This window comes from Carboxylicivirga linearis (assembly GCF_018271995.1).
Classification (GTDB): domain Bacteria; phylum Bacteroidota; class Bacteroidia; order Bacteroidales; family Marinilabiliaceae; genus Carboxylicivirga; species Carboxylicivirga linearis.
On the sequence record NZ_JAGUCO010000024.1, the window covers coordinates 1 to 57,671 of the forward strand.

Consider the following 57,671-nt stretch of genomic DNA (forward strand, 5'->3'; position numbering starts at 1 on the left):
AAGTGTATATTGACGAAAGAATAGCGGGCTATTTTGAGTCGATTGCACGAAGAAAATTGCTGTTTGTAAGTGGAAATTAGCAAGCTTTGAATAAAGAACTGATTAACTGCTTCAAATTTTATCGCAATAGTTCACTATTACTCTAAAATTATTCATTGTAAATCAGTTTTTTATTTCAATCTGAGTTTTAAAATTTAAATCGAACTCAGGTTATTAGCTTCTAATGTTGTAATTCAAAAAAATAAAAAGGAGTGCTTCCTGGAAACACTCCTCTTTCATTAAAACTAAGAAACCAATTATTCTTGAACAATAAGCAGTATCTGCTTGCTGTAATATCTTTTTTTACAAAAAACCGGAAATGTATACCTACTAGCTAAAAGTATACATTCCCGGTTTTATATTTTCAGTTCCTAAACTAAAATTAGTTTTGTGGCACTTTGTCAAAATCTGGAGCAATTGGCAAATCCACCTCAGGTGCCATTGGAAGTTGTACATCTGCATCATCAGATGGAGTGTAGTTATCGCTGTCGCTTGAACAAGAAGCGAATCCTAATCCGGCTACAAAAGCCATTGCTACGAAAATGTTTTTAAAATTTACTTTCATGATTACTTGTTTTAATTGTTATAAAATTGCTTTGTTTTAATTTCATTACAAAGATGAGGCTCTGAGCCCGTTATTTCTTACCCAAAATGGTCAAGCGTTTATCCAAAACAGTCAAGATGATTACATTGAATTAAAAGCAATTACACTTTAATTTCGGTCTAACCGTACTTTAGTGTCTGTCTGGTTTATCGTTTTCCCATTTCCCATCAAATAGTACTTTTTTATCTTTATCCAACAGTACACCTTTTCCGTGGCGCAAATCGTTACGCCAATCGCCAATGTATTGTTCTCCACTTTTAAATTGATAAATTCCAAAACCATTCCTTAAGTCATTACTGTATTCGCCCTCATAAACATCACCATTTTGCCACGAGTACTTTCCTTGCCCATTGCGCAAACTGTTTTTCCAGTTGCCCTCATAAAATCCTTTATTATCAAAAATGGCATATCCAAAACCATGTGCCTTGCCACTCTTTACTTCACCCAAATATTTAATACTTACTCCCTGACCACAATAAATAGTTAAGGTGTCGGTAATATGAATAGAGCTGATACTATCGTTTAATTCATTTACACGCAGCTCAATGTTACTATTACAAATCAGTACAGAATCAAACTCGGTTTGTAATACATAAAGGGTAGTTTTTACCTTTTCCAGGCTATCGTTTAGCTCATCTTTGTTTTTATACAATTGGCGGATAACCTTTCCTCTTTCGCGAATTTTGTTTGATAGCAAACTATTATTCTGATGAGTTTTATTTCGCTCTTCAAAAATAGAATTAGCATGATGGGTATAAGCTTCATTATTATTGATCTGATCAAGGATAGCAAACTGCTCCAAGGCCAATTCCAGCTCATCGTTGTTTAATAATGAATCGGCTTTTGATTTTATCTTATAATAATCAAGCTCTGCTGCTATATCATTTATAAATGTGTTCCTTTCGTTCAGTTCATTTTTGCTTTTAGCAAGCATGGCAACCAAAATAAGCATGGCTAATAGCAATACCGATATTATATATTTTTTATTCATATCTATTCGTTCATTCGGTTATCAAATTTCTTAAATAGCTTATTGACAATACTGAGGTTTGTAATTAGTATCCTAAATTAATGCCAGGTAAACGCTTCTCTAACTTGCGGAAGTCGAGACCGATTAATACATTAAAACGTAATATATGGGTTGTTTTATAAGAGGCTCCATCACTTTTCTGTCCTAAAGTCCACATATGACCGGCAAAAAAAGTAATGTTATTATTAAGCACATAACCAAACCCATTATAGGTTCTGAAATCCTCCATTGGATTGGCAACAATAGATTTTCCGGAGTGCATAAAAATTTCGGCACTGGGCGAAAAGTATAAGGTCTTTTCTTTAATAGTTGGTGAATTAATGGGGATATATGCAAAAAACTTATAACGGTATCGGTTAGTATAATCGTATTCGGCTCCTACATCATTGTTTCTTTTCCAGCGGTGCTCAAACCTGAACTGATGATAAAGATTAAACCTTCCCAGATCGGTTGTTTTAAATAACCACTGATGCCATATACGAGGTTCTAATGTAATTTTTTCATACTGATCATTTCCCGGATCGGGAGTATAATTAACGATTAAGGCAGGACCAATAACAGCTTCAAAATTTTTACTGAAAAAGAAATTGATACCGGCACGATTATAAATTTGTCTGTCCCGGCCAATAAATGAAGTTACATTATCGGCTGCATTACGCACCCTGTAGTGATGTTCGGCATAATACCCGATTTTATCGCTTAAACGGGCTTTCAGGTATAATCCGTTCCATATACCGGTTTCTTCCAGGCTGGCAGTACTGCTACCAGCATCATTAAACTGTGCCTTACTAATAGTACTTGCAAACAGCAAGATAATTGCAATTTTATATTTCATTGAAATGATGATTAGTTGAGATAAAAATTGAGCTAACAAAGGAAGACAGATCCCCAAGGAGGTACTTATCCAAAATAATCATTCATAAACCCAATCAGGTCATTAAATAATTGAATGATTACTTAACATTATTTAAAGCCATAGAAAAGTAAGTGCAAAAGAATTGATGAACATAGCGATAAAAATGTAAGATAATGCTGCTTTTTAGTATAATAGCTGCTTAATTAACAACAATGCAACGATAGTGCTAAGTACTCTGATTCTTCTTTACTTTGTGAACTCTTGTATACAAATACCAACCAGAAGATCCGATCATTTTTTATTATTTATCGCGCCCCTAACAATAAGGTCCACGGCTGCCTTTGGCATCTGGTTATTATGAAATCATTCAATTTACAACCGTCTTTTGCATTAATTACAATTGATACCAACTACAGCAATCAAGTAAACACCATGGCATCAAAACAATAACACATCAATATGCTATTCTACAATTTACTAATCTGTATCAGATCCACTGAAAATTGCAAGTAGCTTTTTTGTGCAAGCGGATTCAATATAGCAGCTACTTTTACCGGCAATTTGGTATTCTCGTTCACCTTTACTTTTCGGGTAAAAGCAAAACCTATGTCATTAAACCCGGGTTTAGCACCATAAAAATGCCCTGCTGTTGGATCGCTTAAACTGAAAGATCCACCCACATGGGCTTTTACTTTATTGTCGCCCCAGTACCAGCCATATTCCAAAGCCAGGTATTGTGTATAACGCTGATCGCCACGACGAGTGATGGCATTTCCGTTTTCGTCCTGACCAATGGTTTCAATCACATTATCGCGACCAAAAACCAAGGTGGACGATTTCAGGTTCCAATGCCCCTTTTTATCTAACTGTACATTTACAATCAAATCGAGCAAACCGCGTGTAGTTTGTTTGTTAAAGTCGAACAATCCGCTTGGCGTTGGTATATCGGTAATACCTTGTGTAAAGTTGTAATAATATTCGAGGTGAGCATTCCAACGCGGCTGGCGATACACCACAATAAAATCGGTTTCCTGATAAACACCGTTTAAACCAACACCACCGTACATGGCAAAAATCCAGTCCTTCCAGATTACACCGGCCTGTGTAGCCATAGCCGGAGAAGCAGAAGGTAACAATCCACGAAAGACATTTTGCGATTTAAGAGCCAAACTCATATCCCAATCGGCTTTCGAGGCTTCTTTGGTATATAAACTATCAGCTACTACTTTATTTTCGTTTTGGGCATTTACAACATTTATAAACGCTGCAAAGCCCAGTAATAGAGTTACTATTTTTTTCATTTTGCTTTATCTTAAATTTCGAGCATCAATTACAGTAAAACCTACCATTGATTACGTGCAGCAAAATTAGTTTTGAACCGGTTCCGGCACTTTACCATTTTCTTCAAACACATACCCGATGTAGTCAAACTTTATGACTATTAGGTATGCATAAAGGTCAATTCAGTTTTTTTTGAATATCGCAGGTTGTAGGTAACCATGCAACAACAATAATTATTCATATAGTTGAACAAAATTAAGCCAGGTATTTTCGCTTATACTTTTTGTATTACTAAGCACTTGTAATTGATCGTTTATATTATCTATTATTACTTACCATCTTGAATAACATAATAAAGGCTAAACGATATGCAATCCCACCGCGATTGTTAGTGATAAGTCAGGTATATTGATTCTATAAATAGTCAAGCAACCTCAGCAAGGTTGAATATAAATTTAGCCGGTTATTAATAAGTTTTTATGTCAATATTTTTTTGAGATTCTCAAACTCTACTACCTCCTTTTACACATTCATCTCTAACCCTTTATTGATGGCGCATTTCATAATTTATTTTAGTCACTTTCAGCATAACGTTTAATGAATAACATTAACCATAATTTTCTATTATTATCACATTAATGCTTTTAATTTGACCATAAATTAACTACTTTAAATGTGTTTTTTAATACATAAAAGTTGCAGACTAAGTATTGATTAAAAATTTTAACAGAAGAGGAAAATGTAAATCATCAAAATAAATTTCATTCAAAAAAAGCCTGTGAAAAATGATTTATCATCACAAAATAATCGTTTATAGTCACTCACTTTTTATTCCGGGTCACAAAAAAATCATTCCCGGTCAGTGAAAAATGATTTCGGGTCAGTAAAAAATGGCTTAAGGTCAATGAAAAATGAAAAGTTGATGACCTTGAACGAAAATTTTAGGGATTTTATCAAAAGAGAGTGACCAGAAATGAAATTTTTCAACCAGGCATTATAAAATTCAGCCAAAAGGCAAAAGAAATAATCCATAGCAATAAAAATTCCATAAATAAATAAAAAATAATCGCCCTTAATCAATCAAACTAATACCATGAATAAAAAAATCAATGAATTAATTAAAAAATCTGGAATTGCAATCGAAAATGGCACTAATCAACCAGAAATTGCAGACGCCTTGCTTCCCTATGGTTATACGCCTGAAAGAATGACCGAGGGTAAAGGACATTTAGATGAAGCATCGCGATTGAACAGCAAACAAATACAAGAGGATGCTCAGCAGCAGGCGGCCACCAAAGAGTTAAACCTGGCCATTGAGGAGGCCAATAAAGAGTATATACCTCTTTTAAAAATAGCGCGTATCGCCTTTAAAAATGATTCGAACCGATGGGTACAGTTTCAATTGTCGGGAGCAAGAGAAACCAATCAGGCCGATTGGCTGACGCAAACCAATGTGTTTTATAACAATTTACTGGTGGATGAAGATGCACAGGCAAAAATGGCCTTATTTGGTCAAACCAAAGAAAAGCTTGAGGCAGGGTTTGAACTGGTTAAAAAGGTTGAACAAAAACTGGCCTTACGCAAAAAAGAAATGGGGGATGCCCAGAGTGCCACCAACGCACGTAACAAGGCTGCTGACTTATTGCAGAACTGGTATGAAGATTATATTGAGATAAGCCGGCTGGCATTGGCCGAACAGCCACAATACCTTGAAATGTTAGGTATTGTTGAGCCATCGTAAGATAAAGACAAAATAAAAACACACCCCTTGTTTCGAAACGGGCGATCGATACAAGGGGTGTGTTTTATATTTATAACTATGGCTATATTATTATGCCATATAGTTTAGTTATTTAAGAAGTAAGTTTTTTACTTATCAAACAATCCGGATTTAACGATAGGGCGAAGGTACTTTTGTATACGATGTGTTGGCTCTGTTGAGAAAAAGGCAATAACCAAATCGCGATCGGGTGATACATACATACCCTGAGCATTTAAACCTGATTTAAAGAAATCGCCGTCTTCAAAAATGGCATCCCATTGACGTGCGGCTGTTCGAATGGAAGTATCGCCCAGGCGATCCATAAATCGCTGACCCGAACCAGCACTTCCATCCATATAAAATTCTTGCGTACGAGGTGAGTTTGATATACGGTCAATAATTGCAGGCGTAACTATGCGCTCTGTTGATATGGTACTCCAGCTTGGGGTATAAAGTGTACCTACACGAGCCAAATCTCTAAGGTTTGAGGATGCCGGACCATGAACAATGGCAACACCATCGGGTGAAAGGTGCATTTGTAAAGGACCCTCAACACCCATTTTTGACCATACTCGCTGGTTAAAGAAATCAGACCAGCTTTGGCCACTAACTGCTTCAACCAAAAACACCAGCGATTGAGTAACAGCCGATGAGTAAGCATAGTATTTTCCTGGCTCATCTACCTTTTTAGCATCCAGCATAACATCCAGCATATATTCTACTTTGCCATCTGTTGCTTCACCTAACTCGGCTCTGAACATACGCGAGGTAACCGAAGCAGGATCGGCAAACTGAGTTGCATTATCCAATGCATCTAAACCGGCCGACATATCAAGAGCATCCATAACTTTTACATCTTCCCAGGCCGAACCCTTAAACTCAGGCACATAATTACCCAATGGTAAATTTTCATCAATAAGCCCATCCTCAATTAGCAAATCTACTGCCAACGAAGCCAGTACTTTTGTTGTAGAGGCCCAAAAATGAGGATCTAGTTCGTGCATTCCGGGATAAGACTCATAAGCTATTTGTCCTTTATGAATTACAACAAAACCCTGAGCAAAACTTTGGGGGTGTGTCAGGTATTCATCCAACGATAAAGTACCCAAATCAGTTTCTACTTCAATGGCCCCAATCTCGGGCTGTAATGTTTGCTGATATTCCATAATGGGCTGACGACGCAACAGAATAGCTGTTTTATTGGTTTGCGATGCATGAGCATGAAACCATAAAGCAGCCGGTTCGCCTAAGGTAAGTTCTGCAACACTAAAGTTACGAATGTAATTTAAGTTTTCTTCTGCTGACCATCCATCTAACGCTTTTTGAACGGGTGCAGGCCCCTTTCTTTCTTGTGCCATACTGTTTGATGATATTACAATCATCATTGCCGCAGCAAATAATGTTTTGATGATATTTAATCGTTTCATAACTATTTGTTTTAAATGATTACATTAGCAAAGATGAGAAAGAAGTAACACTATGATATACCCATATTAAGCAGAAGCTTACCCAAAATAATTTACCCCTTAGCCAGTTCTATAAAAATAAAAATCGGCTACCCTTAACAGAAGGATAGCCGTTTGACATAGATATACTATATCATGAAGCAACTTTATTCAACCTTATAAACAACCTCACCGTTTAGCCAGGTAGATAATACTTTAATAGCTGATATCTTCTCTGGATTCACCTTTCTTGGATCTTTTTCCAGTATCACAAAGTCGGCCAGTTTACCTGCTTCAATAGAACCAATTTCGTGCTCTGACATACATTGCCATGCTGCTTCGCTGGTTAAGGCCCTAATGGCCGATTCTACAGAAACGCTTTCGTCTGGCGAAATCTTATAATCCGGCTCTTTAAATGTTCTGCGGTTTACTGCAATTTCAATCATCTCGAGCGGATCGGGATTAGTCACCATAAAATCAGAGTGAAGGGTGTAACTGATATTGTTACATTCGGCCGAATGAGCACGATCTAATAGTTGTACTTTTTCTTCGCCAAAAACCATATCGCGCAACCAAACGCCCCAATAATGCACATGCCCAATCAAGAAACTGGCTGAAATACCATATTTCTTCATCTTTTCAAATTGTTCATCATGTATGATAGATGCATGCTCAATTCGAATGCGCAATGGAGCCACATCAATACCTTGCTCCATCAGGTTTTCAACCGCAGTAATAATATTATCAATAGCTGCATCTCCATTTCCGTGAATGGCTAGCTGCCAGCCCTCGTTACCTCTTTGTGTGGCAAATTTAGTTAAAGCCTCAACCGAAGTATATTCTTTTCCATAAGTTCCCTGATGCATACCACAGCAATAAGGTTCGCGTTGCAAACCGGTATATCCCTGGTTAGATCCATCGGCTACCAACTTAAATCCAACTAAGCGTACCATTTCGTTGCCATCGTTGGGCATAATACCTGCTTCAGTCCATTCATCGTTTTTAAGGTAAGAAGGGTAAGCACGAATACGAGCCGTTAAGTCTGGATTTTGGCCGATAGCCTGAAGCAATTGCCATTCAGCTGCACCTGAAGTAACACCTAAAGCCAATTCAGTGGTGGTGGTGATACCTTTTGAATTCCAGTCGCTGGTAAGAGCCAATAAGGCTTTAGCAGGATCTAAGGTCTGTGCTTCAGGCATAGTCATCCAAACTTGTAAAAAGCTGGCCATATTTTTCATCACCCCCGTTAATTCACCATTCTTATCTTTTACAAATTCTGCACCTTCAGGATTAGTAACGTCGTTGGTAATACCTGCTACTTCAAATGCCTTAGAGTTGGCATATGCCAGGTGACCTGAAGCATTGAGTACAAATATAGGATGCTCGGTAGATACTGCATCCAGTTCTTTTATGGTTAGTTCTTCGGGACCATCCTGAATAGATGGATCCCAGTTACGGGCCGCAATCCATTGACCAGATTCTTTCTCAGCAGCTATTTCTTTTAACCGAGCCAACACCTCATCTGTTGTTTTAAAACTGGACATTCCCACATACTCCATTAGATAATCTACCGAAGCACCAGCCACCACATGAGCATGTGGATCAATAAACCCTGGCAACATCACATTTCCTTGCAGGTCTATTGTTTCTGATTGCTTTCCATATTGTTTTTTAAGCGTACTTAAATTCCCTACAGCAACTATCTCCTTACCTTGCACTACAACAGCCTCTTCTTCCGAAAATTCAGCATCAACAGTAAGAATGGTTCCTCCATGAAATAATTTATATTCCTTTGTTTTTTCAGTTGTACAAGTACCCAAAACTAATATGGGAATGAGTGCTATTATAATTGCTTTCAATACTATCTTATATCGCATCATACTATTATACTTTAAACAATTGTCTTATTATCTATTGAATAATTTTCAAACTTGAAGAGTTGTAATACAACTTGATTTTTTAGGTATTGTTCTAGTTTAGAAATACTCAGTAAGGTTAATATATAAGGCACGGGTACCATCGTGTCCCCAACCATAATCGATACCCAGATTGGTTCGTGTTGCCTTTTGTATTTGAATACGCAAACCTACACCGGCAGCGGCAGCCCAATTGTCGAATAATTTTACATTGGCATCGTGGGCCGAAGCAGAAGTGGCGTTGGCAAACACTACACCTCCGAATAAATCAGGGTTCTTAGCTAACAAAGGTAGTCTGAATCGATATTCTGCTTCGGCATAGAACATATCATTACCTCTCCAGCGGCCCTGAGCAAATCCTCTTCCCGAGCGCCCCATTTGGTCCCAGGCTGTTGCCGGTAAAGCCATATAAGGAAGGTTGCCATGGGTTGTAATATTGGCATAGGTCCAAAATGCGATAACATTGCGTGGCACATCTTTTGAAACTGAAAAATAGTCGCGATACTCCATCCATAAGGTTGAAGAGCTTTGATCGCTACCCAAGACTTCGGCATTATATCTGAATGATACATTGGCAAAACGTCCCGAATATGGATTGGCAAGGTTATCGCGTGTATCGTACAATGCATTTGCCGATACGCCTACCAGGTTATATCCCGATGGATCAAACCCATGTTTAGTACTATAGATGTAATGGTTGGTATAAATACCATTTTCTAAATCCAGCAGGTTATCATCAATATTATAATACCTATCGAAATGAATTCCACCTCCAAGATATAACGAAGGTTTTACCTTGCGCAGGCCTGTTTGGTGCATTCTTATAAAGTTAAAATCCATTCCTTCTCCTTCGTATAATTCATCATCAAAAGGAGAAACTCCGGGTAATAAGGTATTGCCATCGCTCCCAGTTCCTAAACCAAAGGTTGGTTGCGAAGAATTAAAGAAACGGTAATCGCTTTGTAACATCCACTTGTTTTGGTTGGTATACACGTTCCCTCTCAATGTTATCATCAGCTGTTTCTTGCTGGTATGCGTAGCCGTTACCATCATATTTGACATATTTGTGGTTGACGGATCGCCCAGAAATATACTACCCGAAGCAGCGGCTCCATACACAAAACCATACGCTGGATTGGACGCAATAGCCGGAATGGGTGTAAAATATAGCTTCCCCACTTTAATATCGGGTTGCACATTTTCAGCAGCCACTTTTTCTGCCTGTTCCTTTCTTTCTTTTTCAATTTCAGGTGTTACTTCCTGATTGTTTTGAATAGGAGGCGATTGTGCCTCTACTCTAACAGCAATGACCATCATTGCCATCAGAAAAATTAATTTTATTGTCTTCATGATTGTATACTTTAATTTCTATTTACAGCACAAAACTAGAGATTGAACAAATGAAAGACATGACCATTTTAACCATACACTTATCCAATTTGCGCATAGTATTAAACTGAATTAATAAGTGGAGAACATTTTACATCGTGTCAAAACAAAAAGCAATAGTTACCCAACTAAAGAAACCTTGATTTGTTTGTAGTATATTTACAAAAAGTACAGAGGTATGGAAAAACAGCAGCCCACTACCCTAAAGTTTAAAGAAGGGTATATTTTAAATTATTATCAGGCGTTTTACGATCGTTTTGGAGGCAAACTGGAGAATGATTCCTATCAATTAAATAAAAATGGGATTTATATTGATGGAACCGTTCATGAGATAATAGATGAAGTTCAGCTGTCACTTGTCGATACTCAAATAGCATTTCCTATACGAATAGATCGCACACCGGATAACAACCCGGAGATGCTGCATCTGGTACTAATCAAAGAAGGAGGCTATTCACAGGCCTATCAAAATCAACTTGTAAATCTGGAAGCAGATAGTACCAAAGGTGTATTTTTTTATAACGGGCTATTTCCGTTAGCCGCTGATTTTCCTGCTAATGCCTCATACAAATCTATTGCATTTAAATTCTCTAAAACAGGTCTAAAAAAGATATTACCGGAAGCAACAACACCTATTAACCAATTATTTGGTAATGAAGAAGGAGTTGCCTATCACATTCCTTTGCCAACCGAAGTGAATCGTTTGATGGAAGATATCTTTTCATACTCGTTAGACTCATTTGGTTCAAAAGCCATGATAAGAGTGCGTGGGCAAGAAATACTAATCACCCTATTGAAGGTAATGATACAAATGGAGCACGATGATTTAAATGGGCTTCATACCCATGATTATCAACGCATCATGATGATTAAAAACCGTTTATTGTCTTCACTTAACGATACGATTAATGTTGAGGAGATTGCCCATGAATTTGGAGTGAGCGTATCAAAGTTAAACCGCGATTTCAATAGTTTATTCAATACTTCAATCTATAAGTTTTACACCTATGCCAAAATCGATGAGGCTTATCGTCGCTTAAAAACAGGCAAATACAGTGTGAGCGAAGTGAGCTATGATATGGGCTATACCAACCCGGCCAAATTTTCAAGCATGTTTAAAAAACTAAAAGGCATCCCTCCTGTTAAGGTAATTCCGTTGTAATCCAATTGACCAAAGTGTGTCTAATTATCAGAGATTAAACCAACCCAACAACTGGACATGGCAGTTTTTAAGTTTTAAATACCAGACAAGACATAACAGCTCCCGTGTAAGTGCAATCTCATTAACCAAGATAATTTCTGATATAGCTTCTTAAAGTGTTATATTCAGCATACTAAAATGTTTATTTTCGATCGAATTGTTTAAACCACAAAAAGGGCATTTCTCACGTGAAATACCCCTTTTATATCTTTGATTTTTACAATCGTTTATCTGTAATTCTGTTTTACAATCTGACGGGCGAAGTCAGGGAAATAGATCTTGTTCATATACACACTTGAAAAGAATACCACTACCGTGTTGGTTTCGGGCGATACATATATACCTTGACCGTAACGTCCGGCTTTAAACAAATCGCCATCATCAAATACTAAATCCCACTGGTAAGTAGCGTGCGACTGTCCATCTTTGAAAAATTTAGCCTTTTCGGTTTCCACCCCACGTTTTAAAGCTTCGGCATAGGTTGTATCGTAAACTTTTTCGAAATAACTATCGCTTACAATCTGCTCATCAGCAACCTTTCTCCAGCTAGGTGTGAATAACATGGCAAAACGTCCAAAATCGCGCAAACGTGATCCAAAATAACCAGCTGCCAATGGCTCGCCCTGAGCCGACAGGGCAAAATGGCCGTCGCTTTCCATTCCGATTTTTGTCCATATTTTTTCGCTTATTACTTCTTCGTATTTTTGACCGGTAACACGCTCAATAATAAATCCAAGTACTTGCGTATTAGGCGATGCATAATCATATTTAACACCGGGCTCGATATAACTCTTAACTCCCTTTATTAAATCAAAAGCCGATATTCCACCATCCTCGTGGCGAGAAGCCAGCGAATAGGTAGTTATTTGCGACAATGCATGATCGGGATTCATAAAGTTGGCATTGGTTTCTACATAGTCCATACCCGAAACATGATGTAACAGATGCTTCACCTTCACCTTTTTCCAATCCTCGCTGTCGTACTCAGGAATATAATGGTTAACCGACTGCTCCAGATCAATTAATCCCTCTTCGCTTAATATATGAATGGCAACACCGGTTAGCTGCTTTGATGCTGAAAACCAGCTATGCTTATCCAGTTCGCGCATTCCCGGATATTCTTCCATCACAATTTTACCATTGTGAATAACCAGTACTCCTTGAATTTGAGCTTTCTCATTTGTTAATAATTCGCCCACTGACATTTTACCCAGGTCGGTATCGGTTTTTGTATCTAAAAGTGACTTATCTAATTTTTTCTTCAACATTGCAACCTGCCCTGCCCCTCGATATACAGTGGCTGTTTGATAAAACTCAGGCATGTTTAAAAAGCTATAATTCCCCTGGTCTCCATTAACCAAAAAATCAACACTTCTATAGTTTCTTCTGTATTCCTGAACCTTTTCAGGAGGCGTACTCTCCGTAAAGATAGATACTGGTGATGGTTCAACCTCCTGAGCATTTGCCTGAGATAAACCGGTTCCGCCTACTAACAAGGCAAGTATTAATGTTTTTATTATTTTCATCTTACTATAATTTATAGGTTTTAATCAATTTGATATCTACAAATATAGCGGAATAAACCCTGCAAGACGTACCAAATAGATTCACTATAACACCCAAAGGAACCAAAAAAGGCCACAACTAACTGTTGCGACCTTCATTAATCAATAATCAGAATTATCCTAAATATTTTAATTATTGGCGCTTCACCCAAACCCAATACCGAATCATCGCGACAAAGAAAGATGAATTGTATTTACGTTGATTCTTTATTTATTGAACCCTTTCAGGGTTCTTGACGGCTGAATTTACACAACCACAGGTTGCACCTGTGGCTATTATTGTTAATATCCTTCGGACATTTTCAAATCCTGAAAGGATTTAATATGAATAGCCACGGGTGGAACCCGTGGAATATGAACGTATCATAAAGGAACCCAAAGTGGGTTCAACTGTTGATTCGCATTATAATAACCTTACATTTATTTCTGCAAAATTTCTAACGCTACCAATGCCGATAATTTTGATCCAAAAGTAATGCCATCAAGGTCTACCTGATAAGTTGGTTCATGTGGCATAAATGGAAACTCTTTTCCCTCGGCTTGCGCTTCGGCAAATAATTTTGGTTGGGCAGTACCCACAAACAGGTAAGCTCCTTTCACATCTTCCAGTCCGTCAATAAGTGCAAATGCATCTTCAGACCCGGGAACGCTAATATTATCAACGCGGTGTTTTACAAAACCGGTACGCTCTGTTGCACTTCTAATGGTTGCCATTAAGGCTTCGTCGTTGTAGATAGCCGGACCAAAACCACTTTGGGTAATGGTAGGCATCATATCCTCTGATAGACCATTTGCCATGGCAATACCGTTGCAGATATCATGAATACCTTTAATCATCTTATCCATTACTTCATTGGTTGAGAAGTGTAACTTTAGTTTAAGGTGCGAAGAAGTAGGAATAACATTATGCTCTACACCGGCCTGTACACTTCCGATAGTTAATACAGCAACCTCTTCCGGATCGGTGTAACGCGACACTACCGTTTGCAACTGTACAATAGCCATACCTGCCATCACAACCGGATCTTTGGCATGGTGAGGCGATGAGCCATGACCGCCAATTCCGTGAAAGGTAACATCAATATGTGTTGTACCCGTTGTTAAACGTCCATCGGTAGCTAAAAACGAACCTGTTGGAAACGCTGCCGTGTGTTGCGCCAAAAAATAATCGGGCTTTGGTACATTGTATTGGGTATATAAACCGGCATCAACCATTGCCTGTGCTCCTTGAACATTTTCTTCGGCAGGCTGTGCAATTAATACCAGTGTTCCACTCCATTTATCTTTCATTTCAACCATGGTATGGGCCAAAGCAACCACAAAAGTTGTATTGGCATCGTGCCCACAGGCATGCATAACCGGCGACTCATTACCATCCATATCGGTTGCAATTTTTGTACTGGCATATGGCAAATCGGTTTCTTCCTTTACAGCTAGCGCATCCATATCGCCCCTATACATTAATACCGGTCCATCGCCATTACGAAGAATTGCTGCTACGCCGGTTACACCTATTCCGGTGTGCACTTCAAAACCCAGTTTTTTAAATTCAGCGGCTACAATACCCGAGGTACGCACTTCCTGAAACGGAAGCTCAGGGTTAGCATGCAAATCTTTAAAAATATCTTGTATATACTCAGCGTTATCATCTACAACTTTTTCCATTTGGTTGATTACCTCCTGCGGAAGGGTGCTTTCCTGAGCCATCAAACTGCTTCCGGAAAAAACCAATACCATGGTTACCATGGTAAGCGTCAATGCATTTTTTATAATCTTTTTCATGATATAATTCTTTAATGTATTTATACAATCTGTTTAATGCATGGTGTTTATTGTACCAGTCATAGATGTTAATTTTCTCAATTACCCCAACCCTAAAGGGAGTTGAGAAAATCAGTTGCTCCCTTTAGGGATGGGGTTAATCAACTGATTTTGATGCACCCGTTTTTAACTTGGTATTATAAAGACTAAGCATAATCTGTTTCTTTTTATATGACAAAGAAACGTCATGATCAGGGCTGAAAACGAATCCCTGTAGGTCAAGATCCCCTCCTGTTTGGTCAAAAGGTAGATTGGTCGTACTTTAGTTGAAGTTAAACCTAGGCCTTGTAAAGAATTCATTAATGGAACACCACGATCAACAAATAATTTGCCTGCAGGAAGGAAGCGGCTATAAATACCTGGATATTCTGGAAGAATCCTATCCCAAAGGCAAACGAACCGAAAACGGTTTTGACTATGAGTTGGGAAACGATCTAATTAAAATAGATATCTCGCCTATATCGAAAGATTTTGAGTTAATATTACTACAGCTACAATTGCAAAAGTCACTACTTGTTAAACGCTTACCTGACGATCAGACCGATTATTTCCATTTAACATTGATAAAAGAAGGACAGGTAACACGTCAGTACCAAAACGAGCAGAAGAACGCCGAAGCGGGTACTTCCATGGGCTTGTTTTTACACAACGGCCTGTTTCCGCTTGACTCGCATTACCCGTCCAGAGTGGGCATTCGCTCGGTAAGCTTTAAGTTTTCGCTGAGTGGTATTTCCAGTCTAATCCCGGAGGCCATTCCTCTTTTACAATCGTTATTTCCTGATGATGAGCCCAAGGGCTATCATACCCAGGTGAGTGCCGAACTGGAAAAACTAATGGACGACCTCTTTTTTTATGAAACCCTTGATTTTGGCAGACAAGCATTGGTTACCAGCGACGGACTAAAACTATATACGCTGTTAATGAGTTCGCTGAAAAACCAACTGGATAAAGAAAATTTGCACGGATTGCATATTGATGATTACAAACGACTGCTTGAGGTAAAGCAATTCATTCTCGATCACCTCAACCAGAAAGTGAGTATGGATGAGATAGCAAATAAATTTGGTGTTAGTGGCTCCAAGCTAAAACGCGATTTTAAAGCCCTGTTCGATTGCAATGTGGGTGAGTTTTATACCCATGCCAAAATGGACGAAGCTTACCGTCGTTTGAAATCGGGTAAATATACCGTAACCGAAGTAGGCTATGATATGGGCTATCAGAATGCTTCGAAATTCTCAACCATGTTTAAAAAAGTAAAGGGCATCAATCCTAAAGATGTGATACCCTTGCAGTAGCTAAAATGCTGTTATTTAGAAAATACAAATGTTGTTGTAAACCTCAATTCGCTTTTACCTAAGTAATCAGGTCGTACCACATTATTGTAATACTGAACTCCAAACTGGGTTGGAAGCTTACCTAAAAATACCAGCTTACTTACTCCACCACCAACAGGAACTGTCCATTGCTGTCCACTGTCAGCATTCCAATTGGCTGTAATAGTTGGATAGGTATTTACCACCCATCCTTTTCCTAAACTGTAGGCAATTAATGTTTGGCTGACAAAACGGTTTACATCAGCTCTTTGATCGTCTCCGGCAAAAGAGTTCGTCTGACGAAAAACCATGTCCAGCGTCCACTTGTTCTTTTGATATACAGCCACCAAACTGGCACCAGCACTCCACTTACCACTACCTAACAGATCATCACTTGCTGTTGGCATATCAATAGATGGCCCAACTCCAAAGGCTAAGTTCCCCAACTTCTTTTTAGGTGCAAAATAGAACGAGTAATTTAAATCGGTTGTACCAAAAGTACTCCCATTGCCTAAAGTAGTTGAAGGCAAATGCGTAGTACCAATTACAGCTCGGTGTACCATACTGAAGTTACCATATTCAAAGGCCATAACCGGTTGAAATGAGGTGGTATAAGTTGCTCCCTCGTATTGCGGTGTTCCTAATCCAAAGTTATGTTGGATGGGTAACGCTGTAATGTTCGACAATGGATTTTGTAACTTTTGTGCAATTGCGTCTTGGTCACTTTGTGCATAAACGCCAGAAAAACTTATTAATGCCAATAAGGTAATGGCAATATTTTTTAATGTATTCATGATTGCTTATAATACTTATTTAGACTAGTGTGTCTTTTAAAAATGATGATATAGGAGGTGTTTTAAATTGGCCTGCAGAACGTGTGCAGGCCAAATAAGGTCAGCCCTATTATAAATCAAGCTTTACTTCAATCTTGTCCTGCTCTTTTTTCTCATCTAAAGAGAGGTGGATAATTTCTTTACCAATTTTTGAAAAATTAATATTTTTCAAGTCAACCATTCTTACACGTCTGTTGTGCTGTGTATGGTAGTTTAATTGTCTGTCCTGTATATTCCAGGCCGTAGTCCATAACGTTGTTGAGCGCATCGAATCATCGAAAAAATTAGCGCTGGCACCTTCCCCTCCATCAGGGCCCAAAGGAAGGTTGAAGTTATCTAGTATTCTGAAAACCTCATAAACAGTTTCATCAGCATCATTTGTTTTGCGGGCTGATTGAGACCATGCTACGGCTCTTACAAATCGAGACACAGGTGTATTATCGCCGGGCATTCCTAAAAACCCCGAACCTGCACCCATCGGGCTAATCGTAATGTCGTTTAATTTCTTAGGACTTTGCGGGTGAGCCGTAAGGTTTACATAGTTATTTAAGTTGGTCATGTGCCAGTCGTATTTTGGAGCATTCGTAATAACCCCAAGTGGAGCATCGTGTAGCATTAACTCACCTTCTGAATACTCAATTACTAAAGATGTACCATTAGCATCTGTAACAATCCAATGCGCACCAACTTCCATTCCGATTGCTTTCTCAATTACACCAACTACCGATATTTCCTGCATACCTTTTTTCACCTCTTCTACATCTTTAAAGCTTGAAAGAATATAGGTAAGGAGTTCTTGCGATGAGATAGTTTTTGAAGCATCAGCACTATTATACTCCTGAAATTTTGCATAATTTGGATGGTAAAACATACCTGCTGCCAAACCGGCTTCATTCATCCCATCACCAAAATAGTCTTTGCCAATTATATCTAATGCTACAAATCCATACTTTACTTTGTATGCCATACCATTATCACCTTCCGGAGTTAAGCTGCTAAATTTAAATCCCTCTGGAACAACGGCCACTCTTGAGTTAAGATCAAAAGCTCCCCACTCCATGGTTCTGCCATATACTACTCCACCATCTTCAGCTATTAACCGAATTCCTGTACAAGCATCTGACTTACTTGGTACCAAAAACATTAGAGCCATTGATAAAACCGCTCCTATTCTACTTAATTTATTCATAATTTCTATTTTTTATTTGTTTATTGCTCTTTTTGCCGAATAGTTTTCAATTACTATTACAGAGGCAAATTTAGAGCAACGCAGCACCGATATTTTACCACTTATCGCCAAGTGAATGTCCAATAACGTCAGGCAAATAATGTTTGAATTAAAAAAACTCAGCACTACCAATAGGTTTCACACATTGTCATCTAGTTTATTAGCCTTATCTTTAGCAGAACGTCTGATAAATCCTTATATAAAAATGAACAACAAGACACTTAACATAAAGGAAGGGGGAAGTGACAACTATTTCAATGGCCTTGAAAAAGCTTTTAATGTTAAGAGAATTGGCAACCGCTTTGACTTTAGAGAAGGTAAACACCATGTTTCGGTAATAAATTATAAATTATTCGATGATTTTGAAATGATGGTGCACAGCCTTAATGTTAAAGATAACTGGACTTTAGAGCGGATACCTGATGAGCAGCCCGACTTTTACCATTTTGCCCTTATTAGTGAAGGGAGTCTCCGGCAGGATTTTAGTAACGAAGAACATTTAATAGAAGCCGGATCGAATAAAGGCATGTTTATTTATAATGGCCTATTCCCATTAAAAACACATTTCCCCAATAACACGGAATACAAATCGATCGTATTTAAATTTTCAAAAACCGCTTTTACTAAAAGCATTCCTGATTCCTTAGGTATTTTGGAATCGCTTTTTGAAGGAAATGAGGCAAAAGCGTATCACACCAGTATCCCTGTGGCATTACAAAAAGTAATTGAGGATTTATTTTTATACCAGCAAGATAAACTGACTGCCAACATTTTGGTCACATCGAAAGGCCTGGAGTTATTCGCCCTTTTAATTAAATCGGTAAAAAAACTATTGGACGATGATGAGTTAAACGGCTTGCATATTGATGACTATAACAGGGTTCTACAGATTAAAGACGAGATTATTAAGCATGTGGAGGGAAAAATAAACATTGAGGATATTGCCAGTCAATTCGCCATTAGTGTTTCGAAACTACAACGCGATTTTAAAGCATTGTACAACTGTACTGTATACAACTTTTTTACACAGGCTAAAATGGACGAAGCCCAACGCAGGTTACGCTCCGGTCAATACTCGGTTACAGAAGTAGGCTACGATCTGGGTTATAGCAGCATCTCAAAGTTCTCAACCATGTTTAAAAAAATGAAAGGCATTAATCCAAGTGATGTAATTCCGATTTAAAAATCAGTTTTAGAAATTAAAAAAGGCCAACAACAATCTGTTGCGGCCTTTCATTTATCATTAATCGTTAGTCAATAATCATTTATCAGTCACCCACGGTGTAATAAATCTTATTTACGATTTTCCATCCATCAGGAAATTTATACAGCTGCATAAAGTCGATATACACCGGTTTACCTTCCAGTATGTACTCCATTTTTAGTGTGGCTGCATATTTTTCAACCTGAATATCTAAATAATTTACACTAACCTGCTTATCAGCTGCACGAGGAAGAACGCCATTATCAATATTATCTTGTGCCATTTGCTTCCATCCTTCGCGGCCTACATTGTTCAAGGTTCCGTCTTTCTCCAGCACCTGCATACGAAAATCGGGATGAAAACCAGCATCAATCTTATCCATATCGCCTATATTCTGAGTTCCCTCGAGGTACGATGTTTCAATAAGCTGTTTAATGGCTGTTACTTCTTTGTCTTCAGGGGCATTACAGGATGCTAATCCAATTAGCGCTGAAAATAATACGATTGCTATATTTTTCATGTCAATAATGTTTAAATGCTGTTATTTAGAAAATACAAATGTTGTTGTAAACCTTAGTTCGCTTTTGCCAACGTAATCAGGTCGTACCACATTATTGTAATACTGAACTCCAAACTGTGTTGGAAGCTTACCTAAAAATACCAGCTTACTTACTCCTCCTCCTACTGGAACAGTCCATTGTTGTCCCTTATCAGCATTCCAGTTGGCAGTAATAGTTGGAAAAGTATTTACCACCCAACCTTTTCCTAAACTGTAGGCTACTAAGGTTTGACTGACAAAACGGTTTACATCAGCTCTTTCGTCATCTCCGGCAAAGGAATTGGTCTGACGGAATACCATATCCAGAGTCCACTTGTTTTTTTGGTACACAGCAACAATACTGGCTCCGGCATTCCACTTACCACTACCTAACAAAGGATCACTGGCTGTAGGCATATCGATAGATGGCCCAACACCAAAGGCTAAATTCCCCAACTTCTTTTTAGGAGCAAAATAGAACGAGTAGTTTAAATCGGTTGTTCCAAAAGTACTTCCATTACCTAAAGTAGTAGATGGTAGGTACGATGTACCAATAACAGCTCGGTGTACCATACTAAACTTACCATAGTCAAAGGCCATTACCGGTTGAAATGAGGTAGTGTAAGTTGTTCCCTCGTAATCTGGTGTTCCTAATCCAAAGTTATATTGAATAGGTAGCGCAGTAATGTTTGACAATGGATTTTGTAATTTCTGCGCTATCTCTTCTTGTGTTTGAGCAAAACTCAGGATATTACCAAACGCGAGTATTCCTGTAAGTATTAATGCTTTTAGATAATTCATAATATATTGCTTTATTTTAATTTCACATAAGCTTAATGGCAATTCAATCAATAGTTTCTATTCCGTGATATCCACTTTATGATGCAAAAATGATATATCTATTCATGAACAAAGGCTCCAAACAGATCAAGCTATGACCTCATTTGGTCAAATTGAATTGTAGCTATTGCACAACTAAGAATTTACTAGTCGTATTTTAAGTTAGTGGTAGTATTATTTAGGCATAAGTATGGCCGGGAGACAAAGATTATTCAATATCTCCAATACTTATTTTTTTTAAACTAAGGGGTTCTTAATGAACCCCTTTACCAATATGCTTAGCGATAATTTTGATCAATTATTTGACGTGCAAAACCGGGGAAGTATAACAGGTTTTCGTATACAGTAGAGAACCATACAATCACAGTATTCGTTTCGGGCGATACATAAATACCCTGACCATAACGACCGGCCTTATACATATCTCCATCATTAAACACTGCATCCCACTGGTAGCTTGCATGCGAAGGAACTTCGCCAAAGTATTTTGCATTGTTAGTACCCTGCTCACCTTTTAAATATGCGTCGCTGTATGTTTTGTCATTTACTTTTTCGAAGTAACTATCCGAAACAACTTTCTCTTGAGACACCTTATTCCAACTATCGGTAAATAACAATCCGAAACGTCCCATATCTCTCAATCGAGATGAAAAGATAGCTCCATTTAAGATCTCACCATATGGAGTTAGTGCATAATGGCCTTCACTCTCCATGCCACTTTTTCCCCATACGCGCTGACTTAATACATCTTCGAACTTCTGATTGGTTACTTTTTCGATTATAAGACCCAGGATCTGTGTATTCATGGTTGAATAGTCAAAAGCCTCACCCGGTTCTCTATACAATTTTACGTCCTTCATAATATCAAAAAGTGATTTTTCTGATGGCTCGTGGCGCGTAGCAATCGCATAAGCAAAACCAATAGCCAATGGATGTCCGGGAGTTTTAAAGTTTTTGTTTGTTTCAACATAATCCATACCCGATACGTGATGCAATAAGTGTTTTACTTTCACTTTTTGCCAATCAGCGCTGTTAAACTCAGGTATATAATGCGTAACTGATTCCTCCAGATCAATCTTTCCTTCTTCTTCTAAAATGTGTACCAATATTCCGGTTAGTGTTTTGGATGCAGAAAACCACACATGCTTATCTGTTTCGCGCATGCCCATGTATTTTTCAAGAGCAATTTTACCATCATGAATAACTAACAACCCCTGCATACGGGCACTGTCGTTTTGTACTAATTCAGATAAAGGCATGGTTCCGGCATTGGTTTTGGTAATCGTATTCCAAAGCTCTTCATTCAAATTTTCTTCTAAAAAAGAAACCTGTCCGTTTCTGTAGACTGTTGCTGTTGGCGAAACTTCGGGTAGGTTTAAAAAACCGTAAGCTCCCGTTTGATCGGCCTTAATAAAATTTAATGCCCTGTATTCGGTACGATACTTCTGAGCATCTGTTGAATTAATATCTTCCTTAAATTCTGAAATTGGTTGCAAACCATCGGTTCCATCCAGCTTGTTACTTGTCTTTTGTGCAAAACTCATTGTCGATATCAGGAACAATCCTGAAAGTAATAATGTAATTCTCATATCAATTATTTTTAGTAGTTACAAAATTGATCAGCTATTTAGGCTTACTAAAGCATTGCTGAACTTGTATTTAAATTAACAATTCAAATATCAGGATTATGGAGGTTACAATCATCTCCGTTTGTACCAACCCAATTCCCAAAGAACCCAAAAGCATAATTTAAGGCCAAAAATAAAACATAACGGTAGTATTGTATGAGCAAACTATTCAAATAATTGTAAACACTAAATGATTCTTTAACTTTACGTGAGTAAACAGATACACATTGGACACAACAATTTTAAAGGTTACTGAAGGCGGAATGAACAACTACTTTAAGGTAGTTGAGGAGGTTTTTGAGCAAAAGAGAATAAAAAACAGGTTTGAGATACAAAAAGGTTCTAACTATTTTCATCTCTCTTCGCAGCTTATTGCAGCTGATTTTGAACTGGGGGTACTTAGTACCAACTTCTATAATAATATTGTAGTTGATAGAATTGCAAATGAAAGACCCGACTATTATCATTTTAATATGATTAAAGAGGGTAAAATAATGCAGGACTATGATAACGAAGAGAAAACTGCAGAAGCCGGCACTAATAAAGGTGTATTTGTATACAATGGTGGTTTCCCTTTAAAATCAAACATACCAGCCAATCAGGATTACAAGGCTATTGTTTTTAAAGTATCAAAACAAGCTATAGCCGAAATAATGCCCGAAGCATTGCCCATTATTGAAACCTTATTTGAAAACGATGAGCCAACTGCCTATCACACCCAATTACCTATTGAGATGGAAAGGCTTTTGACTGAACTTTATGAATTTAACAGTGGTATTTTTGGCAAAAACACTATGGTATTATCTCGCGGGCTGGAATTATTTACCATGCTTTTAAATTCCATTAAACAATTATTAGAAAAAGATGAGTTACATGGTTTACACATTGATGACTATAATCGTTTACTTTTAATTAAAAAGGAAATGTTAGATAATATTGAGGGTAAAATCAATGTTGAAGAAATTGCCAAACAGTTTGCTATCAGCAAATCAAAATTGCAGCGCGACTTTAAAACACTATTTGACATTTCAGTCTATCAGTTTTTTGCTCAAGCCAAAATGGATGAAGCCTATCGCCGTCTAAAAACAGGTAAATTTACCGTAATGCAAGTGGGTTACGATCTTGGATATAATAGCATTCCCAAATTCTCGATCATGTTTAAAAAAAATAAAGGAATTAATCCAAGTGATGTGATACCGGGTTAAAATATAAGATTGATAGTACAAAAACAATTGACGTAGATATTGATTCCGTCGAGATGGATATTTATACACATTAACAGTTGAACCCCTTCAGGGTTCTTTTTGTCAGGTTGATCAGAAAACACAGGTTGCACCTGTGGCTATTATTGTTAATGCCCTTTGGGCATTCTTGTTTTGTACAATTGTGAGAAATGGGTTTCTGCCATAATTTGTAAGTTTTATTCCAACGATATTTATTTTATTGGCAGGTTGGTAATTAATTCCGAAGGAATTAAACAATAGTAGTTCCGGGTGTCAACTCGGAAAAATAAGTAATGAAAGCAAATAAAGACCTTTCAGGGTTCTAGGGATCCGATTGGGACTTAAAGTCTATAGGTTGCACCTGTGGCTATTGTTGTTAATGCCTTTTAGGCATTCATGTTTTGTACAATTGTGAGAAATAGGTTTCTGCCATAATTTGTAAGTTGCATTCGAACGAGATTTGTTTTATTGGCTGGTTAGTAAATAATTCCGAAGGAATTAAACAATAATAGCACCGGGTGTTAACCCGGAGAAACTGACAGCAAACCGAAACAGAACCCTTAACAAGGGTTCAACTATGACCACATCAAACAAGCAAGCTTTTACTTGAAGTTATTTACCACCAAAAGAAAAGGCCAACAACAATCTGTTGCGGCCTTCATTAATCTTTAATCAATCATCATTTTTTAATCACCCACGGTGTAATAAATCTTATTTACGATTTTCCATCCTTCGGGGAATTTATACAGTTGCATATAATCGATGTAAACCGACTTTCCTTCGAGGATGTAATCCATTTTTAGGGTGGCCGCATATTTACTTACATCGATACTTAAAAACTCAACGCTTACCTGTTTTCCTTCGGGGCGAGGCAGTACACCTTTATCGATGTTGTTTTTTACCCGTTGTTTAAATTCGTCGAGCGACACGTTTGACAGGCTTCCGTCCTTTTCCAACACCTGCATCCGAAAATCGGGATGAAAACCGGCATCGATCAAGTCCATATTACCAATATTTTGAACGCCATTGAGATAAGCTGTTTCAATTACCTTTTTTATGGCTTCAACTTCTTTCTTATCCGATTGCGCAGAGGCCCATAAGCCTGTTAGTGCAATAACTAGTGATAAAACAAGTTTCTTCATGTCATTCATTTTTAATTAGGCCAGCCTGCACTAAAGTAGTACAGGCTTAGCTTTTTTAAATGCTTATTGCAGCTTCTCTTTTAAAAACCCCAGCGTTCTTTCTATAAGTGGTGCTTTATCGCCCTCATCAGATAAAGTTACTGCTCCTCCCGGATAAAAATGCCCGAAACCCGGAACCCAGTTAAAATGGTATTCTACGTTATTCGCTTTAAAAATTTGAATCAGTGGTTGGGTAAACATAGATACTACAGGGTAGTCATTATCACTCATAAACATCATAATGGGAGGATTGCTGTCCGATGCAGCAATTTTGTTTGCCACTTTCAGTCCGGCCACAAATCCCGAGTTGATAAATACAGCCGATACATCTTCCTGCATTCCGTATGCCACATTAATAGAGGTTACTGCTCCGGCAGAGAATCCACCCAATGCAATCTTATCAGGGTTAATATTATAAGTTTTGTTTTCAGCTTTAACATGGTGGATGGCTGTGCGCAAATCTTCGGCAGCCGCTAAAACAGTAGCTTTCAAAACCGGTTCGGCATTTTCATCTGTTAAAGGCTCCAATCCCATCTGCTGGCGAATAACATTTGTTTGTGCTACCGCAGCTGGATTTGTAAATATACTTACGTCAATATCGTCTTCAGTGTATCCTGAGTATTCGTCTACAATAGGATTATCGGGAGCTACGCGATAATTAATGGTAAATACCACAAAACCTTCGGCAGCATAACGCATGGCATACTGGCTCATTGATGTTGTTTGCCCTCCAAATCCGGTATAGGGAGAACGAGGATTACCACGGTGAAAACTACCACCGTAAGTTAAAATAACAGCAGGACGTGGCTCGCTTGATTCAGCTTTTGGATAATATACATCCATGGTTAGGTCCTTCATGGCAACTTTGCCGTTTGCATTAACTTTGCCTTCTCCGTACTTTACATCAGGTGTTACTTCGTACTGAACAATGTCGGGTACTTCCGGATTAAAAAATGATTTCTGTGCCTGGGCATTAGACGCTACTAAAAGCGACACACCCAAAATTGTCATCAAAAAAAATTGCTTTATATTCATATCTAATAGCTTTTAAATTTTACTAATTTTTACTGTTACAAATATCATTTAAGATTTGTAAGAGTCCAGTCCCAATTCTATCAACCCTCAACCCTTTTGCAGCATTTAACAAGTAATCAAAACAAAATGAGTACTACTTCAAAGTCGTTTTGTTCTTTATTAACAAAGGATTTCGATTAACTTTAAAGCCAGAACTTGACACCAATGAAAACACAAGATCCTTTATACATAAAGATAAAAGAAGGTGATATTCAAACCTATTTAAGAGCTTTTGAAGAAAGTTTTAAAGCCGAAGTAAAAGATAAACGACTCATATATAAAAGAGGTAATAGCGAATGGAAAATTACTGCCTACTCTTATTTCCCTGAGTTTGAGTTTATGGTTGTACAGGGAAACTACGATTATAACATCGTTATTGACAGAACTCCGGACGAAATACCCGATTATTATCACATTAATATTGTGAAAGAAGGAAAAGTGGTGCAGGATTACAATAATGAACAACAATTGATGGAGGCTGGTTCTCCTCAAGGTATTTTTATATATAATGGATTATTTCCATTAAAATCAGAATTTCATGCCAATCATCAGCATCAATCTGTATCGTTTAAACTGTACAGAAAGGGACTTCAGGAATTAATGCCCGAAGCCGTGGATATTTTTGATAAATTATTCGAAAACGATGAAGCAAAAGGCTATCATCTGCATTTAACAACTGAGATGGATCGTCTGTTATTTGATCTCTTACATTACGATAATAGCGATTCGGGTAGAATTTTATTGGTGCATGCCAAAGCGTTTGAATTATTTACGACTCTAATGCAATCGGTTCAGAAGTTATTGAATAAAGATGAATTACACGGACTACATGTTGATGATTACAATCGCTTAATGATAATCAAAGACAAAGTAATCCAAAGCGTTGAGTCCAAAATCAATCTGGAAGATTTGGCCAATGAATTTGCTGTAAGTGTATCAAAGCTTCAGCGCGATTTTAAAGCTTTGTTCAACTGCTCGGTTTACCAGTTTTATACCCATGCCAAAATGGATGAAGCCTATCGACGCTTAAAAACCGGCCAGTATACAGTAATGGAAGTAGGTTTTGACATGGGATATAACAGCGTATCGAAATTCTCGCTGATGTTTAAAAAAGTAAAAGGTGTTAATCCCAAAGAAGTAATTCCCGGATAATAAAATTCATACATTCCTGTCATAAACTTATTGAAAGTGTTTCAATATCTCAAAAAAGGCCGCTAATAAAACTGTTGCGACCCTTTTATCATTAACAATTAACCATTATTTTAAAAATACTCGGTAAGGTTTATATAAAAGGCACCAGTACCATCATTAGCTACACCATAATCGAATCCAAGATTAGTACGCGTTGCTTTTTGGATTTGAATACGCAAACCAGCACCAGCTGCAAAAGCCCAGTTGTCAAATAAGTTTACATTGGCATCGCGAGCAGAGGCCGAAGTAGCATTGGCAAATACTACACCACCAAATAAATCAGGGTTTTTAGCCAAAAGAGGTAAACGGAACCTGTATTCAGCCTCAGCATAAAACATATCATCACCTCTCCAGCGTCCCTGAGCATAACCACGACCTGATCGTCCCATCTGATCCCAGGCAGTTGCAGGCATTAACATATAAGGTAGATGTCCGTGTGTTGTAATATTAGCATAGGTCCAAACGGCAAGTACATTTCGGGGTACATTTTTACTTACACTAAAATAATCACGATATTCCATCCAAAGAGTAGATGAGCTTTGATCACTACCTAAAAAGTCGGCATTGTACTTATAAGAAATGTTAGCAAAACGTCCTGAATATGGATTAGCCATATTATCACGGGTATCATATAAAGCACTTGCCGAAACACCCACCAAATTATAACCAGTTGGATCATAACCATGCTTCATACTATAAGTATAATGATTAGAATAAATACCATTTTCTTTATCCAATATGTTATCATTAATATCCGAAAAACGATCAAAATGAATACCTCCACCGAAATACAACGAGGGTTTTATTTGCCTCAGTGCTGTTTGGTGGGCCCGTATAAAATTAAACTCCATACCTTCTCCTTCATATAGTTCATCTTCGCCCAAAGGTGATACTCCAGGAATTAAGGTATTTCCATCGGCACCTGTTCCTAAGCCAAAAGTGGGCTGCGAAGAATCAAAAAATCTATAATCACTCTGTAACATCCATTTATTTTCGTTGGTGTATAAGTTACCACGTAGAGCAATCATTAACTGATTTTTTGTTGTGTATGTGGCTATTGCCATCAAATTAGACATATTGGTAGTTGACGGATCACCTAAAAATATACTACCTGATGCAGCTGCTCCATAAATAAAACCATATGCCGGATTAGATGCTAATGCAGGAAGTGCCGTTAGATACAGTTTTCCAACTTTGATATCAGTTTTAGCATTGGCTTCTGCTTTTTCTGCTTCTGCTCTTTCCTTTTCGATTTCAGGGGTAACTTCCTGGTTGTTCTGAATTGGAGGCGACTGCGCTCCTACTGTCACAACCATACTCATTAAGGCTGCTGCTAAAGTTAAACGTATCGTCTTCATGATTGATTTATTTATTAATTGTTTGTTTTTCAAAAATTATTCTGATACAAATATCCATGATTCCACTATGATCTTTTACTCCAAAAATGTCATCAGGTATCCCAAAACTGTCAAACCGAAATATGTAGCACTCTAAAATCCAGCAGAAATATTAACTAATCGTAACCCTGTTAAAGGATTCACTAGGAATGAAGACCAGAAACTTTAAAAATTGTAGTAAAAACCAATTCCACCATAGGCTTTAAATAAAACCTGATGTCTCACACGGTTGGTATAAAAGGCATTTAATCCACTCCTACTACCTAATTTATATCCTGCATCTACTCGTGCATATATTACAAATGCATCCTGATTAAAAACAGCACGATTATCTAAACTGAAAGCTGCCGACCACTTATCTGAAGTAAATCCAAACTTCGGTTCGAAGCGAAGTAAAATGGGAGGCTCGGGCCACTCTCCTGTATTAGCTAGCGGAAAGTTATAACGCCATTTGTTGCTGATATAAAAACGTTGATCTTTTAACAACCATTTATATTGCACCGCCGGTTCCAATAGCCAATGACCAAAAATAGCTGCATTTGCCGGATCACCTGTTGGCATAACCAATTTTACAATAGGCGACCATCCTTGCCAGCCACTTGAACCAACTTTTGATGAAGCATAGCTGCGCGAATAGGTAATACTGAAATCGCCAGGAGTCCAATCTGTAATTCCGTCTCGTGTATAATATGCCCCAATCACTTCAAGGTTTATTGCATCGCGAGAACTTAAAGCTATTCGCCCGTTGGTTACCCAATGCAATGCTTTTTCTCCTCCATTAAACTCATAAGCCTCCATATTAGAATGGACCCGTGTAAGCTTTATCTGAGAGTTTGCAACGAAAGGAATTATTAATAGCGAAAGTAATAGGACTAACGTTTTCATTATTTAATCAGGTTTGAAAAATTTGTCACAAAATTACTTTGGCCATCATTTATGAATAGCACCTAATCATGTCATATAATATCCCAAAAAGATCAATAAATTATAAAAGAACGATTATACACCCAAAAATAGGTTTTACTTCTTTTAGCAGCACTTAGAAAAAAGAAGCATCCAAGATCAGTAGTTTGTAAGGTAGAGTCCATCTAACAAACCTCATTAGTAGAGAGTTAATGATATATAAAACTTTTTTTTGTTAAACTAAAAAGCTGTAATTGAAAAATTTCTGCCATTTAATTGTTTACTCTTCAATACTCTTAATTCTGCCGAGACTATTTTTCGACCGAAAATGAATAGGTCTCGATTTAGTACCCCCCTATTTTAATGCTTTTTGATGGTTTTTCGAGAAAACAAAAAAGCACTTAAAACATTAGTTTTAAGCGCTTTTCTACTTTTTTTGGAATCCTATCCAGTGCCCAAGGCGGGACTTGAACCCGCACGTCCGTAGGACACACGGCCCTCAACCGTGCCTGTCTACCAATTTCAGCACTTGGGCGACAATAAAAAAGGAAGTTAAACTTCCTCTTCAAGCGAGCGAAAAACGGGACTCGAACCCGCGACCCCGACCTTGGCAAGGTCGTGCTCTACCAACTGAGCTATTTTCGCAATAGCGATTGCAAAATTATAAAATTTCCTGTTTTCGACAATAGGTATTTTGTCATTTTATGAAGGTAATTCAGCCACAAACCTACTTTACATGCGCCATAAAGTTACGACGAAGGCTGCTTTTAGTCTCTAATTTTGCGTAGAACTCTTCTATCTCACTCAAACACCTTTGTTTACACTCCAATGACATTTGAGGTAGATCTAAAATCATATTAAGAACCTCATTTTTGGTTTCGGTAAAATGAGTAACCTGTTTTCTTAATTCATCAAATTTAACCTTATCTCCTTTATATATTGTAGCAGTTTCAACAGGCCCTGTAATTTCTTTTCTATAAGGAGGATTTACAAAATATGACATGTCAAAGTCATATGGTATGGCTATATAGGGGCTGTGATTGTCATCTTTTACTAATATTACATTGTGCATCATAGGAACTGACCAATCTTCATTACCGATCATATATTGAAACATCGACATCTTAACCATCTCTTGTTCCTCTATTTGATCCAATCTTACATTCATTACTTTGTATTCCTTGGCTCCTAATCTATCACACATATCATCCTTATCCTCAATAAAGAAACCATATTTTTGAAAAGACGTTCCATCGTTACTATCAACATAATTGATCTCAACCAAACGAACACGCAAACTATACTCTGAAATTGAATTATAAATACGATATGCTGTGTACTCGCGGATAACGCTATTTAGCATTTCATCATTTTCCTGACAATGAGTGACTAGTTTAACTTTCCTATTATTACGAAATATTGTTCGCCCAACATCTGATTTTGAGAATTTAAGTTTTAAAGGGGCAAATTCACATGTAGTTTCTTTTAAGCGATAATTACCTCTGACTTTTACTTTAACAGGTAATTCAACTTCTTTTTTATCATTGTAAATAACTTTTCCTTCCAAATAACCGGCAGATTTATCTCTTTCGGTGTTTAGCTTATTAAAATCAGCAATTAAAGTAAGCTTTAATACATCATCTGAGTCAAAGACTCCTTTCGGACGTATATTATTAGCATTTACACTTGAAACACAACTTAACACCAAAAGCATAAAAACAAATCCTATTTTAACTCTTTCAATTGTCATCATTGCTATGTTTATTATTGAATTACTTATTTTTTATTTATCACTATTTTTATACTACTGCTGCAAAAGCATTATCTTCCTTATTCATCAAACCGCTTACCGTACGCAATTTTGGTTTGAACCGATTGTACTTTACATCATTATTCAATGCTATTGTACCAAGGCAATACTTACTAATTGAAAGAGGTAAGAAACCATGCTTCTTAATTGTTCTGGCAAAAGAAGAGTAAACATCTTCACGGTTACGCTTAACCTCAACAATTACACAATTATCAAGATCCTTTGTAGACTGCTTATCAGAGAATTGAATATTTAAATCAATAGTAATACGTTCACACGTAGTCTTACTAACTAATGTAATACGCTCAAAATCTGTAGATAAAACAGATATCAAATCATTAGCATGATATGGTGAATTTACATCAACAAATTGTTTTTCATCACCTTTAATACTTTCTTCAAAGCCATTTACAGCAACTCTTTTCTTATGAGTTCTGCCTTTATGTTTCATTTTTATTTCTAAAAACTCATCACCACTTTCAGCATATTTTCTATAGCGAACTTTATATCTTCTATTTTTACCATTATGGTGCTCATAGTACATTCTCAGATCATTTGTATCGTAATAATTGGTATGATATGAAAGTATTCGTCTGCCTTTAATTTCAACCACTTTGTAGTCTTCAATATGTTCAGACAAACATGAAATCAACACTTTTGGAGACAATAAAAATTTTGTATCAATACGGTTCATTAGTTTCACCTGTCCCATATCTTCCATTCCTATCGAATCGTAAAAGCTTACTATTTCTCTTAATACATTCATAATTCTCCGTTTTATAAATGATCTATAACTGCTACTATCTTTATATAGTCTCGTTTCGGGTACAAAAAAGAATTAATTACAAATTATAAATCATGATCTAAATCAATTCGACTACTCCCAACATTCTATTTATAACCTCCAATCCAATTTAAAAATCCTTAAACAATTCTTAAACCTTGTTTTTCTGCACTTTAAAAAACCTTTCAATTTATAACTTGTAGCATTTTACGTATTGTTAAAAATCGTTAATCTGTTATTAAACATCTTTTCCAATGTAAAAATTGAAAGCACTTTTAACCTGCATCAACAATTACTATACATCAACCATCGATCCAAAAAGCACATATCGCTTACCCACTGTATTTTATAAATAATACATCCAACCAAACCTGTTCGTTAACGAACAAATAAGTGATCAAAAACGCACAACATTTTACAACTATTAAAAAATTAGCCCTTTTAAGTTAACTTTATTCTAATTCTACCGTATGAACTGTATAATTAATGCCCATAAACCGATTAAATAATGGCCTCATTTTTAAACTCACTTTTTGGAAGCAAATATCCTCAGACAGCTAAATACGAAGCTGAACAGGAAAAATTAAAAAGCGATTATCAACGCTTAATCGACTTTGAAAATTCTAGTAACTATAATAGATTTAAAGAATTAGACACACTCGTTCATTCTGGCGACTTTATTAAAAAAGTAGAGCAGCTAAAGAGCGAAAAGTTTAAGGATACACCTGAATACAGAAAGTTAAAGGATTTTGAATCTTTAAGAAAGTCTAGCGATTTAAAGAAGTATTTTAAATATAAAGCCTCTCATAATCCTGAAAGAATTAACTCCATTGCTCAATCAGACATCTTAAAACAGTACAGCGAAATTAAAAAATGGATTGATAGCGCTGAATTCAGAGAAGCAAAGAGCAAAAAGGACTACAAAAAATCAGAAGCTTATACAAAATTCAAGGAGTTTAAAAGTCTTCAAAAGGATTCAGACATCAAGTTCTATTATAAAGAAACCAACAAGGCCATTTATAAGAACTTTATCAATATTGATAATTCAGAAAGACTGGCAACCTTTGAAAGTTTAAAAGAAGAGGTTGAATCAGCTGATTTCATCGCTTTCAAGAAAGATCTTGAAGATCCTAAACGTTTTGCAAAATCAAAGGAACATGCGCTAATTTCGGAATATGAAGACATCAAGAAAACACCGGAATTTAAATGGTTCGAGAAAATTAAGAATAAAGATTTATTTAAAGAAATAGATAAGTGGCAAGTAACATTTGAAGATGATTTTGACAGTGCTCAAATCGATCAGAACAAATGGATTAATGGCTATTATTGGGGAAAAGCTCTTTTAAACGATGTATATGTACTAAAAGATGAAAAGCAATTTTTTAGCGATTCAAATATACAATTAAGAGATAGTGTAGCTCATTTAACCACCAAAGAAGGTAAAATAAAAGGTAAAGTATGGGATGACAAATTAGGATTTGTACCAAAAGAATTCAATTTCTCATCAGCATTAATTAGCACAGGACAAAGTTTTCGTCAGCTTTACGGTAAGTTTGAAGCTAAAGTGAAGGTTAATGACTCTTCTCCTTTAAATCATGCATTCTGGATGGTTGGTGAAAGCATTGCCCCTCAAATAGACATTTTTAGATTTGCTGAAGGAGGCGCTAAAAATTTCAAAGCTGGTAGTCACACCATCGACAACAGCAATAATGCTTTACACAATGTTACAACCGTTAATGGCGTAAAATTCGATTCAGACTATTATATCTATGGTTTGGAATGGAGCAAAGACAAACTTACGTGGACTGTAAATGGGGTTACTGTGCACGAACAAACTAAAAACATACCTCAACACCCCATGTACCTTGTTTTTAGCTCTCATCTGCTTAAGGATGTAGAGAAAATTAATTTACCATCAGCATTAAGTGTTGACTGGATAAGATGCTATCAACAAAGAGCCTAAATATTTTAGCACAATAAAAAACGGGATTGAATTTCATCAATCCCGTTTTTTTTATTCTTTCGGTAAAGTAAACCGATTCCAAAAACTGTCATCGGTTTGCTGAGTCGTATAATAAGATCTACCTTTTATTTGTGTATCCATTTCAGAACGATAGTCATAATTTACCCAAATCATATCTATCGTTGTAGATCCGGAACCTGAATATTCTATTTTACTAAGTGCATATTTATTATCTATAGCTTTTCGGTAACTTGTATTAACCTTATAACTATACTCCCCACTACTACTTACTAAACCTGACGCTCGGCCAGCATGATGATAACCTTTACTTACCACTTCTAACTCATTTCGAAGAATTGCATAATCAACCGAGGATATATAAACAACTCCTATATATGAAATCACCTGTTCATCTCCTGTGGCAGCAAAATCGGGTTTAGAAAGGCTATATTTTATTACCCACACAGAATCTTTGGGAGAACTATCGTTTTTAACTAATTCCAGGTCGAATTGATCTACCACATCAGCATCCAACACATTCCCCCTAACTCTTACAATATCAAATTCCAAAACATCATCAGCTCTGAGCATCCCTTTCTTTAAAGGTTTTTGTTCAAAATTCCTTCGAACTTCCTTTACTTTATAGTCACGCTTCTGGTAGGCATTATTATAACTTCTGTCTCCATACCCCGAAGCATCTGCATAATCCAATGCCACTTCAGTTTTCTGGCTTTTACTAACTGTTTGAGAAAAATAAACATTGGAAGCATATGCCTGCATGTAATTATCTGAAATCATATTGGCAGCTGTCTTTAAAATACCGTACAACCGCTTTGATTCTGCCATCACCTCAACCTGATCAATTCCATAGCTTTGTTGGATAAGTTTCACATTAACACCAATCTCATCTATTAAATCTCCTACCCTTAATTCTTTTGGTTGATAACCGACTGCAGAAATCCTTACCGGGTAACTTCTAAATTCTTCACTAATGGTAAGTTCGAAGCCTCCATTAAAATCGGAAGCTGTTCCCATAAACGATCCTACAATACCAATATTAGCAAACTCAACAGGTTGATTGGTTTCTGCATCCAACACCTTACCTTTTATGGTTATATTCTGAGAAAAAACTGTTCCGCTTACAAATAACATGAACAGTAAGACGACTTTTAAAATTCGAATTTGCATTGTAGAAGTTTTTTATAATTTTGATAAAATTAAAAATCATTTTTAAAGTCTGGCCATGATTAAGAACATTTTCATATTACTCGCTATTTCTCTAACATTAAATTCATGCATTGTTTCAAAAAAGAAATACGAAGCTTTAATGCTTGAGAAAAATGAATTAGCAGATGAATTAACTGAAAAAAAGAAAGAAAATAAGGCATTACAAAGTGACTTGAATCAAGCCATTGATGATTTTGAAGAGATTAAGACAGATTTTGGAAAAAGCAATTCACTTCGATCGGATGAGATTGCTGATTTGATGATAAAGGTTACACAATTGGAAGATGAATCTTCTGAGTTAAATCAAAAACTAAAAGAAACCTTAGGTAAATTCAAAGCCAAGGAAAAGGCAGGGTATCTGGCCGAAGAAGAATTAAAAGGAACATTACAAACTATTACAACCCTAAAAAGAGACACGGCCAACCTTCAGTATTCAATAAAAATGGCCAAACAACGAAGCGAGGCTTTACAGGCAGAACTGGCCGCAACTAAAACTAAACTTACCGAATCAAACTCAAAGAAATACGAACTTTCAAAGGCCGTTGAAGCACAAGCAACTGAAGTAAAGGGTATGGAACAAAAATTGGTTAAAAGCCAACAAAACTTAACCGAAATATCAGATGCTTTTATTGAGCTTAGAAAAGAACTTCTTTCTGCAAAATCCAATAACAAAGCCATTGATCCCAATCAAAACAAATACATCAACCGTATAGCCAAATTATTGGGACATTACTAAAACCAGACTATTAAAAAATACAATTGGATTCGGATTAAAATGATAATTAGTTGTTCATTCTCAAAACGCAGTAATCAAACTTAAGCCTTAGTGAATAAATAACGTTTAGAAAATTAAAAATACATATAGCTTAAAACAGCTACTGTCACTATCATGTAGAGTACTGTTAGTGGGAAACCTATCTTAAAGAAATCCTTAAAGTTATATCCACCCGGACCATAAACCATTAAGTTAGTCTGATAACCTATAGGTGTTAAAAAATTAGCTGCTGCTCCAAATGAAACAATCAAAATAAAAGGCATTGGATCTAATCCCAGGTTTTTAGCGGCTGTAATTGATATAGGGAATACGATAGCTACAGCTGCCTTATTTGTTATGTAAGCTGCCAGTACTGAGGTGATCAAAAAGATACCAATCAATAAAGATATCCTTCCTAACGGCAGAAATACCGATATTACAAAGTTTGCAATCATATCAGCCACACCCGTTTTCATCATAGCAGTTCCTAAGGCCAACGATAGTGCGATAATCACAGCAAGATTATAATCAATACTTTTCGGCAAGTCTTTAGCTGATACTACTCGTAGTATGTTAATTGCCGCCAGCACTATTAATAGTCCAATGAAAAGAGGCACCAACTTTACTGCAGCTAAAAAGATTGCTAATAATGTACCTCCAAATAAAACCCATATTTTATAACGTTCAGGCTTTCTTAATTCTTTCACCCTAGAAATAACATAGAAGTCAATCTGGTTTTGTATATGACTGGTAAAATTTTCTCCAGCCAGTAATAACAATACGTCACCTGCCTTAAGTTTAATCTCCTCAATAGCACCTGTTATTCTCTCTCCATTACGATGAATAGCCAACAAAGCAGAATCGTATCTACCCCTGAAATATATTTCCTTTATCTGTTTTGTTATCAATGAACTATTATGTGAAATCACAATTTCAACAATCTGCGATCGCTTCAATTTTGACATCATTCCAACAGAAGGTACAGTTAAATCGCTATTATCAGAAAGCAAACTTGCAATATTATTATTATCCCCGGCAAATCGCAATAAATCACCTTCCCGTAATATAAATTTATCTTTTAGAATTTGTATGATTTGCTTACCTCTGATTACTTCAACCAACAACAGTCCATACTGCCCATTCAGATCAGCATCTTTTAATGATTTACCAATCAACTTCGAATTCTTTCTCACTTCCGCTTCAACCAGGTATTTCCTCTCTGACTCCTTAAAATCTTCAATTGCAGTGCTTCTATCAGGTAATAACCTATAGCTAAATATGTACAGATACAAAAATCCTACAACCAGCATCGGAAAACCCACCCAGAAAAAGTCAAACATCTCCAAAGGTCGAAGTCCTGGCATAATATCCTGATCGGTTACCATTCCTCCCACAATAAGGTTGGTAGAAGTACCTATTAATGTTACGCAACCTCCTAAAATAGCCGCATAAGATAAGGGTATTAATAACTTAGAAGAGGACACTCCATTCCGCTTACTCCATTGATGCACATAGGGCATCATGACTGCCACCAAAGGGGTGTTATTTAAAAATGCAGAAAAACCGCCAACCCATAACATCATCCTTCCAAGAAAACTTCGATAGGTTGAGGAGACAGGAAATATGCGGGCAAAGAATATTTCGATAACAGACGTCTGACGAATAGCATCCCCCAATAACAACAGCATGATAATTACAGCAATCTGTTCATTAGCAAATCCAGCTAATATCTCCGCTGGTGTTAGAATCTTAAAAATTCCTAAAACCATCACAGCAACGAAAAATGTGAATGCTGCACCCATTATTTCCTTGTATAGCGATACAAGAATAAATGCAATAACCACAAATACTATAATCACATCAAAATATTGCATGCGTTGGAGGTCAAATAAATATGCTATTTTTGCGCTGTTGCAGACAAATCTGCCATTAACAAAAATAGAAATTATAAATTAATTACCGAATTTTTCAATGATTTGGTCTGCTGATATCATTGTCGATGAATATAAACAAAAGACATATTGAACTATTATCACCCGCTAAAAATTTGGAGTGCGGTTTGGCTGCCATTAATAATGGAGCGGATGCTGTTTACATTGGAGGTCCGGGATTTGGAGCCAGAAAACAGGCAGGTAACTCATTAGAAGACATTGAGAAATTAATCAAGCATGCCCATTTATTCAATGCCAAAATATACATAACGCTTAATACCGTTTTAAAGGACAGTGAGATTGAGGAAGCTAACCAATTAATTCATTCGCTTTATAAAATTGGAGCTGATGCTGTAATCATTCAGGATATGGGATTGTTGGAAACAGACCTTCCTCCTATTCCCATTCATGCCAGCACGCAAACTGATAATCGAACCGTTGAGAAAGTTCAATTTCTTGAGAAAGCAGGATTCGATCAGGTTGTGTTAGCTCGCGAGTTGTCTGTCAATCAGATCAAAAATATCAGCTCGCAAACACAGGTTCCACTTGAGTATTTCATTCATGGGGCATTATGTGTATGTTATAGTGGTCAATGTTATATGAGCGCATCAATTAACGGACGCAGTGCCAACCGTGGTGAGTGTGCTCAACCCTGCCGATTAAAATATTCGTTAAAAGATAAAGATGGTAACCTATTATATAAAGACAAACACCTTCTTTCGCTCAAAGACTTAAACCAAACACCTAACCTCGAAGAATTAATTGATGCCGGCATTACCTCTTTTAAGATTGAAGGCCGTTTAAAGTCGAAAGATTATGTTGCCAATGTGACGGCTCATTACAGAAAAGAGTTAGATCGAATAATGGCCAAACGAACGGATATTAATAAAGCATCATCCGGAAACATATTAACCAGCTTTACACCTGCACCTGATAAGAGTTTTAACCGTAGTTTTACCGAATACTTTCTGCACGATAGAGATGACAAGGTTTGGTCGATTGATACACCTAAAGCTTTGGGTGAATATATCGGAAAAATTAGTAAAGTTGGTAAAGATTTCTTTACGATTGATGGATCGACTAGAATTGCGAATGGCGATGGACTTTGTTTCTTCGATCAGTATAAAAATCTGGTAGGTGTTCGTGTAAATACCAGTAATGGAAATAAGATTTTTTCAAATCAGACTAAAGGGTTAAAGCAAGGCACAGATATTTATCGCAACAACGATGTGGCTTTTCAACAAGCCATTTCAAAAAAAGAAAGCGAAAGAAAAATAGCACTTGATCTTATATTGGAAGAGACTGAAGAAGTACTGAAATTAACCTTAATTGATGAAGACGGAATAAGCTCATCCAGTTTTAAGGAGTTAAGCGAGAAAGAAGTAGCTCAAAACAAAGAGCGCTTGGCGAGCCAAACAGAAAAGCAATTGAGTAAACTTGGAAACACGCCTTACGTTGCTCAATCAATTCAGATGAATCACAAATACTATTGGTTTGTTCCCGCAGCCATACTCAATGAACTGCGCAGATCAGCTATTGAGAACCACACCAATCTCCGCCTTCAATCATATCAACCTAAAAATATAGAGTTTAAAAAGACAGACCATCCGTTTATTAAAACAGAGCTTGATTTTAAAGCAAATATTACTAATCAGCTGGCCAAACAATTTTATGAACGTCATGGTGTAACGCAGTTGGATTGGGGATTTGAAAAACAAGCTATTAAAAACAATGTAGAAGTGATGACGACCAAACATTGCTTATTATACATGACTAATAAATGCCTGAAGTTTCATCCGGAGGCAAGAAAATATTTACCTCTAACACTGTTTAACAAACAAGATACATACAAACTTCAATTCGATTGTAAAGCTTGTGAGATGCATATTATTAAGAAATAACTAATAATTAATCATCAACTTAAAGCATCAAACAGGAATTCTTCAATAACACAGGCCACCAATAACACAAATATCAGAATCTAATAATATGTGTTATTGGTGAGATCACGTATTACCAATCAAGGCTCACTTGAACACCTGCTTTAATCCACCTTCCGGGCTGCGGTACATTTCCTAAATCGTAATAAGTATTATCAAATAAGTTACTGGCATCAACATATACTTTATACTTCGCTTCATTCCATTGCAAACGCATATCGGTCAACCAAAACGGTTGATAATCTGTAGCTACTTCTTCTCCTGTTTCTAAATACTTCTGATATCCACCTTCACGATCCTGCCACTGTACATTAACACCTGCTGTAAGTTTTTTCAATATTTGAAAATTAGCAGCCACATTAAATTTATGCTTTAAATAATCCAATACGTAAACCGATTCATAATCATCCGGAGCATTTTTATCCTGATCAATAAAAGCATATCCAAAATCGATAGAAGTAAGAGGTGATGAAGCAGCCAACTCTTTTACATTTACTCGTCCTTGAAAAGTTAACCCATAACTATCCATATCCGATAAGTTGCGGGTTTGATACTCTACTTCACCTTCCAAACGTCCCCAATCAATCAGATTTTCCGACTGACGATAATAAGCACTTACCTGACCACTAAACCAATCATTCAGATATTTAACTCCTCCTTCGTATGTCAATGCTTCTTCTGGTTTTAAATCAGGATTACCAATATTGGTTGGGCCATCGTAAAACAAATCAGTAAATGTAGGCAGACGCAACGATTTGTTTACACTACCAAATAGCTTCACATTATTAGAAGCCCAATAACTCACATCTACTCCCGGGAAGAAATCTACCCCAATACCTAAAGACGAATTCCAATTCATTAACACACCCGCTGAAACAGAGAACTTATTATAATTGTATACATGCTCCAAAAAGGTTGACATGTTGGTTCTCTCATAAAACTTTGTAAACTGGGCATCTTCACCGGGTACGTCAATAGGTTCTTCCATATCAACTCCAATATTATTACTCCATATATTCTCACCTCGCAACTCACCTCCAAAAGATGTTTTACCCAATTTCCATGGAATAACAGCATTTACATTGGCTCCGTATACATCTGTGAGATGATAATTGTGAGTAGTATACCAGCTGGGTGCTTCATTTCGAAATAGCTCAAAACGATCCTGATGGCGTCTCCAATACAAAGCAGGAGTAATCTTCACCTTTGTTCCGGTTGTCATTTTAACAGAGGCAAAAGTTGTTTTATTCTGTTCAAACTGCTCTGGATATTTGGGTGTATAAAAGGCATTGGCTCCGTATTCTTTATCATTATAACCGACCTGAAAGTCTATTTTCTCAGTTCCCAAATCCAATAAGCCTTGGTAGAAAATACTATGGTTTTTAAAATCGGTATTATCGATATAACCGTCGCTGTTTGCCACATTAGCTGCCGCATAGCTTTTTAGTTTTCCTGTTTTGATGGTGGTATTTGCTGCCACATTATACAAACCATTCTGCCCGGCCATAGCATTAACTGTGGCATTATTGGTAGATTTCGATCCCGTAACAAAGTTAATAGCTCCACTAAAGGCACCGGGCCCGTAGACACGCGCTCCTGGTCCTTCCAAAATTTCAACACTCTCGATACTTTGCATATCAACCGGCAGGTTCAGACTTAAATGACCAGTTTGAGGATCAGTAACATTAATACCATTGAAAAGTATCATTACCTGATCAAACGAACCTCCACGAATACTCACATCGGCCTGAACACCCAAAGGGCCTCGCTGACGTACATCCACATTCATGGCATATCGTAGTAAATCCTGAACACTGTAAACAGGTAGTTTTTCAATTTCTTTCCGACTGATCACATGGAGTATTCGCCCCACTTCGGAATAGACGGCCGTTGAGCGACGAGCACTCACCTCCACCTCTTCGAGACTAATTTTCTTATTAATGGACAATGAATCAGTCTGAGCAATAGTTTGCTTAAAACCAAACCAACTAAGATATACAGCCAGCATGGTTCCGATGCGCACCACTTTATGAAGACTATTAAATGCGGCGTAGTTAACACCTTGCCATTGCTTAAACGAGATTACTGAATTTTTTATGTACTCTATTTTTTTCATGTTTAATAATTGATATGTGTTTATATTATTAGTTTTAATTTATATCAAAACCAGCCCTTATAAAAGCTTGTTTATCCTCTTCAATATTAGAACCAATGGTGGTTAATAAGTCACCAACCAAAGCAGCATTCACTCCTGCTGCCAGCGCTTTTTGCTGAAGATGCTTTATCTGCATTCGTCCTCCTGCAAAGCGAATCTTAGCTTTTGGGTTGATAAAGCGAAACAGGGCAAAACTGGTTAGCACTTCTTCATCGCTTAAAGGAGAGGTTCCTTCTAAAGGTGTTCCTGCCACCGGATTTAGTATGTTTACCGGAATGGAATCAATGCCCAACTTATTCAGTTCAAAAGCCAATTCAATCCTGTCATTCATGGTTTCGTCCATACCAATAATTCCACCAGAACATACCTTCATACCTAGCTCCTGAGCCCATCGTATGGTTTGTATCTTCTGATTATAGGTATGTGTTGAACAAAGTGCCGGGAAATACGAACGCGATGTTTCTAGATTGCAATGATAATGCTCCACACCTGCGTCCTTCAGCTTTTTAAGAGCCTCTTTATCAAGCAGCCCCATTGAAGCACACAGCCCTATTTTAGCTTTAACTTTTATCTGCCTATAAATCGAAAGTAATTGATTAAGATTAGCTTCCGACAAAGCCTTTCCACTGGTCACCAACGAATATTTTTGCACCCCTTGATTGGCATTCAGACATGCCTGCTGCACTGCTTTTTGCTCATCAACCAACTCATACGATTCAACTTTTGTATGATAAAACGACGACTGCGAACACCATTTACAATCCTCGCTGCATAGGCCCGATTTAGCATTTATAATAGAGCACATATCAAACTGCCTTCCTGAGAAATGATCGCGTATTTCGCCGGCAGCCTTATACAGATCTTCCTTATTGCTAACAAGGCTTAAATCTTTAGCCTCTTGTAACGAAATAGACAGGCCATTAAGTACTTTTTGTTTAATTGATTCTATATCTATCATAGCTGTTTGATTATAGGCAATACAAATTCAGGCCACTTCAATACTGAAGTAGCCTTTATTAAATGATAATCAGCCGTGAGCCAATTATTTTCCGATACGTTATAAGTTGATGAATTCCCCGAAGGGGACGGAAGATCAAGTGTTAAAACAGGCAACAAAAACAGCATTAAGCTCTCCCACATAAGATTATTCTCTTCAACCGTATCGCTATCTACTGCGTCTAAATCATCGAAAGAATATTCTGATTGAATAACATAACTGTTACGAAGTGCTTTTTTCAAAGCCTGTCCTGCTACAGGCACATCCAGATGACCAATCGACACCTCGCGCCCCAGACTGTTAAACACAGCCCAGCTCTTGCGAATCCATCGGCTAAAGCGAACGCTTGCCTTTTTGATATGTTGGTTAATCTGTTTCACGATAATATAGGAGCCCAAAGATAGGATTATTTTTAAAAGATTGAAGGCAGGAGACTGCAGACTGAAGCTAAAAGCAACCTACCGTTTTAGCGAATCGCATCTTAATTAAGGATATTGTTTCTAAAGATGCGATCCGTTACTTAGTAGATCAAATCTATTTCTTTAAAAGCTTGACTGTTTGACTTAATCCTGAGGTAGTTTTTACTTTTATAAAGTAGACACCGCCTGGGTAACTGCTTAAATTAACTGAAACTTGTTGAGCATGGATACCGAATTGACTAAAAACCAGCTGCCCATTAATATCATATAATTCATAACTAGTTATTAAAGTCTCATTTATTTCAATGATTACTTTGTCTGAAGTAGGATTTGCGCACACCTTAAAAGCATTATCATTCATCATCTTTATGCCGGTACTAACAAACATAATTTCTTCAACCACATTAGATCCATTAATAGTAATAGTTCCATCTATTTCAGAACCAGATTCATCAATGGCCGTATAGTTAATGACACCATTGGGTTGATTAACCAGATAGACTTTACCAAAACAATCAGTAGTATATACTACCCCATCAACAATAACATCAACACCCTCCAAAACACCACTATTCGCATCGGTTACTACAAGCGTAACCAGGTAAACAGATTCATATTGCCTTTGAAAAATTACGTCAGTAAATCTGCCAGACCGAACGTTAATTAACTCACTCTGATATCCCTGAGCTTCAATATTTACTGTACAATCTGTATTAAGTCCCAGATTCTTCATTACTACAACACCAATTGCATCAGAAATAGCAGAAAACCCTTCCCCATCTAAAAATATACAATTCTCAGAATCAGGCGTAATAGTAATTGGAACACCTTTTAATAAATTATCATTCTCATCTAAAAGAGTGAGTATAGCTGAAGTTTGCAAGGGATTAAATTCAGCTTTATATTCTAAAGAATAATCGTTTACCTCTAAATTAGCAGAGTAAAAGTTACCTTTATTATCGGTCCATCCAATATTTTCGCACCCTTCTTTATGCGATTCAGGTAAAACAATGCTCTGTAACGTCTGATTTATTTCATTATCATAATTACTGGCAAACACTCCTGATCCTATTACTAGCATCCTGCTATCATCTTCAAAAACTACTTTTTTTATTCTATTCCGACTAAAAGCTCCTCCCTTTAAGGTAACTACTGAACTTGGAATAGATACAAAAGCAAGCTCATTATATGAAAACACTGAATAATTAATTTTTGTTAATGAAGATGATAACTTCAAGGAATCAATATAATTATAACTAAAAGCAGAATATCCAATATTATTTACTGAATTTGGAAGAGTCACTCTTTTTAATTGGTTTTCACAAAAAGCTTTATCACCAATTTTTTGAAGCGAATTAGAGAAAGTCACTGAAGTAAGTTCATTGTCATAGAATGCCTTATGACCTATTCTAACCAACGAACCAGACAAATCAATAGATGTTAATTCATTCTCGAAAAAGGCAAAATTATCTATTTCAATAACTGAAGGTGGTATTGTAATTGATTCCAGAATATTTCCGGCAAAAGCATATTCTCCAATATACTCTATTGAGGAGGGCAATTCAACTGAAACTAGATGACTCTCTCTAAAGCTATCATGAACATATTCATTAAAGTCATTATCATAGCTTATACCTCTTACTTTTTTGCCTTGCAACACCTCTGGAATAATAATATCAGTTCCTAAAAAATAAGAACACGATGTTATATAACCGTCTTCATTCATTACTACATCATCATCCGTGAGGGTATATTTTATAATTGCAAGATATGAACTAAGAAAATTACTAATCTCATAAGGTGATGGTACAAAAGTATTGTAATCAGTTATCCATTTTACAAAATTGGGTTGCTTAGATGGCAACACTATACTATCCAGGTCTAAATTATTATCAAAAGCTTTTTTACCTATAAAAGTAATTTCACTATTCTCTTCAAAGCAAACTTCAGTTAAATTATTAGTATCAAAAGCCGAAAAACCAATTTTCCGCACCTTTGACGGTATCTCCATCTTTTCAATTCTATTATCATAAAAAGCCTTTTTCCCAACAAACTCTAGCGTTGAGGGAAGATGTAAGGCTAGTAATTTTTTATGCTGAAATACTCCTGTTGAATCAAAAAGAGTCCAACCTGATGATATAAGTTTAGCATTGTTTATTCCTTTTACAACAACCCCTTGTAATATTTCGGGTATAGTAAGGTTAGTACCCTCCTCATGAACTGAGAAATCATAGAGACAATCAGTTATATAACCGTTCTCATCAATATTAACATCATTATCTTGTAAAATATAATCGATTTGAGCTGAAATGGGGAAAAGTGTTACAAAAAGAAAAAAACTTATTGTAATTAGTGGGAATTTCATAGTTGTAGGTTTAGTTTGTTAGCTGAATAAAAGTAAGCACATTTATCAAAACAACAAAACTAAAGCCATATCTATAATACTTATAATTATCATTTTCAATTATCTAAAATCAACCTTAATACAATCTTGATAAATTCAATTTTCTCATCAATAATAACTTGCAAAATTGAGCGTTTCAATAGTTTAAGAGATAATGAAAAACAACAATTTGAATCCATTAAAGAACAACTACACTAATTAACAATAATAAAACAACTACAGATTAATGAATAACACCTGATTTATTGACATACTGAAGCAACTCAATTTTGAGAAATAAAGACTATAAGATAGCGGTACCTTGACTTCAACTAAATTTTAATACCCCTTTTATTTTAATTAAATTAGCCCTCTGAATACAGATTATCATGATGAAACAACTATATAGGACAATAACCTTCTGCATACTTATTTTATTATCTTTCAAAACCATAACTAATGCTCAAGATAAATATGCAACAACAGGAAATGGTTACGGAGTAAGAGAAATACTGGAGTTTGATGCTTCGGACTACAATATGCTAAAAATAACCAATCAACATGGAAACATTACGATTAAGGGTTGGGACAGAGATACCATTGAAGTTCAATCTCTTATTAATGTGGAAGCTCCTGGCAGTAACTCTGCAGAGGAAGTATTAGATTACATTTCTATTGAAAGAGCAAACAGAGCAGGTATGCTTATTTTCCGCACACAGTTCGATGATGAATTCTTTTCAAACTATCCATTTAGTGTTGAATACACTGTTCATTTGCCCAAACAGTTAATGCTTGACATTACTAACAATCTGGGAGATGTTTTAATTCAAAATATTGATGGTAAAATAAGCCTTCATCTTGATTATGGTAATTTACATCTGATCAACTCAAATAGTAAAAAAGCTCATACCTTTAATTTAAATTTTGCTGAGGCTAAATTGGATTCTTGCCAAAGCGTAAAAGGATTTCTTAATAACTGTACGCTAACAGCTGATAATGTTACCAAATTAGATTTTAAAAGTGAATATTCCTTATTAAAATTAGGTAAGACTAAAAGTATAGCACTTCATTCATCTACCGATAGAATTAATATTACTGAAAGCGACAGCATTAAAATAACAGGCAACCAACTACTTGTTAATATTAAAAAAGTAAATACCTATGGCTTCTTCGAGATTGAAAAAGGACAGTTGATGATAAAAGGAGCAAACCAATTAGCTCACCTTTCAGTGTCAAATAAAATGGCCAATACAATCATATCGCTACCATCTGAATATACCTATGTTTTGAATGGGGAAATAACCAATGGTGAGTTGAATCATCCAAATATAAACCAATTACAGGTTTTAAGAGAAGGAACTAAAGAATCATTTACCGGCCATATTGGTACAGAGGGGAATACTACCGGACAATTAATCTTATTCAACGAAAATAGCGATCTAACTATAAAAACTTACTAATATGTCAGCAGCCGATAATTTATTCAAGTTGAGGAACTTCATGGCTACCATTGGAGTAGATGCTTATGTTGTAACCAGCAGCGATCCACATTTAAGTGAGTACCTGGCCGATCACTGGAAATTTCGCGATTGGTTATCTGGCTTTACTGGTTCGGCGGGCACTTTAGTGGTTACCAGTGAATACGCCGGTTTATGGACTGACTCACGATATTTTCTGCAAGCCGAGCAACAATTAGATGACTCAGGCATTGATTTGTTTCGAATGGGAGAACCTGACACTCCCGATTTTAAAGAATGGTTAACCGTTCAGCTACATCCGGGCTGTGTAGTAGGTATTAATGGCAAAACCATTACGGTTAATGCCTATCGCGAATTGGCCAAAACACTTAAAAAGGTTGACATCCGCCTGGATGGAAAAGTATTTCTTGAAGAAGACGTTTGGGAAGGTCGTCCGCAAATACCCGACGAGGGTATATTTGAATTAAAAACCGAATATTGCGGATTAAGTCGAAGCGAGAAAATAGCACTGATAAGAAAACTGATGCTCGAAAAAGGAGCAACCCATTACATTATTGCTTCATTAGACGAGATTGCCTGGGCTTTAAATTTTCGTGGTAAAGACATACCCTATAATCCTGTTTTTCATTCCTATTTAATCATTACTGAAAATCAGGTTAACCTATTTATCGATCCGCATAAATTAACCTCTTCTATTGGCAAACAACTGGCACAAGAAGATATTAAGGTTTATTTGTACAACGATTTTTACGAATTCATTAAAGATATGCTTCAGGATAGTATTATCCTGATAGATCCTGACAGAACTAACAGCTCTATTTTTAGCAGTCTACCTTCTCAATCGGCTAAAATAGAACAAGCCAGTTTAATAACTCAATTAAAAGCTCGCAAGAATGAGGTAGAAATAGCTAATATTAAAAAAGCTATGATTAAAGACGGTGTAGCAATGGTACAATTCATACACTGGCTTGAAAAATCTGTTGGCAAGGAAGATTTGGATGAATATAGCGTTGCTGAAAAATTAGGTTCCTTCAGAGCTCAACAAGAAAATTATCAGGGAGACTCATTTACGACAATTAGTGGTTATGGCCCAAATGGAGCAATTGTTCATTATTCGGTTGAGAAAGATTCCGCTGCCAAGGTTGAAGCTAAGGGATTATATTTGGTTGACTCTGGCGGGCAATACCTTGAAGGAACTACCGACATAACCAGAACAGTTGCTTTGGGAGAATTAAGCCCTGAAGAAAAAAGAGATTTCACCTTAGTATTAAAAGGACATATTGCTTTAGATAAAGCGGTATTCCCAAAAGGCACCAGAGGTGTACACCTCGATATTCTTGCTCGCCAGGCATTGTGGACTGGAGGATTAAATTACGGACACGGTACAGGTCATGGTGTCGGCCATTTTTTGAATGTTCACGAAGGACCTCAGAGTATCCGTCCACAGGATAACGGCATTGCATTTGAAGAAGGAATGATCACTTCCAATGAACCAGGATTGTATCGCACCGGGAAATATGGTATCAGAATTGAAAACCTTATTCTTTGCTCTGCGGATAAAACAACAGAATTTGGTGATTTCCTTAAATTTGAAACATTAACACTTTGCCCCATCGATATAAATGCCATTGATGTAAAACTACTTAGCATAGATGAAAAAGTCTGGTTGAATAACTATCATCGCAAAGTTCGTGAAGCATTAATCGATCATTTAAGCGATATGGACAGAGAGTGGTTGATTAGTAAAACACAGGAAATTTAAGAATGAGTTTCTGTTTGCATGTTGTTTCATTAACAATTCCGTACCCTCCTAATTACGGAGGCGCAATAGATATATATTACAAACTGAAAGCTCTTGCTGAAAACAACATTGAGATAATCCTCCACTGTTATCAGTACGATAGAGGCCAAGAAAGTCAGCTTGAAAAAATATGCAAACAGGTATTCTATTACAAAAGATCAACGGGTATTTTCAAACATTTTAGCAGTAAACCATACATTGTTGTTTCACGAAGTAACCGTCAATTATTTAAAATTCTTAATAAGGACAACTACCCTATTTTAGCTGAAGGGCTTCATTGCTCCGATGTTTTAAATTACGTAAATCCCAAAAGAGTATTTGTAAGAACTCATAACATTGAGCATTCTTATTATAACGAGCTTAGTAATTCAACTCAAAACCTTATTAAAAAGATATTTTTCAAAACAGAAAGTATCAAGCTTAAAAAGTACGAGTCTATATTACAAAAAGCAGCAGGTATCTTTTGTATTTCTGATTTTGAGCTTCCTCATTTTAAAAAAACAAATTCAAACTCATTCTTACTCCCCCCTTTCCATCAATACTCTGCTTGTTTAAGCAAAGAAGGTACGGGTAATTACATTCTTATACACGGCAATTTAAGCGTAGAAGAAAACATCAAGTCTGTATTATTACTAATGAATGAGGTAATTCCTAATATTGACTTTAGGATTGTAATTGCAGGTATGAATCCTGATCCTATTCTTAAAAAGAAAATTTCACAGTTATCAAATACCGAACTAATACCTAACCCATCACATGAGAAGATGAAAGAACTAATAAGCCAGGCGCAAATCATTTTGCTTCATACACATCAGGCTACCGGAGTTAAACTTAAATTAGTCAATTCTTTGTTTGATGGAAGACATTGCATTTGTAATGACAAAATGATTGAAGGCACTAACTTAAAGAACATTTGTCATCAGGCTAATAATACCAAAGAGTGGATTGATAAAATAAATGAGTTAAAGACGAAACCTTTTACAATGGAAGAAAAGTACAATAGAGAAAAGCAACTTGATGCTCTGTTCAATAATAATAGAAATATTCAAACACTCATTAATCAAATATATAAGAATGTTAATATGATGTAAACATCAAACCGATTGGAGTATTAAATTATATATTTACAAAAAATCTTAATATATATGAAATCTATAGTTTCTACACTAATTATTACTTTCTTCTATACTCTTGTTAGCCAAGCCCAAACATGTAAAATTGATGTAACAATTGATGAATTTAGTAAAGATACTATCATATTGGGTTATTATTTCAATAAACAGATGTTTGTTGAGGATACAATCCCTTCCAATTCTGCAGGTAAGTTTATTATTGAAAAAGAAGAACCTCTTAAACAAGGCGTTTATATCATCTATTTAAATAGCGAACAATACTTTGATGTGTTAATTGGTGAAGACCAAACATTCTCAATCAAAACATCCACCAACGAGTTATTGAATAATCTGGAAGTAAAAGGAGCGACAGAAAGCGCTTCATTCCTTAATTATCAGCAACTTTTACGTACCAAACAAAAAGAAGCCAAAGACATACAAGAGCAACTTAAAGCTACTGTGGACGAAGATTTAAAAGCCAAATTAACCCAACAACTACAAGGATTTGGCGAAGAAGTAAAACAGAAATCCTCAAGCTTGATTGATGATAATCCCGACACCTTTCTGGCCATATTTTTAAAAGGACTGCAAGAGGTTGAAGTACCTGAGATGCAAGCTCCGGCAGGAAGTGAAAATCCCGATCAGGATGTTCAAAGAATGCGCTTTAACTATTACAAAGAGCATTACTTCGATAATATTGACCTGTCAGACGAACGATTATTACGCACACCCTATTTTACTGATAAAATAGACCGCTATTTATCACAGGTTTTGGTCATACCTGACACTATCATCATTGGTTGTCATAGGATGATTGCTGCTACAGAAGGAAGCGATGAAATGCAGAAATACCTTATTCAGCATCTTTTTAATTGGGCTAACGAAAGTAAAACAATGGGAATGGATGCAGTCATGGTAGATATGGCTGATGCCTACTATTTAAATGGAAGAGCAGACTGGGTTGATGAAGAATTCTTAACTAAGCTTCAGGAAAGAGTGGACAAAATTAAACCCACCTTATTAAATAAGGTAGCCAAGGATTTTAAAATGCAATCGTATACCGGCGAGTTTCATCGATTAAGTGAAGTCAGAGCTCCTTTTACAATTCTGGTATTTTGGGAACCTGAATGTGGCCATTGCAAAAAAGAAATTCCTAAATTAAATGAAGAGGTTTGGAAGAATTATGCAGATAAAGGCATAAAAATTGTGGCTGTATACACCCAAAATAACAAAGAAGAATGGGAAGAATTTATTACTGAACATGCTTTGGAAGAATGGATTCATTTATACGATCCTTATAATCAAAGTGGATTTAGGAATAACTATGACATTTACAGCACACCGGTGATTTATATATTAGATAAAGACAAAAAAATATTAGCTAAACGCTTAGGGGTAGAACAAATTCCAGGTTTTCTGGATCATCATTTAAAGAATTTATAAATGAAACTGAATTTTTTCATTGCTATTATAATTATCGTCTTCATTGGTTTTTCATGTAATAAAGATGACAAAGCGATTCCGGCACCTACTATTTATCTTTCTATGCCGGAACAAGGTTTTGATGTTGACATTGATAGCTCATTTATTATTGAGCCTAAAATAACCTACGATATATCCTCGAGCTATGCGTGGATATTAGAGGATGAAATTATTTCAACTGATAAAGATTTTACCTTTTTTGATTATGGATACGGATCTTTTGATTTTACCTTTACGGTAACTACACCTTCAGGTGTTGATAGCATGTTCATACCAATTTATGGGATCGATTTCTGCACATTTGAAGAAATTGAATTCCCCGAAGACAGCACCTATCACAACTCTCCAGATAATGGATTTTTTAGTTTTAAATACATTCAATTAAGCAACGATTATAATGGTAATTATATCGATTGGAGTGGCTTTGCCGTTAGCAGCGAAACCAATCAATCATCGTATGCTATCAGCAATCAATTTAGCGTTTATAACAACTCTGGCTCAGATGATTCTGATAAATTTGGTGTATTCAAACAGTCAGACAATATTAATCATCAGATATCTTTTTCCGACGGCCAAGCCCATCAATTAAAATCTATTGACGTGAATAACTCAACTTTAGCTTATTTAACAATGAATGAAGGCTTTAAAAGAAGAGATACAGTTGATTTTTTCCGCTTAACCATTAGTAGTTATGATGAAAATAACATGGTTAAAGATAGCATTGAATATTATTTGGCTGACTATAGATACCCTCGGACTTCTGACAAATTTATTATCTCAACATGGAAGACTGTTGATCTTTCTGCATTAGGGGAAGTTAATGCCATTGGGTTTAAATTAGCATCTTCATTTGACAATGATACCGTTTACACCATGCCCAACTATTTTTGCTTCGATAATTTAAAAATTAATAATTAGGGTATAATCAATATTTTTTGAGGAATGGTTGAAACCGGGTTCTTAAATACAGCAATGTACAATCCTTGCGTAATATTTGATGGTAGAACAAGATTATCACTTTTCTCACCATTGCGATTGTATATATATACTAACGATCCATTTGAGCTGTACAATTCAATACTTGATAAATGCTCAAGATTAGTAGCGTAATTAAGATATCCATTCACACAAGGGTTGGGTTTGATTACCACTTGTTTTTCTTCTAAACTATCAACTGTTGTTGCTAATTCAAAATCAGAACCAAGAAAATCAATCCAAAACACTCCATTTTCACCCGTAGGATTTAACTGATCAAAGCCCTTCCATGATCCATTATCTCTGATATATGCTCTATTGCGAACAAAAGAACCTATGTTTTTATGCACATTGTACAAAGCAAAGGTATCTGCACTTGCCGGGTTAGTTAATTCAACACCGATAAAAAACTCACCATTGATTTGTAATGCATTATTAAGTTCAACAAAATACTCTCGTCTCTTTATTTCAGCGAGAGAAAGATCCGAAGCTTCAAAAACAACATTTGCAGGAGCACCTCCTATACTATTCCATATTTTAACATTAATACTCGATGTTAGAGAGTAATCGCAAATAGCTGGAATAATATAAATACCATGTATCTTCACTGAGCTATAGTCGTAGAAATATTGTGCGAAACCATCGTATCCTTCGCTATTGGTTCCTGACCATGGTCCGGAAAAAGAATCACCATATAGCAATACTGGTGTCATTTCATCATCGGCAAAACTTTTCCTTTTTATAGCTCCTTTATAAAAATCAAAACCATCAATTGTAGAAGTCTTTGATTGTAAAGGATCAAGCCAATAAGCCAATTGCTCTGTCGAATCTGAATGCATCTCCCAAGCCTTGTTAATACGCGCATAGTAATCTTCATGGGGATAACTACATGAACCATAGCCACCTGATAAAGTACCTATTATTCTACCGTCCTGGGTAAACAACCCAGAACCGGAAGATCCTCCTTCGGTAGTTCCACTCACCCAATCCTCAATTAACCAATGTCCATCCTGTATAAATCCATAAGCATTAAAAGTAGTAGCCTCTGGCGCAGCCCCAGACCACGATACTTTCTTAACATCTCCCTCGGGATGATGCACTGAATATACTGCATCTGAAAATACGGTATTTATATCCCAACCAATCCAATAAGGTCTGTATGAAGCAGGAGGAATAGCTTCTAATTCAACTAATGAGAAGTCCATATTCTCAACTCCAGATTTAAATTGAGCACCACTCATCTGTTGCTGATCCGTTCCAGCAATGCTATCAATGCATGAAGGAGAATCAAAATTGAAATAAAAAACCATATTTCCTGCTTCACTCTGATTACTAACACAGTGTGCTGCCGTTAGAAAATACGGAGTACCGTCGTTATTGGTATTATTGACCAATGTACCTGAACATAAATAGCCATTAACAAGATACTTTACCACAGAACGTCTGACTTCATCCGGCACTCGTGAGTCGCAACCAACATCCACATTACAATCGCCAGACATACCAAAGTCCATATTCCTCTTCAGGTAATCATTAATTCCTAAAAAATCGTGATATACTTCACCAATAACTAATTGCTGTTCATCAGCTATATTCTGGGCCGTTTGTAATTCCACAACTATTTCATCACCCAAAACAGGTGAAGTAGCCAATTTACCAAATTCCTTATTATTTGCCTCTGTGAAACTCCCAAGTATTACAGACCGATCATTATTATAAATAAAAACTTTTGAATCTCCGGTAAGCTTAAACTCACTAAAGTTAATACTTAAACTCTTGGCAGTTTGAGATTTTAAAACTAATTGCCAAACTAATGTTCCATCTCCCTGATCATACCATATACCAGAATTTACAGGTGAATAATCGACATAAATTGGATAAGCATATCGCAATGGACCATTTCCGGTAGACGCCTCTTCTTTCAAGGCAATTATACTTGGCTCGCCAACTAATTGAAGGGATTCTGTGGAGAAGATATCTGATGGTCTCCCTCCATGTGAAATTTGTGCATATATTGTAACACTGCATAAAATCAGCAGTATTGTAACTATTCTTTTTAACATACTTCTACTAACAATTTACCGTCCAAAATTTTTATTCGTCAGCATCACTCTGTCTACTGGTTTTATCTTCGTCTTCCCTACTTAATCCCACCTTTTTAACAACCTTCAACAAAGGTAAAACACGTTTAATTCGTCCCATTCGCCCTAACCTGTCATGAACTAAAGCCCATGCCATTACAATACTGGTTACTATAATTGACAATGTCAATATCCCCAATTCAAAGTCATTTATTCTGAATTCAATTGGAATAGCGAAAAACAAAAGTACAGATATTAAACCTCTGGGTGCAATTAAAAATTGAGGAAAATAGTTCTTTCTAAACATTACTTTAAATAAACCCCATCTAAAACCATAAACCCCAACCATAAAATAGGCAGTTAACAGCAATATTTTAGGCACAAACACCCCTGCCAGAGTAATTGATAAGCCCAAAACAAAGAAGAAGAAAGTACGCACAACAAATGAACTTTCTTTGGTTATTAGCTTAAAGTCAACTAATACTTTTGATACATTTTCTTCGATCAGATACTTCTTGAGAGGTCCAAAAAAGAATAATTTCCTGTTCTCAAGAATAACTCCAAACACCAAAATCATAAGCAAGGAAGATAAATGAAACAGCTTTCCTATATCATAGATTAGAATTAAAACAGCAAAAAACAAAAACAGTTTTACATCAGATCTAATTCGTTGAAATGCAAATATCATTGCATACGATAAAAGCACACTTAATATTAGGGTACCTCCTATATTTGAGATGATATTTACACCAATCATGGTAGCACCATTCTCATTAATGTTTTCAAGTAACAGATAGAAGAACATGATACCCAATATATCAGAAAGAGTACTCTCGTATATTAAAAACTCTTTCTTCTCTTTAGGTAACCCACTTACACTGGGAATTACAATAGCACTACTTGTAATTGCTAAAGGAATGGCATAAATAATTGCTGACAACCAATCGATATTACCGATAAAATACTGAATACCAATAGCCAATAAAAAAGTATTAAAGAACAGAGACAGAGCCGACACTAATAAAGCACTTCCAATTTGTTTCAGGTTCTCTTTTTTTAACTCTAAATCAAGAGCTGCCTCCAAAACAATTAATACCAACCCAACTATACCTAATAACTCTAATGGAAGAAACCAATCAGCTTCATTAAAATTAAATCCCAGCAACTCCTTTGCCAGGTAACCACTTGAAATTAGAAGTATTACACTGGGAACATTTGTTTTTTTTGCAATTAAATTAAACAAATAAGAAACAATAATAATAATTGCGGCACCTATTAAAATATAATATGCACTGACTCCTTCCATACAGATAGTTTAGATTTGATGCATAAGATATAAAAAAAATGCCGCAGAATGTTCTACGGCAATTCAAATCTATTTATTTGTTACTTATTCATACACCTTGCATTCTACTTCACCTGCTAAAACACTAATGGCATTATCAGCTAAAGCTTTCATCTCATCCTCTCCGGGATAAATTTTTATTGGAGCTACCCAGCCCACCATATCTTTAATATAGTCAGTTACTGTTTTATCATGAGCTATACCTCCTGTAATGATTATACCGTCAACTTCTCCCTTTAAAACAGCTGCACATCCGCCAATGGTTTTTCCTATCTGATAAGACATTGCCTTCAAAATCAGCATATGATGCTCATCACCGGCTAAAGCCTTTTCCTCAACTTCATTAGCTTGATTAGTACCTAAATGAGCTACCATTCCTCCTTTACCATTTACCAACTTACGCATTTCTTCATAGGTATATTTACCGCTAAAGCAAGCATCAATTAAAGCTCCTGTCGGCAAAGTACCGGCTCTTTCAGGCGAAAAAGGTCCGTAACCATCTAAGGCATTATTTACATCTATAACACGACCTTTATGATGTGCACCAACAGATATACCTCCACCTAAATGTGCTACAATCACATTAATATCTTCATATCTTTTATCGATGGATTTGGCAAAATTCTTAGCAACAGCTTTCTGGTTAAGAGCATGAAAAACAGATCGACGTGGCATTTCCGGATGACCAGTTACCCGGGCAACATCCTCCAGTTCATCAACTACAACAGGATCCGCAATAAAAGCTCGCGCTTCTGGTATCACCTTGGCTATATCGTCGGCTATTAAGCCTCCCAAGTTACTAGCATGTTGCCCTAATATACCTTTTCGCAAATCAGCTTTTAAGGCTTCATTTACTTCATATACACCAGAGGATATCGGTTTTACTAAACCACCACGCCCAACAATGGCATCAAAATCATCAATATCTATTTCGGCCTGAATCAGTTCGCTTAAGATACATTCTTTCCTAAATTCGAATTGAGCGGCAATATTTTCAAATTGAGCTAATTGCTCTGCCGAATGTCTTAAAGTTTTCAGAAAAATAGATTCACTACCCTCATACACCGCTATTTTTGTTGAGGTAGATCCGGGATTTATCACTAAAACTTTACTTCGTTTCATTACACGTATTGATTTAAGGGAATATTCAAATAAATTGTAAGCCTGGAATCAGGCCATTGCTGCAAGCAAGATACTATTATATTTCGATTCTTCTGAATCGCTTCTTGAAGTGAGCACAATAGGCGCTGAAGCTCCTAATATTACTGAAGCTACTTTTGCTTTAGCAAAAAACACCAAAGTCTTGTACAGAACATTACCCACCTCAATATCAGGCATTAATAAAAGATCAGTATCACCAGCAACCCCACTTTTAATACCTTTATGCTTTGCACTTTCAAAACTAACTGCATTATCAAAAGCTAAAGGTCCATCAATAATACAATTTTTAATCTGATCGCGCTGATTCATTTTAGATAACAAAGCTGCATCAAGAGTGGCTTGCATGCTTTCATTCACCATCTCAATAGCACCGAGCACAGCTACTTTGGGTTTTGGAATTCCCATTTTATT

At 36.4% G+C, this 57,671-nt stretch carries 44 protein-coding genes and 2 tRNA genes (1 of these 46 running past the window's edge); 14 read left to right on the plus strand and 32 right to left on the minus strand.

What is annotated here, in order from left to right; genetic code table 11:
- Positions 1-421: 421 nt before the first annotated feature.
- The 4 genes from KEM10_RS19515 to KEM10_RS19530 all read right to left on the minus strand — a co-directional run bounded on the left by KEM10_RS19515 (position 422) and on the right by KEM10_RS19530 (position 3,830).
- Positions 422-604 carry a hypothetical protein gene (locus KEM10_RS19515; protein WP_212218421.1) on the minus strand — a complete coding sequence of 61 codons (183 nt, stop codon included), beginning with the start codon at positions 602-604 and terminating at the stop codon, positions 422-424.
- Between the two features lie 169 nt (positions 605-773).
- Entirely contained in the window at positions 774-1,634 is an 861-nt protein-coding gene (locus KEM10_RS19520; RefSeq protein ID WP_212218424.1) for an MORN repeat-containing protein, read from the minus strand.
- A gap of 64 nt (positions 1,635-1,698) precedes the next feature.
- Positions 1,699-2,508, minus strand: coding sequence for a DUF2490 domain-containing protein (locus KEM10_RS19525; protein ID WP_212218427.1), 810 nt, complete (start codon positions 2,506-2,508; stop codon positions 1,699-1,701).
- 488 nt (positions 2,509-2,996) lie between these two features.
- Positions 2,997-3,830 (minus strand): hypothetical protein, encoded by an 834-nt coding sequence (locus KEM10_RS19530; RefSeq protein WP_212218430.1) that lies wholly within the window; start codon positions 3,828-3,830, stop codon positions 2,997-2,999.
- 1,073 nt (positions 3,831-4,903) lie between these two features.
- Here KEM10_RS19530 and KEM10_RS19535 point away from each other — a divergent pair.
- Positions 4,904-5,551: a hypothetical protein gene (locus KEM10_RS19535; RefSeq protein WP_212218433.1), complete on the plus strand. Its 648-nt coding sequence runs from the start codon at positions 4,904-4,906 to the stop codon at positions 5,549-5,551.
- A 128-nt stretch (positions 5,552-5,679) separates the two neighbouring features.
- Here the strand turns inward: KEM10_RS19535 and KEM10_RS19540 are convergent, their stop codons facing one another.
- The 3 genes from KEM10_RS19540 to KEM10_RS19550 form a co-directional block, all read right to left on the minus strand.
- Positions 5,680-6,999 (minus strand): serine hydrolase domain-containing protein, encoded by a 1,320-nt coding sequence (locus KEM10_RS19540; RefSeq protein ID WP_212218436.1) that lies wholly within the window; start codon positions 6,997-6,999, stop codon positions 5,680-5,682.
- A gap of 185 nt (positions 7,000-7,184) precedes the next feature.
- A complete protein-coding gene (locus tag KEM10_RS19545) occupies positions 7,185-8,897 on the minus strand; it encodes an amidohydrolase (RefSeq protein WP_212218439.1) in 1,713 nt (570 codons plus the stop codon).
- A gap of 96 nt (positions 8,898-8,993) precedes the next feature.
- Positions 8,994-10,283, minus strand: coding sequence for a BamA/TamA family outer membrane protein (locus tag KEM10_RS19550; RefSeq protein ID WP_212218443.1), 1,290 nt, complete (start codon positions 10,281-10,283; stop codon positions 8,994-8,996).
- A gap of 217 nt (positions 10,284-10,500) precedes the next feature.
- Here KEM10_RS19550 and KEM10_RS19555 point away from each other — a divergent pair, with 217 nt between their 5' ends.
- On the plus strand, positions 10,501-11,484 hold the full coding sequence (locus KEM10_RS19555; RefSeq protein ID WP_212218446.1) for a helix-turn-helix domain-containing protein: 984 nt from the start codon (positions 10,501-10,503) through the stop codon (positions 11,482-11,484).
- Positions 11,485-11,750: 266 nt separating this feature from the next.
- Here KEM10_RS19555 and KEM10_RS19560 read toward each other — a convergent pair whose 3' ends face one another.
- Both KEM10_RS19560 and KEM10_RS19565 read right to left on the minus strand, forming a co-directional pair.
- Positions 11,751-13,049, minus strand: coding sequence for a serine hydrolase domain-containing protein (locus KEM10_RS19560; RefSeq protein WP_212218449.1), 1,299 nt, complete (start codon positions 13,047-13,049; stop codon positions 11,751-11,753).
- Between the two features lie 459 nt (positions 13,050-13,508).
- The gene (locus KEM10_RS19565) at positions 13,509-14,870 is read right to left on the minus strand and encodes an amidohydrolase (RefSeq protein WP_212218452.1); all 1,362 of its coding nucleotides are present in this window, start codon (positions 14,868-14,870) and stop codon (positions 13,509-13,511) included.
- A 341-nt stretch (positions 14,871-15,211) separates the two neighbouring features.
- Between KEM10_RS19565 and KEM10_RS19570 the strand changes: the two genes are divergently transcribed.
- The gene (locus KEM10_RS19570; protein ID WP_212218455.1) at positions 15,212-16,204 is read left to right on the plus strand and encodes a helix-turn-helix domain-containing protein; all 993 of its coding nucleotides are present in this window, start codon (positions 15,212-15,214) and stop codon (positions 16,202-16,204) included.
- Between the two features lie 11 nt (positions 16,205-16,215).
- Here KEM10_RS19570 and KEM10_RS19575 read toward each other — a convergent pair whose 3' ends face one another.
- Positions 16,216-17,016, minus strand: a complete 801-nt coding sequence (locus KEM10_RS19575) for a hypothetical protein (RefSeq protein WP_212218458.1) — start codon at positions 17,014-17,016, stop codon at positions 16,216-16,218.
- A 109-nt stretch (positions 17,017-17,125) separates the two neighbouring features.
- A complete protein-coding gene (locus tag KEM10_RS19580) occupies positions 17,126-18,244 on the minus strand; it encodes a linear amide C-N hydrolase (protein WP_212218461.1) in 1,119 nt (372 codons plus the stop codon).
- A gap of 244 nt (positions 18,245-18,488) precedes the next feature.
- Between KEM10_RS19580 and KEM10_RS19585 the strand changes: the two genes are divergently transcribed.
- Entirely contained in the window at positions 18,489-19,466 is a 978-nt protein-coding gene (locus KEM10_RS19585) for a helix-turn-helix domain-containing protein (protein WP_212218464.1), read from the plus strand.
- 85 nt (positions 19,467-19,551) lie between these two features.
- Here KEM10_RS19585 and KEM10_RS19590 read toward each other — a convergent pair whose 3' ends face one another.
- The 3 genes from KEM10_RS19590 to KEM10_RS19600 form a co-directional block, all read right to left on the minus strand.
- Complete coding sequence (locus KEM10_RS19590) at positions 19,552-20,007, minus strand: nuclear transport factor 2 family protein (RefSeq protein ID WP_212218467.1); 456 nt, start codon at positions 20,005-20,007, stop codon at positions 19,552-19,554.
- A 21-nt stretch (positions 20,008-20,028) separates the two neighbouring features.
- The gene (locus KEM10_RS19595) at positions 20,029-20,826 is read right to left on the minus strand and encodes a hypothetical protein (protein WP_212218470.1); all 798 of its coding nucleotides are present in this window, start codon (positions 20,824-20,826) and stop codon (positions 20,029-20,031) included.
- A gap of 317 nt (positions 20,827-21,143) precedes the next feature.
- Complete coding sequence (locus KEM10_RS19600) at positions 21,144-22,454, minus strand: serine hydrolase domain-containing protein (protein WP_212218473.1); 1,311 nt, start codon at positions 22,452-22,454, stop codon at positions 21,144-21,146.
- 266 nt (positions 22,455-22,720) lie between these two features.
- On the opposite strand from KEM10_RS19600, the gene KEM10_RS19605 reads away from it, so the two are divergent.
- On the plus strand, positions 22,721-23,698 hold the full coding sequence (locus KEM10_RS19605; protein WP_212218475.1) for a helix-turn-helix domain-containing protein: 978 nt from the start codon (positions 22,721-22,723) through the stop codon (positions 23,696-23,698).
- A gap of 704 nt (positions 23,699-24,402) precedes the next feature.
- On the opposite strand, the gene KEM10_RS19610 is transcribed toward KEM10_RS19605, so the two are convergent.
- Both KEM10_RS19610 and KEM10_RS19615 read right to left on the minus strand, forming a co-directional pair.
- Positions 24,403-24,858: a nuclear transport factor 2 family protein gene (locus tag KEM10_RS19610; RefSeq protein ID WP_212218478.1), complete on the minus strand. Its 456-nt coding sequence runs from the start codon at positions 24,856-24,858 to the stop codon at positions 24,403-24,405.
- A 63-nt stretch (positions 24,859-24,921) separates the two neighbouring features.
- Positions 24,922-25,908, minus strand: a complete 987-nt coding sequence (locus KEM10_RS19615) for an alpha/beta hydrolase (RefSeq protein WP_244826050.1) — start codon at positions 25,906-25,908, stop codon at positions 24,922-24,924.
- A 228-nt stretch (positions 25,909-26,136) separates the two neighbouring features.
- Between KEM10_RS19615 and KEM10_RS19620 the strand changes: the two genes are divergently transcribed.
- The gene (locus KEM10_RS19620) at positions 26,137-27,123 is read left to right on the plus strand and encodes a helix-turn-helix domain-containing protein (protein ID WP_212218484.1); all 987 of its coding nucleotides are present in this window, start codon (positions 26,137-26,139) and stop codon (positions 27,121-27,123) included.
- Positions 27,124-27,233: 110 nt separating this feature from the next.
- Here the strand turns inward: KEM10_RS19620 and KEM10_RS19625 are convergent, their stop codons facing one another.
- The 6 genes from KEM10_RS19625 to KEM10_RS19650 form a co-directional block, all read right to left on the minus strand.
- Positions 27,234-28,520 (minus strand): BamA/TamA family outer membrane protein, encoded by a 1,287-nt coding sequence (locus KEM10_RS19625; protein WP_212218487.1) that lies wholly within the window; start codon positions 28,518-28,520, stop codon positions 27,234-27,236.
- Between the two features lie 204 nt (positions 28,521-28,724).
- Complete coding sequence (locus KEM10_RS19630; RefSeq protein WP_212218490.1) at positions 28,725-29,444, minus strand: hypothetical protein; 720 nt, start codon at positions 29,442-29,444, stop codon at positions 28,725-28,727.
- A gap of 470 nt (positions 29,445-29,914) precedes the next feature.
- A tRNA-Leu gene (locus tag KEM10_RS19635) sits at positions 29,915-29,997 on the minus strand.
- A gap of 37 nt (positions 29,998-30,034) precedes the next feature.
- Positions 30,035-30,107: transfer RNA gene (locus tag KEM10_RS19640), tRNA-Gly, on the minus strand.
- 82 nt (positions 30,108-30,189) lie between these two features.
- Positions 30,190-31,212, minus strand: coding sequence for a hypothetical protein (locus KEM10_RS19645; protein ID WP_212218493.1), 1,023 nt, complete (start codon positions 31,210-31,212; stop codon positions 30,190-30,192).
- 49 nt (positions 31,213-31,261) lie between these two features.
- Positions 31,262-32,038, minus strand: a complete 777-nt coding sequence (locus KEM10_RS19650) for a polyphosphate polymerase domain-containing protein (RefSeq protein WP_212218496.1) — start codon at positions 32,036-32,038, stop codon at positions 31,262-31,264.
- A 526-nt stretch (positions 32,039-32,564) separates the two neighbouring features.
- Between KEM10_RS19650 and KEM10_RS19655 the strand changes: the two genes are divergently transcribed.
- Positions 32,565-34,019: a glycoside hydrolase family 16 protein gene (locus KEM10_RS19655; RefSeq protein ID WP_212218499.1), complete on the plus strand. Its 1,455-nt coding sequence runs from the start codon at positions 32,565-32,567 to the stop codon at positions 34,017-34,019.
- A 51-nt stretch (positions 34,020-34,070) separates the two neighbouring features.
- On the opposite strand, the gene KEM10_RS19660 is transcribed toward KEM10_RS19655, so the two are convergent.
- A complete protein-coding gene (locus tag KEM10_RS19660; RefSeq protein ID WP_212218501.1) occupies positions 34,071-35,207 on the minus strand; it encodes a carboxypeptidase-like regulatory domain-containing protein in 1,137 nt (378 codons plus the stop codon).
- A 55-nt stretch (positions 35,208-35,262) separates the two neighbouring features.
- On the opposite strand from KEM10_RS19660, the gene KEM10_RS19665 reads away from it, so the two are divergent.
- The gene (locus tag KEM10_RS19665) at positions 35,263-35,982 is read left to right on the plus strand and encodes a hypothetical protein (RefSeq protein ID WP_212218504.1); all 720 of its coding nucleotides are present in this window, start codon (positions 35,263-35,265) and stop codon (positions 35,980-35,982) included.
- Positions 35,983-36,095: 113 nt separating this feature from the next.
- Here the strand turns inward: KEM10_RS19665 and KEM10_RS19670 are convergent, their stop codons facing one another.
- Positions 36,096-37,874, minus strand: a complete 1,779-nt coding sequence (locus KEM10_RS19670; protein WP_212218506.1) for an SLC13 family permease — start codon at positions 37,872-37,874, stop codon at positions 36,096-36,098.
- Positions 37,875-37,999: 125 nt separating this feature from the next.
- Between KEM10_RS19670 and KEM10_RS19675 the strand changes: the two genes are divergently transcribed.
- A complete protein-coding gene (locus KEM10_RS19675; protein WP_212218509.1) occupies positions 38,000-39,832 on the plus strand; it encodes a peptidase U32 family protein in 1,833 nt (610 codons plus the stop codon).
- Between the two features lie 112 nt (positions 39,833-39,944).
- Here KEM10_RS19675 and KEM10_RS19680 read toward each other — a convergent pair whose 3' ends face one another.
- The 4 genes from KEM10_RS19680 to KEM10_RS19695 form a co-directional block, all read right to left on the minus strand.
- Positions 39,945-41,987, minus strand: a complete 2,043-nt coding sequence (locus tag KEM10_RS19680) for a TonB-dependent receptor (protein ID WP_212218512.1) — start codon at positions 41,985-41,987, stop codon at positions 39,945-39,947.
- Between the two features lie 34 nt (positions 41,988-42,021).
- Complete coding sequence (gene bioB / locus KEM10_RS19685) at positions 42,022-42,984, minus strand: biotin synthase BioB (protein ID WP_212218515.1); 963 nt, start codon at positions 42,982-42,984, stop codon at positions 42,022-42,024.
- Entirely contained in the window at positions 42,981-43,403 is a 423-nt protein-coding gene (locus KEM10_RS19690) for a hypothetical protein (protein WP_212218518.1), read from the minus strand. The genes bioB and KEM10_RS19690 overlap by 4 nt, the downstream gene beginning before the upstream one ends.
- Before the next feature lie 154 nt (positions 43,404-43,557).
- Entirely contained in the window at positions 43,558-45,807 is a 2,250-nt protein-coding gene (locus KEM10_RS19695; protein WP_212218521.1) for a leucine-rich repeat protein, read from the minus strand.
- 407 nt (positions 45,808-46,214) lie between these two features.
- Here KEM10_RS19695 and KEM10_RS19700 point away from each other — a divergent pair, with 407 nt between their 5' ends.
- The 5 genes from KEM10_RS19700 to KEM10_RS19720 are packed head-to-tail and all read left to right on the plus strand — an operon-like array spanning position 46,215 to position 52,616.
- Positions 46,215-47,285, plus strand: a complete 1,071-nt coding sequence (locus KEM10_RS19700) for a hypothetical protein (protein ID WP_212218524.1) — start codon at positions 46,215-46,217, stop codon at positions 47,283-47,285.
- A gap of 1 nt (position 47,286) precedes the next feature.
- Positions 47,287-49,065, plus strand: a complete 1,779-nt coding sequence (locus tag KEM10_RS19705) for an aminopeptidase P family protein (protein ID WP_212218527.1) — start codon at positions 47,287-47,289, stop codon at positions 49,063-49,065.
- A gap of 2 nt (positions 49,066-49,067) precedes the next feature.
- Positions 49,068-50,195: a glycosyltransferase family protein gene (locus KEM10_RS19710; RefSeq protein WP_212218530.1), complete on the plus strand. Its 1,128-nt coding sequence runs from the start codon at positions 49,068-49,070 to the stop codon at positions 50,193-50,195.
- Positions 50,196-50,249: 54 nt separating this feature from the next.
- On the plus strand, positions 50,250-51,659 hold the full coding sequence (locus KEM10_RS19715) for a thioredoxin-like domain-containing protein (protein ID WP_212218533.1): 1,410 nt from the start codon (positions 50,250-50,252) through the stop codon (positions 51,657-51,659).
- A complete protein-coding gene (locus KEM10_RS19720; RefSeq protein ID WP_212218536.1) occupies positions 51,660-52,616 on the plus strand; it encodes a DUF4465 domain-containing protein in 957 nt (318 codons plus the stop codon). It begins immediately after the preceding gene.
- Here the strand turns inward: KEM10_RS19720 and KEM10_RS19725 are convergent.
- The 4 genes from KEM10_RS19725 to KEM10_RS19740 all read right to left on the minus strand — a co-directional run.
- Complete coding sequence (locus tag KEM10_RS19725; protein ID WP_212218540.1) at positions 52,613-54,736, minus strand: trypsin-like peptidase domain-containing protein; 2,124 nt, start codon at positions 54,734-54,736, stop codon at positions 52,613-52,615. The genes KEM10_RS19720 and KEM10_RS19725 overlap by 4 nt on opposite strands.
- Positions 54,737-54,767: 31 nt before the next feature.
- Entirely contained in the window at positions 54,768-56,060 is a 1,293-nt protein-coding gene (locus tag KEM10_RS19730; RefSeq protein WP_212218544.1) for a cation:proton antiporter domain-containing protein, read from the minus strand.
- A gap of 84 nt (positions 56,061-56,144) precedes the next feature.
- Complete coding sequence (gene buk, locus KEM10_RS19735; protein WP_212218547.1) at positions 56,145-57,221, minus strand: butyrate kinase; 1,077 nt, start codon at positions 57,219-57,221, stop codon at positions 56,145-56,147.
- Positions 57,222-57,269: 48 nt separating this feature from the next.
- Positions 57,270-57,671, minus strand: partial view of a bifunctional enoyl-CoA hydratase/phosphate acetyltransferase gene (locus KEM10_RS19740; RefSeq protein WP_212218550.1) — the final stretch only. 495 nt of this gene lie beyond the right edge of the window; the window shows 402 of its 897 coding nt (coding positions 496-897); the start codon falls outside the window, past its right edge; the stop codon is at positions 57,270-57,272.

What these genes read in the sequence shown, in the direction of transcription:
- KEM10_RS19515 (WP_212218421.1), bottom strand. Translation starts at nt 604, where the DNA reads ATGAAAGTAAATTTTAAAAACATTTTCGTAGCAATGGCTTTTGTAGCC.
- KEM10_RS19520 (WP_212218424.1), bottom strand. Translation starts at nt 1,634, where the DNA reads ATGAATAAAAAATATATAATATCGGTATTGCTATTAGCCATGCTTATT.
- KEM10_RS19525 (WP_212218427.1), bottom strand. Translation starts at nt 2,508, where the DNA reads ATGAAATATAAAATTGCAATTATCTTGCTGTTTGCAAGTACTATTAGT.
- KEM10_RS19530 (WP_212218430.1), bottom strand. Translation starts at nt 3,830, where the DNA reads ATGAAAAAAATAGTAACTCTATTACTGGGCTTTGCAGCGTTTATAAAT.
- KEM10_RS19535 (WP_212218433.1), top strand. Translation starts at nt 4,904, where the DNA reads ATGAATAAAAAAATCAATGAATTAATTAAAAAATCTGGAATTGCAATC.
- KEM10_RS19540 (WP_212218436.1), bottom strand. Translation starts at nt 6,999, where the DNA reads ATGAAACGATTAAATATCATCAAAACATTATTTGCTGCGGCAATGATG.
- KEM10_RS19545 (WP_212218439.1), bottom strand. Translation starts at nt 8,897, where the DNA reads ATGATGCGATATAAGATAGTATTGAAAGCAATTATAATAGCACTCATT.
- KEM10_RS19550 (WP_212218443.1), bottom strand. Translation starts at nt 10,283, where the DNA reads ATGAAGACAATAAAATTAATTTTTCTGATGGCAATGATGGTCATTGCT.
- KEM10_RS19555 (WP_212218446.1), top strand. Translation starts at nt 10,501, where the DNA reads ATGGAAAAACAGCAGCCCACTACCCTAAAGTTTAAAGAAGGGTATATT.
- KEM10_RS19560 (WP_212218449.1), bottom strand. Translation starts at nt 13,049, where the DNA reads ATGAAAATAATAAAAACATTAATACTTGCCTTGTTAGTAGGCGGAACC.
- KEM10_RS19565 (WP_212218452.1), bottom strand. Translation starts at nt 14,870, where the DNA reads ATGAAAAAGATTATAAAAAATGCATTGACGCTTACCATGGTAACCATG.
- KEM10_RS19570 (WP_212218455.1), top strand. Translation starts at nt 15,212, where the DNA reads ATGGAACACCACGATCAACAAATAATTTGCCTGCAGGAAGGAAGCGGC.
- KEM10_RS19575 (WP_212218458.1), bottom strand. Translation starts at nt 17,016, where the DNA reads ATGAATACATTAAAAAATATTGCCATTACCTTATTGGCATTAATAAGT.
- KEM10_RS19580 (WP_212218461.1), bottom strand. Translation starts at nt 18,244, where the DNA reads ATGAATAAATTAAGTAGAATAGGAGCGGTTTTATCAATGGCTCTAATG.
- KEM10_RS19585 (WP_212218464.1), top strand. Translation starts at nt 18,489, where the DNA reads ATGAACAACAAGACACTTAACATAAAGGAAGGGGGAAGTGACAACTAT.
- KEM10_RS19590 (WP_212218467.1), bottom strand. Translation starts at nt 20,007, where the DNA reads ATGAAAAATATAGCAATCGTATTATTTTCAGCGCTAATTGGATTAGCA.
- KEM10_RS19595 (WP_212218470.1), bottom strand. Translation starts at nt 20,826, where the DNA reads ATGAATTATCTAAAAGCATTAATACTTACAGGAATACTCGCGTTTGGT.
- KEM10_RS19600 (WP_212218473.1), bottom strand. Translation starts at nt 22,454, where the DNA reads ATGAGAATTACATTATTACTTTCAGGATTGTTCCTGATATCGACAATG.
- KEM10_RS19610 (WP_212218478.1), bottom strand. Translation starts at nt 24,858, where the DNA reads ATGAAGAAACTTGTTTTATCACTAGTTATTGCACTAACAGGCTTATGG.
- KEM10_RS19615 (WP_244826050.1), bottom strand. Translation starts at nt 25,908, where the DNA reads ATGACAATTTTGGGTGTGTCGCTTTTAGTAGCGTCTAATGCCCAGGCA.
- KEM10_RS19620 (WP_212218484.1), top strand. Translation starts at nt 26,137, where the DNA reads ATGAAAACACAAGATCCTTTATACATAAAGATAAAAGAAGGTGATATT.
- KEM10_RS19625 (WP_212218487.1), bottom strand. Translation starts at nt 28,520, where the DNA reads ATGAAGACGATACGTTTAACTTTAGCAGCAGCCTTAATGAGTATGGTT.
- KEM10_RS19630 (WP_212218490.1), bottom strand. Translation starts at nt 29,444, where the DNA reads ATGAAAACGTTAGTCCTATTACTTTCGCTATTAATAATTCCTTTCGTT.
- KEM10_RS19645 (WP_212218493.1), bottom strand. Translation starts at nt 31,212, where the DNA reads ATGACAATTGAAAGAGTTAAAATAGGATTTGTTTTTATGCTTTTGGTG.
- KEM10_RS19650 (WP_212218496.1), bottom strand. Translation starts at nt 32,038, where the DNA reads ATGAATGTATTAAGAGAAATAGTAAGCTTTTACGATTCGATAGGAATG.
- KEM10_RS19655 (WP_212218499.1), top strand. Translation starts at nt 32,565, where the DNA reads ATGGCCTCATTTTTAAACTCACTTTTTGGAAGCAAATATCCTCAGACA.
- KEM10_RS19660 (WP_212218501.1), bottom strand. Translation starts at nt 35,207, where the DNA reads ATGCAAATTCGAATTTTAAAAGTCGTCTTACTGTTCATGTTATTTGTA.
- KEM10_RS19665 (WP_212218504.1), top strand. Translation starts at nt 35,263, where the DNA reads ATGATTAAGAACATTTTCATATTACTCGCTATTTCTCTAACATTAAAT.
- KEM10_RS19670 (WP_212218506.1), bottom strand. Translation starts at nt 37,874, where the DNA reads ATGCAATATTTTGATGTGATTATAGTATTTGTGGTTATTGCATTTATT.
- KEM10_RS19675 (WP_212218509.1), top strand. Translation starts at nt 38,000, where the DNA reads ATGAATATAAACAAAAGACATATTGAACTATTATCACCCGCTAAAAAT.
- KEM10_RS19680 (WP_212218512.1), bottom strand. Translation starts at nt 41,987, where the DNA reads ATGAAAAAAATAGAGTACATAAAAAATTCAGTAATCTCGTTTAAGCAA.
- bioB (WP_212218515.1), bottom strand. Translation starts at nt 42,984, where the DNA reads ATGATAGATATAGAATCAATTAAACAAAAAGTACTTAATGGCCTGTCT.
- KEM10_RS19695 (WP_212218521.1), bottom strand. Translation starts at nt 45,807, where the DNA reads ATGAAATTCCCACTAATTACAATAAGTTTTTTTCTTTTTGTAACACTT.
- KEM10_RS19700 (WP_212218524.1), top strand. Translation starts at nt 46,215, where the DNA reads ATGATGAAACAACTATATAGGACAATAACCTTCTGCATACTTATTTTA.
- KEM10_RS19705 (WP_212218527.1), top strand. Translation starts at nt 47,287, where the DNA reads ATGTCAGCAGCCGATAATTTATTCAAGTTGAGGAACTTCATGGCTACC.
- KEM10_RS19710 (WP_212218530.1), top strand. Translation starts at nt 49,068, where the DNA reads ATGAGTTTCTGTTTGCATGTTGTTTCATTAACAATTCCGTACCCTCCT.
- KEM10_RS19715 (WP_212218533.1), top strand. Translation starts at nt 50,250, where the DNA reads ATGAAATCTATAGTTTCTACACTAATTATTACTTTCTTCTATACTCTT.
- KEM10_RS19720 (WP_212218536.1), top strand. Translation starts at nt 51,660, where the DNA reads ATGAAACTGAATTTTTTCATTGCTATTATAATTATCGTCTTCATTGGT.
- KEM10_RS19725 (WP_212218540.1), bottom strand. Translation starts at nt 54,736, where the DNA reads ATGTTAAAAAGAATAGTTACAATACTGCTGATTTTATGCAGTGTTACA.
- KEM10_RS19730 (WP_212218544.1), bottom strand. Translation starts at nt 56,060, where the DNA reads ATGGAAGGAGTCAGTGCATATTATATTTTAATAGGTGCCGCAATTATT.
- buk (WP_212218547.1), bottom strand. Translation starts at nt 57,221, where the DNA reads ATGAAACGAAGTAAAGTTTTAGTGATAAATCCCGGATCTACCTCAACA.